This is a genomic window from Corynebacterium yonathiae (assembly GCF_027570195.1).
In the GTDB taxonomy this organism is placed as follows: Bacteria; Actinomycetota; Actinomycetes; order Mycobacteriales; family Mycobacteriaceae; genus Corynebacterium; species Corynebacterium yonathiae.
Genome location: NZ_JAKMUZ010000017.1, coordinates 1 through 56,268 on the forward strand (window position 1 = coordinate 1; position 56,268 = coordinate 56,268).

General features: G+C 57.8%; 53 protein-coding genes and 3 tRNA genes. 37 read left to right on the forward strand and 19 right to left on the reverse strand.

Annotated features, from left to right (window positions below; genetic code table 11):
* Positions 1–256 precede the first annotated feature (256 nt).
* The 4 genes from L8V22_RS09050 to L8V22_RS09065 are packed head-to-tail and all read left to right on the forward strand — an operon-like array spanning position 257 to position 2,233.
* Positions 257–1,075, forward strand: a complete 819-nt coding sequence (locus tag L8V22_RS09050; protein ID WP_269966478.1) for a peptidoglycan recognition protein family protein — start codon at positions 257–259, stop codon at positions 1,073–1,075.
* The gene (locus tag L8V22_RS09055; protein ID WP_269966479.1) at positions 1,075–1,440 is read left to right on the forward strand and encodes a hypothetical protein; all 366 of its coding nucleotides are present in this window, start codon (positions 1,075–1,077) and stop codon (positions 1,438–1,440) included. Before L8V22_RS09050 ends, L8V22_RS09055 begins: the two co-directional genes overlap by 1 nt.
* A 2-nt stretch (positions 1,441–1,442) precedes the next feature.
* A complete protein-coding gene (locus L8V22_RS09060) occupies positions 1,443–1,871 on the forward strand; it encodes a hypothetical protein (protein ID WP_269966480.1) in 429 nt (142 codons plus the stop codon).
* Between the two features lie 2 nt (positions 1,872–1,873).
* On the forward strand, positions 1,874–2,233 hold the full coding sequence (locus tag L8V22_RS09065) for a hypothetical protein (protein WP_269966481.1): 360 nt from the start codon (positions 1,874–1,876) through the stop codon (positions 2,231–2,233).
* Positions 2,234–2,416: 183 nt separating this feature from the next.
* On the opposite strand, the gene L8V22_RS09070 is transcribed toward L8V22_RS09065, so the two are convergent.
* Positions 2,417–2,490, reverse strand: a tRNA-Arg gene (locus tag L8V22_RS09070).
* 39 nt (positions 2,491–2,529) lie between these two features.
* Positions 2,530–3,447, reverse strand: a complete 918-nt coding sequence (locus L8V22_RS09075) for a LysR family transcriptional regulator (protein ID WP_238801144.1) — start codon at positions 3,445–3,447, stop codon at positions 2,530–2,532.
* Positions 3,448–3,513: 66 nt separating this feature from the next.
* Here L8V22_RS09075 and L8V22_RS09080 point away from each other — a divergent pair, with 66 nt between their 5' ends.
* The 6 genes from L8V22_RS09080 (at position 3,514) to ald (ending at position 10,680) form a co-directional block, all read left to right on the forward strand.
* Entirely contained in the window at positions 3,514–5,565 is a 2,052-nt protein-coding gene (locus tag L8V22_RS09080; protein ID WP_238801145.1) for a bifunctional copper resistance protein CopD/cytochrome c oxidase assembly protein, read from the forward strand.
* A 182-nt stretch (positions 5,566–5,747) separates the two neighbouring features.
* Positions 5,748–6,389, forward strand: a complete 642-nt coding sequence (locus L8V22_RS09085; RefSeq protein WP_238801146.1) for a single-stranded DNA-binding protein — start codon at positions 5,748–5,750, stop codon at positions 6,387–6,389.
* A gap of 122 nt (positions 6,390–6,511) precedes the next feature.
* A complete protein-coding gene (gene ettA / locus L8V22_RS09090; RefSeq protein WP_238801147.1) occupies positions 6,512–8,182 on the forward strand; it encodes an energy-dependent translational throttle protein EttA in 1,671 nt (556 codons plus the stop codon).
* A gap of 25 nt (positions 8,183–8,207) precedes the next feature.
* Positions 8,208–8,624 carry an acyl-CoA thioesterase gene (locus tag L8V22_RS09095; protein WP_269966482.1) on the forward strand — a complete coding sequence of 139 codons (417 nt, stop codon included), beginning with the start codon at positions 8,208–8,210 and terminating at the stop codon, positions 8,622–8,624.
* A 41-nt stretch (positions 8,625–8,665) separates the two neighbouring features.
* Complete coding sequence (locus L8V22_RS09100) at positions 8,666–9,304, forward strand: DUF8185 domain-containing protein (protein WP_238801149.1); 639 nt, start codon at positions 8,666–8,668, stop codon at positions 9,302–9,304.
* A gap of 284 nt (positions 9,305–9,588) precedes the next feature.
* Positions 9,589–10,680 carry an alanine dehydrogenase gene (ald, locus tag L8V22_RS09105; protein WP_238801150.1) on the forward strand — a complete coding sequence of 364 codons (1,092 nt, stop codon included), beginning with the start codon at positions 9,589–9,591 and terminating at the stop codon, positions 10,678–10,680.
* Positions 10,681–10,778: 98 nt separating this feature from the next.
* On the opposite strand, the gene L8V22_RS09110 is transcribed toward ald, so the two are convergent.
* Together L8V22_RS09110 and L8V22_RS09115 are read right to left on the reverse strand one after the other, a co-directional pair.
* Positions 10,779–11,162 (reverse strand): globin, encoded by a 384-nt coding sequence (locus tag L8V22_RS09110; protein ID WP_238801151.1) that lies wholly within the window; start codon positions 11,160–11,162, stop codon positions 10,779–10,781.
* Entirely contained in the window at positions 11,163–12,170 is a 1,008-nt protein-coding gene (locus L8V22_RS09115; protein WP_238801152.1) for a mechanosensitive ion channel family protein, read from the reverse strand.
* Positions 12,171–12,316: 146 nt separating this feature from the next.
* On the opposite strand from L8V22_RS09115, the gene L8V22_RS09120 reads away from it, so the two are divergent.
* Entirely contained in the window at positions 12,317–13,474 is a 1,158-nt protein-coding gene (locus L8V22_RS09120) for a cystathionine gamma-synthase (protein ID WP_238801153.1), read from the forward strand.
* Positions 13,475–13,528: 54 nt separating this feature from the next.
* Here L8V22_RS09120 and L8V22_RS09125 read toward each other — a convergent pair whose 3' ends face one another.
* Positions 13,529–15,397, reverse strand: coding sequence for an FAD/NAD(P)-binding protein (locus L8V22_RS09125; protein WP_238801154.1), 1,869 nt, complete (start codon positions 15,395–15,397; stop codon positions 13,529–13,531).
* Between the two features lie 201 nt (positions 15,398–15,598).
* Between L8V22_RS09125 and L8V22_RS09130 the strand changes: the two genes are divergently transcribed.
* The 7 genes from L8V22_RS09130 to L8V22_RS11685 all read left to right on the forward strand — a co-directional run bounded on the left by L8V22_RS09130 (position 15,599) and on the right by L8V22_RS11685 (position 23,533).
* Positions 15,599–17,254, forward strand: a complete 1,656-nt coding sequence (locus tag L8V22_RS09130; RefSeq protein ID WP_238801155.1) for a TIGR04028 family ABC transporter substrate-binding protein — start codon at positions 15,599–15,601, stop codon at positions 17,252–17,254.
* Positions 17,255–17,257: 3 nt separating this feature from the next.
* Complete coding sequence (locus tag L8V22_RS09135; RefSeq protein ID WP_238801156.1) at positions 17,258–18,265, forward strand: ABC transporter permease; 1,008 nt, start codon at positions 17,258–17,260, stop codon at positions 18,263–18,265.
* Entirely contained in the window at positions 18,262–19,074 is an 813-nt protein-coding gene (locus L8V22_RS09140; RefSeq protein ID WP_238801157.1) for an ABC transporter permease, read from the forward strand. The genes L8V22_RS09135 and L8V22_RS09140 overlap by 4 nt, the downstream gene beginning before the upstream one ends.
* Positions 19,074–20,696, forward strand: a complete 1,623-nt coding sequence (locus L8V22_RS09145; RefSeq protein WP_238801158.1) for a dipeptide ABC transporter ATP-binding protein — start codon at positions 19,074–19,076, stop codon at positions 20,694–20,696. The genes L8V22_RS09140 and L8V22_RS09145 overlap by 1 nt, the downstream gene beginning before the upstream one ends.
* Positions 20,697–20,725: 29 nt before the next feature.
* The gene (locus tag L8V22_RS09150; protein WP_238801159.1) at positions 20,726–21,940 is read left to right on the forward strand and encodes an alkylhydroperoxidase domain protein; all 1,215 of its coding nucleotides are present in this window, start codon (positions 20,726–20,728) and stop codon (positions 21,938–21,940) included.
* A gap of 65 nt (positions 21,941–22,005) precedes the next feature.
* Positions 22,006–22,722 carry an SDR family oxidoreductase gene (locus L8V22_RS09155; protein WP_238801160.1) on the forward strand — a complete coding sequence of 239 codons (717 nt, stop codon included), beginning with the start codon at positions 22,006–22,008 and terminating at the stop codon, positions 22,720–22,722.
* Between the two features lie 73 nt (positions 22,723–22,795).
* Entirely contained in the window at positions 22,796–23,533 is a 738-nt protein-coding gene (locus L8V22_RS11685) for a GntR family transcriptional regulator (RefSeq protein WP_238801161.1), read from the forward strand.
* 38 nt (positions 23,534–23,571) lie between these two features.
* Here the strand turns inward: L8V22_RS11685 and pepN are convergent, their stop codons facing one another.
* The gene (gene pepN / locus L8V22_RS09165; protein ID WP_238801162.1) at positions 23,572–26,088 is read right to left on the reverse strand and encodes an aminopeptidase N; all 2,517 of its coding nucleotides are present in this window, start codon (positions 26,086–26,088) and stop codon (positions 23,572–23,574) included.
* Positions 26,089–26,186: 98 nt separating this feature from the next.
* On the opposite strand from pepN, the gene L8V22_RS09170 reads away from it, so the two are divergent.
* Positions 26,187–26,810 (forward strand): mycothiol-dependent nitroreductase Rv2466c family protein, encoded by a 624-nt coding sequence (locus tag L8V22_RS09170; RefSeq protein WP_238801163.1) that lies wholly within the window; start codon positions 26,187–26,189, stop codon positions 26,808–26,810.
* Here the strand turns inward: L8V22_RS09170 and L8V22_RS09175 are convergent.
* Positions 26,807–27,211: an MFS transporter gene (locus L8V22_RS09175; protein WP_238801164.1), complete on the reverse strand. Its 405-nt coding sequence runs from the start codon at positions 27,209–27,211 to the stop codon at positions 26,807–26,809. The genes L8V22_RS09170 and L8V22_RS09175 overlap by 4 nt on opposite strands.
* 116 nt (positions 27,212–27,327) lie before the next feature.
* On the opposite strand from L8V22_RS09175, the gene L8V22_RS09180 reads away from it, so the two are divergent.
* Entirely contained in the window at positions 27,328–27,801 is a 474-nt protein-coding gene (locus tag L8V22_RS09180; RefSeq protein ID WP_238801165.1) for a ribose-5-phosphate isomerase, read from the forward strand.
* Between the two features lie 85 nt (positions 27,802–27,886).
* On the opposite strand, the gene L8V22_RS09185 is transcribed toward L8V22_RS09180, so the two are convergent.
* From L8V22_RS09185 to L8V22_RS09200, 4 genes are all read right to left on the reverse strand, one after another.
* A complete protein-coding gene (locus L8V22_RS09185; RefSeq protein ID WP_238801166.1) occupies positions 27,887–28,720 on the reverse strand; it encodes an aldo/keto reductase in 834 nt (277 codons plus the stop codon).
* An 18-nt stretch (positions 28,721–28,738) separates the two neighbouring features.
* Positions 28,739–29,371, reverse strand: coding sequence for a hypothetical protein (locus tag L8V22_RS09190; RefSeq protein ID WP_238801167.1), 633 nt, complete (start codon positions 29,369–29,371; stop codon positions 28,739–28,741).
* Positions 29,372–29,551: 180 nt separating this feature from the next.
* Complete coding sequence (locus L8V22_RS09195) at positions 29,552–30,244, reverse strand: nitroreductase (protein WP_238801168.1); 693 nt, start codon at positions 30,242–30,244, stop codon at positions 29,552–29,554.
* Positions 30,245–30,360: 116 nt separating this feature from the next.
* Positions 30,361–30,435 (reverse strand) — tRNA-Gly (locus L8V22_RS09200).
* Between the two features lie 122 nt (positions 30,436–30,557).
* Here L8V22_RS09200 and L8V22_RS09205 point away from each other — a divergent pair.
* From L8V22_RS09205 to tig, 3 genes are all read left to right on the forward strand, one after another.
* Positions 30,558–31,379 carry a DUF1542 domain-containing protein gene (locus tag L8V22_RS09205; RefSeq protein WP_269966483.1) on the forward strand — a complete coding sequence of 274 codons (822 nt, stop codon included), beginning with the start codon at positions 30,558–30,560 and terminating at the stop codon, positions 31,377–31,379.
* 134 nt (positions 31,380–31,513) lie between these two features.
* Positions 31,514–31,587, forward strand: a tRNA-Pro gene (locus L8V22_RS09210).
* 90 nt (positions 31,588–31,677) lie between these two features.
* Positions 31,678–33,036 carry a trigger factor gene (gene tig / locus L8V22_RS09215; RefSeq protein ID WP_005324044.1) on the forward strand — a complete coding sequence of 453 codons (1,359 nt, stop codon included), beginning with the start codon at positions 31,678–31,680 and terminating at the stop codon, positions 33,034–33,036.
* Positions 33,037–33,209: 173 nt separating this feature from the next.
* Here the strand turns inward: tig and L8V22_RS09220 are convergent, their stop codons facing one another.
* The 5 genes from L8V22_RS09220 to L8V22_RS09240 form a co-directional block, all read right to left on the reverse strand.
* Positions 33,210–33,791, reverse strand: coding sequence for an NADPH-dependent FMN reductase (locus L8V22_RS09220; RefSeq protein ID WP_005324045.1), 582 nt, complete (start codon positions 33,789–33,791; stop codon positions 33,210–33,212).
* Between the two features lie 297 nt (positions 33,792–34,088).
* A complete protein-coding gene (gene nrdF / locus L8V22_RS09225; RefSeq protein ID WP_023020918.1) occupies positions 34,089–35,114 on the reverse strand; it encodes a class 1b ribonucleoside-diphosphate reductase subunit beta in 1,026 nt (341 codons plus the stop codon).
* 52 nt (positions 35,115–35,166) lie between these two features.
* Complete coding sequence (gene nrdE / locus L8V22_RS09230; RefSeq protein WP_005324048.1) at positions 35,167–37,362, reverse strand: class 1b ribonucleoside-diphosphate reductase subunit alpha; 2,196 nt, start codon at positions 37,360–37,362, stop codon at positions 35,167–35,169.
* A 50-nt stretch (positions 37,363–37,412) separates the two neighbouring features.
* Positions 37,413–37,880: a class Ib ribonucleoside-diphosphate reductase assembly flavoprotein NrdI gene (gene nrdI / locus L8V22_RS09235; protein ID WP_005324049.1), complete on the reverse strand. Its 468-nt coding sequence runs from the start codon at positions 37,878–37,880 to the stop codon at positions 37,413–37,415.
* 115 nt (positions 37,881–37,995) lie between these two features.
* Positions 37,996–38,676, reverse strand: a complete 681-nt coding sequence (locus L8V22_RS09240) for a metal-dependent transcriptional regulator (protein ID WP_269966484.1) — start codon at positions 38,674–38,676, stop codon at positions 37,996–37,998.
* Positions 38,677–38,814: 138 nt separating this feature from the next.
* On the opposite strand from L8V22_RS09240, the gene L8V22_RS09245 reads away from it, so the two are divergent.
* The 6 genes from L8V22_RS09245 (at position 38,815) to L8V22_RS09270 (ending at position 44,125) form a co-directional block, all read left to right on the forward strand.
* Positions 38,815–39,414, forward strand: coding sequence for an ATP-dependent Clp protease proteolytic subunit (locus L8V22_RS09245; RefSeq protein ID WP_049377226.1), 600 nt, complete (start codon positions 38,815–38,817; stop codon positions 39,412–39,414).
* A gap of 19 nt (positions 39,415–39,433) precedes the next feature.
* The gene (locus L8V22_RS09250; RefSeq protein WP_005324052.1) at positions 39,434–40,057 is read left to right on the forward strand and encodes an ATP-dependent Clp protease proteolytic subunit; all 624 of its coding nucleotides are present in this window, start codon (positions 39,434–39,436) and stop codon (positions 40,055–40,057) included.
* Between the two features lie 235 nt (positions 40,058–40,292).
* Complete coding sequence (locus L8V22_RS09255) at positions 40,293–41,795, forward strand: peptide MFS transporter (protein WP_238801170.1); 1,503 nt, start codon at positions 40,293–40,295, stop codon at positions 41,793–41,795.
* 318 nt (positions 41,796–42,113) lie between these two features.
* Positions 42,114–43,412: an inorganic phosphate transporter gene (locus L8V22_RS09260; RefSeq protein WP_238801183.1), complete on the forward strand. Its 1,299-nt coding sequence runs from the start codon at positions 42,114–42,116 to the stop codon at positions 43,410–43,412.
* A gap of 3 nt (positions 43,413–43,415) precedes the next feature.
* Positions 43,416–43,706 carry a hypothetical protein gene (locus L8V22_RS09265; RefSeq protein ID WP_049377224.1) on the forward strand — a complete coding sequence of 97 codons (291 nt, stop codon included), beginning with the start codon at positions 43,416–43,418 and terminating at the stop codon, positions 43,704–43,706.
* Between the two features lie 164 nt (positions 43,707–43,870).
* Positions 43,871–44,125, forward strand: coding sequence for a hypothetical protein (locus L8V22_RS09270; RefSeq protein WP_049377223.1), 255 nt, complete (start codon positions 43,871–43,873; stop codon positions 44,123–44,125).
* A gap of 100 nt (positions 44,126–44,225) precedes the next feature.
* Here L8V22_RS09270 and fabG read toward each other — a convergent pair whose 3' ends face one another.
* A complete protein-coding gene (gene fabG / locus L8V22_RS09275; protein ID WP_238801171.1) occupies positions 44,226–44,993 on the reverse strand; it encodes a 3-oxoacyl-ACP reductase FabG in 768 nt (255 codons plus the stop codon).
* Positions 44,994–45,220: 227 nt separating this feature from the next.
* On the opposite strand from fabG, the gene clpX reads away from it, so the two are divergent.
* Entirely contained in the window at positions 45,221–46,516 is a 1,296-nt protein-coding gene (gene clpX, locus L8V22_RS09280) for an ATP-dependent Clp protease ATP-binding subunit ClpX (protein WP_238801172.1), read from the forward strand.
* Between the two features lie 87 nt (positions 46,517–46,603).
* Here clpX and L8V22_RS09285 read toward each other — a convergent pair whose 3' ends face one another.
* Complete coding sequence (locus tag L8V22_RS09285; protein ID WP_238801173.1) at positions 46,604–47,371, reverse strand: TetR/AcrR family transcriptional regulator; 768 nt, start codon at positions 47,369–47,371, stop codon at positions 46,604–46,606.
* Between the two features lie 370 nt (positions 47,372–47,741).
* On the opposite strand from L8V22_RS09285, the gene L8V22_RS09290 reads away from it, so the two are divergent.
* The 7 genes from L8V22_RS09290 to L8V22_RS09320 all read left to right on the forward strand — a co-directional run bounded on the left by L8V22_RS09290 (position 47,742) and on the right by L8V22_RS09320 (position 55,859).
* Positions 47,742–48,692: a malate dehydrogenase gene (locus L8V22_RS09290; protein WP_238801174.1), complete on the forward strand. Its 951-nt coding sequence runs from the start codon at positions 47,742–47,744 to the stop codon at positions 48,690–48,692.
* A gap of 80 nt (positions 48,693–48,772) precedes the next feature.
* Complete coding sequence (locus tag L8V22_RS09295) at positions 48,773–51,493, forward strand: valine--tRNA ligase (protein ID WP_238801175.1); 2,721 nt, start codon at positions 48,773–48,775, stop codon at positions 51,491–51,493.
* Positions 51,493–53,028 (forward strand): bifunctional tetrahydrofolate synthase/dihydrofolate synthase, encoded by a 1,536-nt coding sequence (gene folC, locus L8V22_RS09300; protein WP_238801176.1) that lies wholly within the window; start codon positions 51,493–51,495, stop codon positions 53,026–53,028. The genes L8V22_RS09295 and folC overlap by 1 nt, the downstream gene beginning before the upstream one ends.
* The gene (locus L8V22_RS09305) at positions 53,025–53,537 is read left to right on the forward strand and encodes a DUF4233 domain-containing protein (RefSeq protein WP_049377216.1); all 513 of its coding nucleotides are present in this window, start codon (positions 53,025–53,027) and stop codon (positions 53,535–53,537) included. The genes folC and L8V22_RS09305 overlap by 4 nt, the downstream gene beginning before the upstream one ends.
* A 55-nt stretch (positions 53,538–53,592) precedes the next feature.
* Positions 53,593–53,904, forward strand: a complete 312-nt coding sequence (locus L8V22_RS09310) for a hypothetical protein (protein WP_023020931.1) — start codon at positions 53,593–53,595, stop codon at positions 53,902–53,904.
* Between the two features lie 78 nt (positions 53,905–53,982).
* The gene (ndk, locus tag L8V22_RS09315) at positions 53,983–54,393 is read left to right on the forward strand and encodes a nucleoside-diphosphate kinase (protein ID WP_005324068.1); all 411 of its coding nucleotides are present in this window, start codon (positions 53,983–53,985) and stop codon (positions 54,391–54,393) included.
* Between the two features lie 161 nt (positions 54,394–54,554).
* On the forward strand, positions 54,555–55,859 hold the full coding sequence (locus L8V22_RS09320) for an exonuclease domain-containing protein (protein ID WP_238801177.1): 1,305 nt from the start codon (positions 54,555–54,557) through the stop codon (positions 55,857–55,859).
* A gap of 13 nt (positions 55,860–55,872) precedes the next feature.
* Here L8V22_RS09320 and L8V22_RS09325 read toward each other — a convergent pair whose 3' ends face one another.
* Positions 55,873–56,223 (reverse strand): ArsR/SmtB family transcription factor, encoded by a 351-nt coding sequence (locus L8V22_RS09325; protein ID WP_023020933.1) that lies wholly within the window; start codon positions 56,221–56,223, stop codon positions 55,873–55,875.
* Positions 56,224–56,268 lie beyond the last annotated feature (45 nt).

Below are 56,268 nucleotides of genomic sequence, written 5' to 3' on the forward strand. Positions count from 1 at the left end.
ATCACGTGCGGAGGGCGCTAAATCTACAGCCATTGGATATGGAGTAGTCGCCAGTGAAGACAACACCATCGTCATCGGCAAGGGCGGACAAACCGTCATCATCGCCGGGCGGAACCTGCTCACAGAAATCGACGTCCTCAAAGAACGAATCGAAGCACTGGAGAATAAATAAATGAACCTCTAACCCCACAACAACACCAAGCCCCGTTGACCGCGCTGGTCACGGGGCTTTTCTCATACCCCAAGGAGGCTAACCATGGATTGGTTAAACGTCGAGCCCGATAAATACAACCTGCTGAGAAGGCACTACACACCAGGCAGGGGCGGTGCAAGCATTGAGTTCGTCACCCTGCACCACATGGCCATGATTGGCGACGTAGACGACTGCGTGCGTGTGTGGCAAGACCGGCCCGCCAGCGCCCACTACGCCATCTCCCCAACCGGGATGATAGGCCAAGCCGTCAATGACGTAGATACCGCTTGGTCCAACGCAAACCTGTACTCAAATCAGCGCTCCATCAGTATCGAGCATTCTAACAGTGCAGGCCCCGACCAAGACTGGCCTATCTCGGAGGCCACACGGGAAGCGGGTGCGCACCTCGTAGCCGCCCTGTGCCGCTACTACAAACTAGGCAGGCCCGTATCAGGCAAGAACGTCCGGTTCCACAGTATTGAGTCCGGTGGTTCCACCGCCTGTCCGTATCACCTGCGGCCCGGCCATAAGTACCACGACCAATACATTCGCCGCGCCCAGTACTGGTACGACCAGATGACCAGCGGCAAACCCGCCGCTGCTAAGCCGGTGAAGAAAGAAAGCAAGGGGATAACCATGAACGCTGTTGACCAAGTCAACGCCCACACCAGGGCATTCATCACTGGGTATTTGTCTCCCCAGATTGATGCCCTACAGGAAGTCTGGCGACAACTTCGGGGTCCGTCGGGTAACGGATGGCCCCAACTAGGGCAGGACAGCCAAGGCCGCAATCTCACCCTTGTCGATGCCGTGGCAAGTATTCGCCAGCAGCTCGTGCAGATTCAGGCAGACCTAGACGAATTGAAGCGGAGGAAGAAGTAATGGGTAAGCACTATAAGAATCCGGTATTCACGACGGTGTCTGAGCAGGTTGCAGAAGCTGTGGCGGTGGAGTTGCAGGAGCAGCCGTGGTGGCTACGCTACAAGGGCACCATCATGCTAGTGCTCCAGGCCGTGGCGTGGGTTGCTGGTGTACTGCCGGTGTATCTTGCCGACGCGCCAGAATGGACAATCATCCTCATCGGCGGCATTGGTTTCTTCGTCACCACCCTGACTAACCGCCTCACCGTGGATGGTGTCACCCCAAGCATGGCACCACGACTGGCAGGCCAAGCAGAACGCCGCGAAGCAGCAGAAACCCCCAACAGTCTCCCGGTCTACACTGGCCCCACCACAGCGGGGGAGTGAGTATGGATTGGGGAAGATTTAAGCGCCGCGCCTCCCGCTGGCTCGTATCCGACGCTGCCGGGCTGATGATTCTGGGCAGTATCTCCATTGCTCGCGGTATGTCCTACACGCCCCTGCTTGTGAACCCTGAGCGGAAGCCGACGCATTTTATGGAGAGTGTGCTTAACCCGCCGTCGTGGGCTGTTGTGTGGCTTCTCATGGGTGCGCTGTGCCTGTGTGGAGTCAAGTGGCCCAGGTTGGTGCCTGCCGCTGTGGGGGCTGTTGTGGGGCTGCATTCCATGTGGGCTTTGAGTTTCATATTCGCCACCATCTTTGGTGACCTCACCCGCGCTTGGGTGTCCTCCCTCGGCTATATCGGTATTGCCGCCATGACCCTCTACGCCTACGCACGCGGGCAGACTAGTGAGTTGAAAATAGTAGACGGGAGGTGACGATGATGCCCGTGGATGGGCCACTAGCCACCATCATCGTCGCCATCATCGGCGTTGCTGGCACCGTGATTGGTAGCGTGCTGACCGAGAGGAACCAACAGAAGAAAGCCGAGCTGGAAACCCGAGGCCCCGAATGGGAATCGTTTACAAAGTCTATTCGTGAGTGGACGAATGAGCAGCTGGAAGCCCGAGACAAGTCCATCGACGAAATGCGGGTGGAGATTGCCGAGCTACGCGACAAACTGGAGGTGTGGAAAAGTCGCTATTTTATCGCCGTGAACCACATTCGCCAGTGGAGAGTCCGCCACCCGGAGAGTGTGGCTGATTTGCCGATTCCTAGCGAGCTAGAGAATGATTTTTAGACTGACCCTCACCCTTTTGTGGGTGGGGGTCTTTTCGTCGTTTTAGGGGCTTAAATGGCCATGCAATTCCACTGCATTTGCGACAGGAAACCACCGGAAACGACCGGAAACGACCGGATAGGCCGGAAAGAAGAAACCCCCTCCCACCAGCAAAAACACTGGTGAAAGGGGGTAAGTTAAAAGTGCCCCCAGCAGGATTCGAACCCGCGACACATGGGGTAGAAACCCACTGCTCTAATCCACTGAGCTATGGGGGCTTGCAACGCACTCATAGTAGCCCACTAAGGCGGGGAAACCTAAGCCAGGGTGCGTTGCGGGGAGCGCAGGATGTCCACCAGGTCTTGGGCGGCAGCGGTCAGCTCGCGATCCGCGCGGTAGGCCACGATGGCGTAATAGTGCGGCAGGTCATCGGCAATCGGACGGCTAAAAATGCCTTGCGGCTGCACAGCGGGTGCGCAATTGGGCACAATGCTTACGCCCAGCCCACTGGAGACCATAGGAATTGCGCTATTGAGGCTGGCCACATCCTGAGTCTTTTCGGGCTTGAGGCTAGGCCGGCTATCCCACAGTTCGGCATAGAACTCGGCTAACTCAGGAAGTTCGCGGCTGCGCGGTGGAATAAGCCACGTTTCCCCGCGTAGGTCAGCGAGGGAGACGGGGGACTCTAGCTCGGCGAGACGCTGGGGCAGCGCGACAGAGTAATCAAACGTGGCTACCTGATGGACGGTGAGCTCGGGAGAGTAGCGGCGGATAAAGGCCTTCGGGTCGGACGTCGGCAAAAGCGCTAAATCCACTTGGCCGTCAAGAAGATGCTTGATGGCGGTGGTCGGTTCGGCGTCATCCAGCGCGATATTGGCGGTGGGGTAAATCTGCTTGAGTTCGGCTAGGGCGGACGGGGTAAATTCCCAGTTCAAAATGGCACCGGAGGCAAGGGATACGGTGCTGGCCTTGTCGCCGGTGATTTCGCTGATATGGCGCTGGGTTTCGTTCAGTAGCGCATCAACCTTCACGGCCGTTTCATAGACATAATCGCCAGCCTCCGTGGTGGAGACGCCGGAACGCCCGCGCGAGAGTAGCTGAGCGTTCAGCTCTTTTTCTAGCTTCCGGATGGAAAGGCTCAGAGACGGCTGGGTCATGTCGAGGGCTTCGGCAGCATGCGTGAAGGAGCCATTGTCTACAACGGCCCGAAAATAAAGAAGTTGACGGGTGTCCATAAACCCCATAATGACACATGTAAAGACAAAATGTGTGTTATGTAGGAAACTAGGTCGCGCTATACAATGCGCACTATGGCAAATAAGCAGGTTAACAGTGTGAACGCAGCGGGTAAGAAGCCCCGCTCTTCGTGGGGAATTTATATCGCAGCGATGCTTATTGCCGGTCTTATCGCCGGCTTTATTTCCCTGTTCCTTTTAGCTGATTCCCTAGCCGCCCTGGGCATTCCGGATCCGGGCCGCATAACCACCTTTGGCCTGCCACTCTTCCGCGGTATGGCGTGGATTCTCATGGCTTTATCCGTGGGTTCCTTTTTAGCCTCGTCATTCCTCATTGCTCCGCGCGGGGACAATGCCGCGCTTATCGGAGCCCCCTTATCTGTAGACGGCCACATCGCCGCGCGCACCGGTACCTGGGCTTCCTTTGGCATGGCGGCCATAGGGCTCGTGGAAGTCCCGCTCATTATGTCTGATCTGACTGGCGCGCCCTTTTTCCAGGTATTCGAACCTTCCATTATGAAGATGGCGCTGACGGAGATTTCCACCACTATTGTGTGGGCAATCTCCGTACTCATTGCCCTTGTAGTGGGCATTCTCGGTCTGCTCGGCCGCGGCTGGGCCATGCAGCCGGTACTGCTTTTCCTGTCCATCATGCAGGTCGTTCCCATTGGTATGGAAGGCCACTCCGCGGCTGGCGGCGACCACGATTACGGCACCAATTCGCTCCTGTGGCACCTAGTCTTTGTCATGCTCTGGGTGGGCGGGCTTATGGCGCTTATCGCACACGGACGTCGCCTTGGACCCAACCTCGCTTTTGCGGTGAAGCGCTACTCCGGTATCGCCTTTATGGCCATTGTGGTGTTGGCGGTATCCGGTCTGATTAACACCCTCATCCGCATGAATATCTCAGATCTGGTGGATTCCGCGTACGGCATCATCCTGATTACAAAGTTTGTGCTGACAATTTTGCTTGGTGTCTTCGGCCTTGCGCACCGCGAGCTCACTATCCCGCAGCTGGGGAAGAATCCGCGCCTATTCATCCGCATCGCCATCGTGGAGGTAGCGGTCATGGCCGGCACCATTGGCGTAGCCATTACGCTCGGCCGCACCGTGCCGCCCGCGCCGCGCGACCCCAATCTCAATTCGATGCAAATATTGATGGGCTATGAGCTTTTTGAAAAGCCCACGGTATTCAATGTGTGGACCATGTTCCGCTTTGACATTATGTTTGGCACCATCGGCCTGCTCCTGGCGGCGGCCTATGGCTACTGTGTCTACCGCGTGCACAAGCGCGGCCTAACTTGGAGCAAGGGGCGCACTGCATGGTTCATGTGCGGCGCGTTGGGCCTGACCCTCGTGATGTCCACCGGACTGGGCCTATATATGCCCGCGATGTATTCCATGCACATGCTGGTGCACATGATTTTGTCAATGGCGGTACCACTGCTGCTCGTCTTGGGCGCGCCACTGACCTTGCTCATGGAGGCCTTTGAACCAGGACCGAAGGGAAAGCCCAGTCTGCATGATTATGCGCTGGCAGCCACCCAGTCCAAGATTGTCGGATTCATTACCAATCCGTTTGTCAATCTTGTGCAGTACCTATTTTTCCTCTACGTGCTGTACTTGTTCCCGAGCCTGTATCAATTCGCTATCTCGGAACATGCTGGTCACCTCATCATGAACTTCGCGTTTATCGTTTCTGGCTGCTTCTACTTCTGGGAAATCATCGGACCGGATCCCCTTCCCAAGCGGCACTCCACCCCATTCCGATTGGCTGTGCTTTTCCTTTCCATGCCGTTCCACCTGTTTGCTGGGGTGTACCTAATGCAGCTGCAAAGCGTATTGGGTGCAGACTTCTACCAGTATTTGGAGCTGCCCTGGGACCAGGATCTCCTCCAAGATCAACGAGTGGGTGGCGGCATTGCGTGGGGCTTTGGCCAGTTCCCACTGGTCATCGTTTTTGGCAAGCTTTTCTTGGATTGGCTCAGTGATGACCGCGCTACCGCCCGCCGTCACGATATGCAGGCGGCTGCGGACGATGATGCCGAGCTGGAGCGCTATAACGCCATGCTGCAGGATATGGGGCACGGCGATGAATCGAGCTTCCGCGGGCGCTAGCCTGTGGATAACCGGCTAAAAACTGTTCCGTAACCCGGTTCTTGTTGACGGATACAACAAGTTATCCACAGGGTAGGGCAGGGTGGCATGGTGCGACTGGCGTGCCGGCATCAGGATGTGGAAGCGAGCGAGGAAAACCGAACTCGCCTATCCAACTATCCAGCAAAGGATTTTCTAGCACCATGTCCCAATACCCAATCACCTTGACCGGTCGTCTCACCCGCGATCCAATCCTGACTAAAACCTCCACTGGGGCCTATAAGACTAAGCTGCGCGTTGCTTCCTCGCGCCGAATTCCAGAGCGCCAGGCCGATACTGGTGTTACTGGTTCGGAAGGGCAAAACACCCAGTCGCCGCAGTGGCGCGACGTGGACCACCTGTATATTGACGTCGAGATGTGGAATCAATTTGCCATTAACGTGCGTAAATCTTTAGCCAAAGGCATGCCGTTGGTCATCGTGGGCTCCCTGGTTACAGAACAATGGCGCGATGACCATGGCACTGATCACTTCCGCACGTTTATTAAGGCACAGTATGTAGGTCTGGACTTGAACCGCCACGTTATTGGCACAAAGCGTTTGGCCCCGCAGTATAATCAGGAAAATATTGCGGTTCCAGAGTTGGGGGACAATGCCATCGAACCGGACGTGGACCACAGTCTGCCGCAACAGCAGGCGAGCCAGGGAGATACCGCTGCCGATACCGTGGCCGACCGCTATCTAGCCGAGCGAGCCGCAGCTGCACGCGGTGGGGAAGAAGACACTTTTGACACCGAAATGGAAGAGGAGGCTGCCGAGGCGGATTCCGCCACCGTGAACGCTTAAGCTCTTCCAGCCCTTGGCCTGATTTGCCTCGGGTGTACCTGACCCGAGGCACTTGGGCGGTGGTTCTGATGTAGTGTTTGTGTAGATAAATACGTCTCCCAAATTTCTGCAAAGGGGTAAAAGTGGGCGAATTCATCTACACGATGAAAAACGTGCGCAAGGCAATTGGCGATAAAGTCATCCTTGACGATGTAACAATGGCGTTCTACCCAGGGGCCAAGATTGGTGTGGTCGGCCCTAACGGTGCCGGTAAGTCCTCCATTCTGAAGATTATGGCCGGCCTGGATCAGCCTTCCAACGGTGAGGCTTTCCTTGATCCGGGTGCCACCGTGGGCATCCTGCAGCAGGAGCCGCCGCTCAATGACGAAAAGACCGTGCGCGGCAACGTCGAAGAAGGCTTGGGCGAAATCTTCGAAAAGAAGCAGCGCTTCGAGCAGATCGCCGAGGAAATGGCCACCAACTACAGCGATGAGCTCATGGAAGAAATGGGCAAGCTGCAAGAAGAGCTGGATGCTGCTGATGCATGGGAGGTTGATTCCAAGATCGAGCAGGCAATGGAAGCTTTGCGCTGCCCGCCTTCCGATGCCCCGGTGACCAACCTTTCTGGTGGTGAGCGCCGTCGCGTAGCGCTGGCTAAGCTCCTGCTCACCGAGCCGGACCTGCTGCTGCTCGATGAGCCTACAAACCACCTGGACGCTGAGTCTGTGCAGTGGCTGGAGAAGCACTTGGCCGATTACCCAGGCGCGGTTTTGGCTGTGACCCACGACCGCTACTTCCTCGACCACGTCGCGGGCTGGATCTGTGAGGTGGACCGCGGCAAGCTTTACCCGTACGAGGGCAACTACTCCACCTACCTGGATAAGAAGCAGGAGCGCCTGGAAGTTGCTGGCAAGAAGGACGCGAAGCTGCGCAAGCGTCTGAAGGACGAGCTGGAGTGGGTACGCTCCGGTGCAAAGGCTCGCCAAGCCAAAAACAAGGCTCGTCTGGAACGCTACGAGGAAATGGCTGCAGAGGCCGAGAAGTACAAGAAGCTCGACTTCGAAGAGATCCAGATTCCTACCCCGCCGCGCTTGGGCAATAAGGTTGTGGAGGTCAAGGATCTGCAGAAGGGCTTTGATGACCGCGTTCTGATTAAGGATCTCTCCTTCACCCTGCCGCGCAACGGCATCGTGGGCGTTATCGGCCCGAACGGCGTAGGTAAGACCACCCTGTTTAAGACCATCGTTGGCCTGGAGCAGCCGGACGCCGGTTCCGTCGAGGTGGGCGATACCGTCAAGCTGTCCTACGTGGACCAGAACCGTGAGAATATTGACCCTGAAGCAACCGTCTGGGAGGTCGTCTCCGGCGGCCTAGACTACATCCACGTGGGCCAGAACGAGATGCCTTCGCGTGCCTATCTGTCCGCTTTCGGCTTCAAGGGCCCGGATCAGCAAAAGCCGTCCAAGGTGCTCTCCGGTGGTGAGCGCAACCGCTTGAATCTGGCTCTGACCCTGAAGGAAGGCGGCAACCTGATCCTCCTTGACGAGCCGACCAACGACTTGGATGTGGAAACCCTCGGTTCGCTGGAAAACGCGTTGGAGAAGTTCCCGGGCTGTGCCGTGGTCATTTCCCACGATCGCTGGTTCCTGGACCGCACCTGTACCCACATCCTGGCCTGGGAGGGCAATGTGGAAGAAGGTCAGTGGTTCTGGTTTGAGGGTAACTTCGGCGATTACGAGAAGAATAAGGTCGACCGCCTTGGCGAAGAGGCGGCCCGTCCTTCTCGCGTGACCCACCGCAAGCTAACCCGCTAAGTAGCTGACGCTCTAACTGAGGAGAATGATGGCAACCCCAAGCGTGCACACATACCGTATTCAAACCCGCTGGTCGGACTTTGATATGTACGGCCACATGATGAACGCAAACTACATCGAGCTCGCTCAGGAAGCGCGCTTGGCCTTTGCGAAGGAACATATCTATTCCAAGGGCCTTGACTTCATTGCTTTCGTGCGCCACCTCGATGTGGACTTCTTGCGCCCGATGGAATTCAAAGACACCACTACGGTGGAGGTGGAAACTTCCATCTCGCAGATTGGCACCACCTCGTTTACCACCACTCAGCAGGTTAAGAACGCCCAAGGTGAGGTCGCGGCAACTGTGGACTGCGTGCAGGTAGTTATTGACCGTGAGCAACAGACCCCGCGTCCATTGACGGATCAGGAAAAGGATATTCTGCAAAATACCGCAGCCAACTAACTGCGGCGCAGAGCAAGTAAAGAAAGGCAGGGCCCGAAGGCATGGTCACCGAGACTCTAGAAATTGGAAGCGGTGGACCCGGCCTTCGGGCCCTTGTCACGCGCGCAGTTGGCTTGGATGCGGGTGCCTCGGTCCGCCTGCGCCAGCTGACTGACGACGTCGTCGATGTCTTTGTCACCACACCCTTCGAGGTGGTTGCCTCCCGCCGTGTGCAGGGCGTCGCGTCCCGCGATGGGGCAGTGGTTTCTGCGGCTACGCTGGCTGAGCAGCTCGACGAGCACGAATCGAGCGGAAAGTTAGATTTGGGACCTGCCCGCGATCCGTCGTGGCCTGGGGCACTTCCGCCGGCCACCGGCTACAGTGTGGTTGATACCTTGCCGGTTACAGTGGTGCGCGAGCTATCCGATAAAGGACAGCAGCTGACCCGGCAGTTTTCTGGCCCCATGGGCCCGCCGTCCAGTCTTTTGAATCAAACCGTCGTTACCGTAGAGGGCGATGGTGCCACGGTGGAAATTCCCATGCGCATGATTTTTGCTTGCACCAACTTGGGCCTTATCCCCGGATTTTCCGCCCCAATGGACGTGCCGCGGCACCTGCGGGTGGCTCAACTAAGCCGTTGGGTGCGTCTCGACGCCCCCTTTGGCAGCATCTACCGTTCTACTCGTCTGTCGCTGTTCTAGCTTCGCTGGCCTGCGAGATATCGGGCAGCCACGCGTCGGTTCTGTTTAATAGGACCGGTGCGCGCGTCTTGTTTGGCGAGATTGCCCGAAAGTGGTCCACATTAGGGGGAGGGGGCTTCTGACCAAATGGGGAAATACTCCTTTGAGCAGCACATTTACCTTATGGCTCGCTGCGTTGATACCCCCGCTTTGTGATTTTATGAACATAGCGCCGCACGCAAACGTGTCCTGCGTTACCCTTACGTGGTCGATGTAATTTACTCCACCCGCAAGGAGATTGTGTAATGCGTATTGCTGTGCCTAAAGAAATCATGAATAACGAGAACCGCGTGGCTCTTACCCCGAGCGGCGCTCAGACTCTCGTTCACGACGGCCACGAGGTCCTCATCGAGACCGGTGCGGGTGAAGGTGCGTCCTTCCCAGACTCCGAGTATGAGGCTGCCGGTGCCAGCATCGTTGGCACTGCGGAAGATACCTGGGCGCAGGCGGAACTGCTGCTGAAGGTCAAGGAGCCGCTCGAGTCTGAGTACCAGTACCTGCGTCCGGACCTTACCGTCTTTACTTACCTGCACCTTGCGGCGGACCGACCGCTGACTGAGGCGCTTGTTGAGGCCAATACCACCGCTATTGCTTATGAGACGGTCACCGACCGGCACGGCACGTTGCCACTTCTTACCCCGATGTCCCAGGTAGCAGGCCGTCTTGCTGCTATCGAGGGCACCCACCACCTGCTGTCCACCCAGGGTGGCCGCGGACTCTTGGTCTCCGGTGTTCCGGGCACCCAGCCGGCACGCGTCGTGGTCATTGGCGGTGGCCAGGTTGGCGCGTCCGCCGTTGCTATGGCCCACGGTCTGCGCGCCGAGGTGACAGTGCTCGACCTTGACCCGCACGTGCTGCAGCGCTTCGATGATCAATACGCTGGCGGTGTGCGCACCCTGATCTCTGATCCAGCCACCATTGACAAGGAACTGCAGGAAGCCGACCTCGTTATCGGCGCCGTACTTATTCCAGGCGCTGCCGCACCGAAGCTGGTGCGTGAGGAAACCGTAAAGAAGATGAAGAAGGGTGCAGTTCTCGTCGATGTGGCTATCGACCAGGGTGGTTGCTTCGAGAACTCCAAGAAGACCTCCCACGATGAGCCGACCTTCAAGGTGCATGACACCTTGTTCTACTGCGTGGCAAATATGCCGGGTGCAGTGGCCAATACTTCGACCCGTGCGCTGTCTTCTGCGACCCTGCCGTACATCCGTGCTGTGGCTAACGACAGCCTAGACGTCGCCATCAAGCGCTACCCAGGCCTGGAGGGTGGCGTAATGACTCGCGGTGGCCGTTTGGTCTCCGAGCCTGTGCGTAAGGCTTTTGACTGGGAAGACTAAGCATTGCGTTCGTAGTGCGCGCTAGATAAACCACAAGCCCGGTTCCTCGCTAAATAGCGGGAGCCGGGCTTGTCTCGTGCGCGGGGAAGACAGTGCGGTTATGGTGCTTTGTTGATCATCATGGCGGCCACGCGCTGCATATGATCCCAGATCATCTCGCGGTAGGCCGGTGGGATGGTTTCCGCGTCGATCGCTGCGAGGGAGTTACCCATGAGTTCCAGCCACCGATCGTGGGCGGTGATGTCGATGGGGTAGGGGGCGTGGCGCATGCGCAGCCGCGGGTGCCCGCGGTTCTCGGAAAATAGCTGGGGGCCGCCCCAGTATTGCGCCAGGAACCAAGTAAGTCGCTGTTCGGCACCTTCCCAGTCATTATCGGGATACATCGGGCCGATGACATCGTCCCCTTTGACTTGGGAATAAAAGCCGTGGACGAGGCGCTCAAAGGTTTCCATGCCGCCGATGGCCTCATAGACTGAATCCATTTACTCTTCTTCTTCCTTGCGGGGATCGGCAATGCCGATACCGTGCGGGTAGGGGGTAGTAATACCTTTAGCATGCATGACATTGAGCACGCGGGATTGGAGGAAACGCTGAACGTCCCACTGCTTGCCCGGCAGGGTCTTGGTGGAAACGCGGAAGGAAACATAATCCGGCTCGAAGCCGGACATGCCATCCACCCGGGGCGTGCTGAGGATGAGCTTGCGCACCTTATCGTCCTGTGCCGCTTCTTTCACAGCGTCCTCGATGACTTCGCCGGCAACCTCTGGGTCATTGGAAAGGCCCACAGGAATCTGGATGCGGGCAACGGAGTACTCATCGGAGTGGTTGGCTACTTGGAGGATTTCGCCATTGCGCACGTACCACAGGGCGCCGTCGATATCGCGAACCGTGGTGATGCGCAGGGAGATGGACTCGACATCGCCGAAGACGCCATTGCCTAGGTCAACCACGTCGCCGATGCCGTATTGATCCTCAATGAGCATGAAAATTCCGGATAGGAAGTCTTTCACCAGCGCCTGGGCGCCAAAACCAAGGGCAACACCGATAACACCGGCAGAGGCGATAAGCGGTGCCACGTTAACGTCTAATTCATCCAAGATGGCAATAACGGCCCATACCCACACGAAAATGGCGGCGGCGGAGCGGGCCACTCCAGCTAGCGTCTTAATTCGGGAAGCGCGCCGGGTTTCGCGGGTATGGCGCATGGCCTCTTCTTGCTGGGTGGGCTCGGGGCGGTTGGCCCGACTCTTGAATTTTCCGCGGAAGCGCTGCTTATCCAGCCCAGAAGATTTGATGCTGTTATCAGCCACCTTGTTGATAATGCGGTGGAGGAGCCAGTGGGCAACTACGGCCAGGATAAGGATGACGGCGATGCGAATGGGGCGCTCGATAAGCCAGCTTTGCACCGTCTCATCGTTCCAAAAGTTGGAGACGGACTCGACGGCCGAGTCCTTGGTGGAAGCGGCTGAGGCTAAGAATTGCGTAGTCATTGTTCTTTCTAAGTCGAGTACAAAAGGAACCGCGCCCATTGTAAGGGGCGAACCTGAAAGTGTGATGAATTGTGGCGTCCGAGAGTGTGAAAATAAATGCTCATCTCTCCGTTAGAAATGAACAGCTTAGTCTAGACTGTGGTGCTATGACTGAACGCAGCACGCAGAACCTCGCTCAAGGCTTTACGTCCCGTTCCATCCATGGCGGCTACCACCCCGACCCCCACATGGGCTCAATTAATGTGCCGATCTATGCCTCAACCACATTTGCGCAAGACGGCTTAGCGCAGCTGCGCGGCGGGTTCGAATACGGACGCGTGGCAAACCCCACCGTGCGCTCGCTCGAACGCACTCTAGCGGCGCTAGAGGGCGCTGAGTATGCCCGCGTGTTTTCTTCCGGTATGGCTGCCGCCGATACGCTGATTCGGATCTTGGTGCGCCCTGGCGATCACGTCATTTTGGGCAATGACGCCTACGGCGGTTCCTACCGCCTGCTCAATGATTTCACCGAGTGGGGCGTGGAGATGTCCATCGTAAATACCAGTGACACCGCAGCCGTTGCGGCCGCGGTGCAGGATAATACCAAGCTCATTTGGTTGGAAACGCCTACTAATCCGGCGCTGAATATTACCGATATCGCTGCGGTGGCCAAGATTAAGGGCAGCGCGCAGGTGCTGGTGGACAATACTTTTGCTACGCCTTACCTGCAGAACCCGTTGGAGCTGGGCGCGGATCATGTGCTGCACTCGACCACCAAATACCTAGGTGGGCACTCCGATGTGTTGGGCGGTGCGGTGGTGACTAATGACGCCCACGTGGACGAGCGCCTTCTCTATTTCCAGGGCAATGTGGGTGCAGTGAGCTCGCCTTTCGACGCCTACCTCACCGCTCGCGGCATCAAGACCCTATCCGTGCGTATGGATCGCCACTGCGCCAATGCGCAGAAGGTAGCGGAATTCTTGCAGGATCGTCCCGAGGTCAAACAGGTGCTCTACCCAGGGCTCAAGGAGCACCCAGGCCACGAGTTGGCGGCACAGCAGATGCGTGGCTTTGGCGGCATGATGTCCGTGCGCTTCCATAGTGCGGAGCATGCCAAGCAGATCTGTCTCAATACGCGGCTTATCTGCTTAGCGGAATCGCTGGGTGGGGTGGAGTCGCTCATCGAACACCCGAAGAATATGACGCACGTATCCGCAGAAGGGTCGGAGCTGGTGCCGCCGGAGGATCTGGTGCGCATTTCCATTGGCATTGAGGACATCGATGACCTGCTCGCGGATTTGGAGCAGGCCCTCGACGCGCTATAGGCCGCGGTGGCGGGACCGGGACCGGCCTGGCCCGGGCCATTAGCGCGGTGGTGGCTAGGAACGCACCATGGCCAGGAGGGAACCGGCGGCCTTGTCGGTTTCCTGCAGCATGAGTGGGTCGGTTCCTGGCATGGGGGAAATGGTGGTATCCGGCCACTGGGAATAGGTGGGGATGCCTACAATGTGCAAGCGCGCATCCAGCTCGCCGTCCGAGTGAACGGTGCGGCGGGTAGGGCCATCGGTCTCCGGTGAACCGGTGGGCTGGCCGTGGTCGGGGAAAGGTCGCACGCGGCCTGAGTCCACCAAGCAACGAGTCATTGCGTCGCCAGCGGAGCGGATATCGGGGCGGTGCATAAAGGCGTCGACAAGCGTGGGCGCAGAAGCCGAGCGTGGGCCGGAGGTTAGGGTGAAATGATCTGCCTCGATGGCCAGGGTGGGGTGATCGCCGAGGAAGTGGGCCAGGCCGGCGTCGACAAGCGCGAGCAGCTGGCGCACGCGGAAGAGCGGCGGGCCGGAGCCGATCATCTGGCCGAAGGACATAACTTGGGCATAACGGCCGGTGCGGGACTCGCGGGTGTAGCGTCCCTCCGAGCCGAGGATGGAGGCCGGCTTGCGCGATTGCGATAGTGACCACAGCGCGGCCTTGATGGGGGAGTCATGGCCGGCGGCGGCCTCCCGGATATCGCTTTCCATGGACTGGGCAATGTGCTCGGTGAGTTCAGTGATGTCCCCGGTAAACCCAGCGATCTGGTACATGAGATCATTCATATCCCATGGCTCGGTAACCATGGGCGCAATAGCCGCGCCTAGCTCATCCGGGGCGGTGGCATCGATAACATCGAGAATCTCCGTGCGCGGGCGCAGGAGGGAATCCGGACGTACGCGCTCCAAGGTGGTGATATAAGCCTCGTAGCTATCGCGCGCGATGGCAGGCCAGACCTGGGCGTCAAAGTCGATGTCTTGAGTGCCGCTGAGTTCCGCAATGACATTCTTCAGGCGGCGGCGCGGCATGGTAGGCGGCAGCTCACCGTACTCGGACTTGGGGTGGTAGGGGTAGCCGCGGCCGGAGGAAATGATGAAGTTGGGCTCTTTGCCGCAGGGCTCGTAGCGCAGGCCGGAGCGCGCGGAAGAATCTTCGACGAAGGTGCCGCCGCGTTCGATGGTGGTTAGTGCCATGATGTCATAAAAGCCCATGCCTAGCCCGCGCACCAGCACGTCCTCGCCGCTAGGGATGGCGGCATAGTCTTGCTCTACCGGGTTATCGGGAGCGATCCAGTTCAGGCCGGAAGCCGCCAGCTGCTTTTCCTGCTCGTTGTATTCCGGAACCATCCAGCCATAGGCCAGCACTGTGGCATCGGCGCGCATCTCGGAGCCATCCGCCAAGCGGAGGACATCCACGTGGTCGTCCTCAGCGATGGTCTCTAGCCGGCTGAAGTGGCTCACGGTGGAAATGCTCTTGGGCAGGCGCGCGATGACGACGTCATAGACCCAGCGCAGGTATTCGCCATAAAGGGCGCGGGAAGGATTCGATTCTGGGCGGGTAGCGGCAAGCTCTTCGCGGTAGTCTTCCGCAATATGTGCGGCTGGGGGATGCTGTTCAAAAAGCTCGCGCTTGGCGGCGGAAATGTCGTCCCCCTCGCCGCGCAGAAGCTTAATCCACTCGTACTGAATGGGGCCTTCGAGCACAGGGGCGTCTACGGTGGCGCCGGGCTCGGTGAAAAGGGTGACGGCGCCGGCGCGGGTATTCATGCACAAGGTTTTGGTTTGATCCGTTTCCCAAATACGGCCGGCACCATGCTGGGCATCATCAATGAGGTGGACGGTAATAGGGTCGCTGGAATCGTCCATGCGGGCAGACAGGCGTTCCAAGATGGAAATGCCGCGCGGGCCCATGCCGACGATCGCGATTGCTGGAGTAGACATACCTCTATCGTGCCACATTCAGCTTCTTCCAGGAACATCGCACCCGGCAGTAAGAATAAAATAGACCGTTTTGTCTATGGTATGGCTTCATTTCCCCTGTTTCGGCAGGTGATAAAGTAGACCGCCCGGTCTTGTATTTGTAGGTGTGAGTGTGGTCTAATGGGCGAGTACTACTTAAGACTTAAAGGAAATCGAGCTTTTATGAAGCAACTTTCTCGGCTCCTGCGGCCGGTGGCCGCGGTCCTGGCCAGCGGCGCGCTTGCTCTCTCGCTAACCTCGTGCGCCTCTACTTCCCACGCCGCGGAAGATGGCATGGTCACCTATGTCGAGCCCAATATGTTCAATAACCTTTATCCACCCTCCGGCGGCTATTACCCCAACGGTGGTGTGCTCAATAACATCACTGATCGCCTGCTCTGGCAGGATCCAAATACTCTTGAGCTGCACCCGTGGATTGCGGAGGAGATGCCTAAGGTAAATAAAGACAACACCGAGTTCACCTTCAAGATCCGCAAGGGCGTGACCTACTCTGATGGCTCCCGCCTAGATGCCGCGAACGTGAAGAAGAACTATGACCTTTATGCCCTAGGGGATGAAAACCGCATGCTCACCCCTTCGGAGCAGCTGCCTAACTATGAAAAATCCGAGGTCATCGATGACTACACGGTGAAGTTCTACTTCAGCGAGCCCTCCCCAGGCTTCTCACAGTCCACCTCCGTGATGAACCAGGGGCTGCTTTCTAATGCCACCCTGGATCTGGATGACACCGGCTTCGCGCCGGGCAACGCTACTGCGATCTCCGGCTCTGGTCCCTTCGTCATCGAGGAAGAGGAGCTGGGCACCAAGCTGGTGCTCAAGAAGCGGGAGGACTATAACTGGGCACCACCGGCTCGCAAGGACCACCAAGGGCCGGCCGATATTGAGGGCATCAATATCGTTCTGGCAGCCGAGGACTCCGTACGCGTGGGTTCGCTCGTGGCCGGACAGTCCGATATCGCTCGCCAGATCGAAGCCCCCGATGAGAAGCACCTCAAGGATCAAAACCTGGAGATTTTCGCCGCGCCTACCCGTGGCGTGAATAATAGCTTCCACTTCCACTTCCGCCACCCACTCTTGGCGGATAAACGCGTGCGCCAGGCCATCATCCACGCCATCGACCGCGACAATATCCTGAACACCCTCTTTTCCGATTCCTATCCCAAGGGCACGTCCATCCTGGCCAAGACGGCCATTGGCTATAAGGATCAATCCGCGAACTATGCCTTCGACCCAGAGGAATCTAAGCGCTTGCTCGATGCAGCCGGCTGGCGTGAAGGAGAAGATGGTATCCGCGAGAAGGATGGCAAGCGCCTATCCGTGACCTTCAATGAGGCCGTCCCGCAGCCGCGCTCCAAAGAGATGTTTACCAAGGCCCAAGAGATGCTCAAAAACGTTGGCATCGAGGCCAACCTCAACCCGGGTGACCGATCCGCGCAGCAAAAGGCCATGAAGGACCAAGACACCGTGCAGGTACGCCACACCATGACCGGCCGCGCTAATGTAGATACCTTGGCCACCTGGCTGGATGGCACGGGGCGCAATTCCTTCCTTAACTATGACGAAAAGACCGAAAGCTTCGGCGATGAGAAGCTGCAGAAACTGGTGGAAGACTACTTCGACCTCAGCAGCGAAAAAGATCGCCTGGCCGTGACCGGACGCATGCAGGACTACCTATCCGAGCAGGCCTATATTCTGCCCATGTTTGAAGAGCCGCAGGTATATGGGTTTCAGCCTTATATCGAGGGCTTTAGCACTGAGGCCATCGGCCGTCCATCGTTTTATGCGGTAGACATCAATGCCGCGGAAGGGGAGGACTAACCCATGAGCCTGAAATCGATTGCCCTACGCATCGGCCAAGCCGTGCTGGTTATCTGGGCAACCTTCACCCTCTCATTCATCCTTTTAGCGGCGCTGCCTGGTGACGCCGTCGCGACCCGCTATGACAACCCGACCTTGGGGCTCAACGCCGAGCAGTTGGCCGCTATCCGCGAGGTTTATGGCGCCGATGAACCGATCTTGAGCCGCTACTTCAGCGCGCTCGGTGGATTCCTCACCGGTGACTTCGGCTTTTCCGTCGCCACCGGCACTGCGGTATCGGAGATGCTGGCGGATGCTCTTCCCTCCACATTGGCGCTGGCTATCCTCGCCTTCCTCCTCGGAGTGGCCTTAGCCTTCCTCGTGGCCATCGTCTCCACCTTCGGTCCATTCTCTTGGCTGCGCAGTTTCTTCCGCAGCCTGCCTTCCGTGATGGTCTCCCTGCCGACCTTTTGGATTGGCATCATCCTGATCCAAATATTTTCCTTTGGTTTGGGCTGGGTGCCGGTCATCGGCGCGAGTGACGCCCAAAACCTAATCCTGCCGGTGATTACCCTGGCCATCTTCGTGGCGGCACCGCTGGCGCAGGTGCTACTGCGCTCCATCGATGAAGTAATGGATATGTCCTTCGTGCAGGTAGTGCGCGCCAAGGGTGCTAGCGGTGCCTGGTTGCTGTGGCGCAATGTCCTGCGCAATGCGTTGCTGCCAGCTCTGACCATGGCCGGCCTTACCTTTGGTGAGCTCGTTGGCGGCTCCGTAGTAACGGAAGCAGTTTTTGCCCGCCACGGCATTGGCGCGTTGACCGTGGATGCGGTGGCCAACCGCGATACCTCCGTATTGCTAGCCATCGTGGTGCTGGCCGCGGCCGTCTTTGTCCTCATCAATCTCATTGTGGACCTGCTCTACCCAGTGCTTGACGTGCGCCTGCGCGAGGGTAGCCACGATAGCGCACGCAGCAACACCACCAACACCGCCGATACTCCCGCAAAGAACGAGAAGAAGGTCCAAGCATGAAGCTTAAATCCACACAGCTGAAGCTCACCCCGGGCACCATTATCTCGCTTATTGTGCTGGGCCTAGCGGTGCTCTGCGCGCTGTTCCCCCAACTATTTACCTCCCAAGACCCTAACCAGGGCGGTGACACCATGGCGCTGCTGCAGCCTAGTTTCCAACACTGGTTCGGCACCGATGCCGTCGGTCGTGACCTGTATACCCGCGTGGTCTATGGTGCGCGCCAATCTCTGCTGGGTGCGCTGCTAGCGGTAGTGTTTGGCCTCATTGTCGGCACCATCTTGGGCATTATCGCCGGAGTGCGCCGCGGCTGGGTCGATGCTGTCATCATGCGCATCGTGGATGTGCTGCTGTCCATACCCGGGCTCTTGCTCTCCCTGTCCGTCATCATCGTGCTCGGACACGGCATCTTTAATGCTGCCATCGCCGTGGGCATTACCTCCGTGGCAACCTTTGCGCGCCTCGCGCGCTCTCAGGTTCTTAGTGTTGCCGGCTCCGATTTCGTCGAGGCCGCCTACGGTTCCGGCGGCTCGGCCTTCCAGGTGCTCGTGCGCCATATTCTTCCCAATTCACTCACCGCAGTCTTCGCCGTAGCCGCCTTGCAATTCGGCCTGGCCATTTTGCAGCTAGCTACCCTTGGCTTCCTTGGTTACGGCGCCCCGCCCCCAACACCGGAATGGGGCCTGCTCATTTCTGAATCACGCGACTATATTGCCACCGCCGGCTGGCTGACCATCGCCCCCGGCATCGTTATCGTCGCCGTGGTTCTTGCGGCCAACCACCTCAGCCAGACACTGCGAAAGGCGGCCTAATGTCCCTGCTTAGCATTAGTGATTTATCCATTACGTACCGCACCGCCCAAGGTGAGATGGAAGCGGTCAGCGGCATTGAGCTCGAAGTGAACCCTGGGGAAATGACCGCCATCGTGGGCGAGTCCGGCTCCGGCAAGTCCACCTCCGCCATGGCCGCCATTGGCCTGCTGCCAGACAATGCTTCGATTGTCTCCGGCACCATTACTTTCGACGGCCACGATGTCACCCATTTCTCCCAAAAACAATGGCGTACCCTGCGTGGCCGCCGCATTGGGTTGATTCCGCAGGATCCCAATAACTCGCTCAACCCGCTCAAGACCATCGGAGCCTCGGTGGAAGAGGGCATGGCCATCCACCGGCAGGGTGATAAGGAGTCCCGGAAGAAGCGTGCTCTGGAGTTATTGGAGCGCGTGGGCATTGATGATCCACAGCGTCGTTATCATCAGTACCCGCATGAGCTTTCCGGCGGCATGAAGCAACGCGTGCTCATCGCTGCCGCTGTGGCACTGGAGCCAGAGCTCATCATCGCCGATGAGCCTACGTCCGCACTGGATGTCACCGTGCAGAAAATCATCCTGGATCTCCTTGATGAAATGCGCGAAGAGCTCACCATGGGCATCCTTTTTATTACCCATGATCTGGCCGTGGCGGGTGACCGCGCCAATAATATTGTGGTGATGGAAAAGGGCACCGTCCGCGAGTCGGGCGTAGCCGCCCGTGTCCTCACCGAGCCCCAGCATGCCTACTCCAAGCGCCTGCTTGCTGACGCCCCCTCGCTCACCGCCCCTACTTCCTCCCAGAGTGCATCTCCGGTGCGGAATAGTACGCCCGCCCAACAGGAGACGTTGCTCGAAGTCGAGGGGTTCACCCAGCGCTTCGGGGATTTCACCGCGGTAGATGACATCAACTTTTCCGTAGCCCGGGGTACTACCCATGCCTTGGTGGGGGAGTCCGGCTCTGGCAAGACAACCACCGGCCGTGCCATCTCCTTGCTGAGCACGCCTACCTCCGGCAGCATTCGCTTGGCGGGGGAAGATATCAGCACCGCCCGTGGCAAGCGCCGCCGGGAGCTGCGCCGCTCTGTTCAGATGGTTTACCAAAATCCTTTTGGTTCGCTCGATCCGCGAGTGAGCATCGGCGATACCGTAGCCGAACCGGTGCGCAACTTTACCGGGGCCTCTAAGCGGGATGCTCGCGCAAAGGCACGGGAGTATCTTGATTTGGTTGCTTTGGATTCTTCCATGGCGTCTCGTCGTCCCCGCGAGCTTTCTGGAGGCCAGCGCCAGCGCGTGGCCATTGCCCGTGCCATGATCATTGAACCCGATCTCCTGGTGCTTGATGAGGCCGTTTCCGCGCTCGACGTCACCGTCCAGGCACAGATCCTGCGCCTGCTAGATGAGCTGCAGCGCGAGCTGGAGCTTACCTATATCTTCATCTCCCACGACCTCGCGGTGGTAAACCAGATTTCCGATACCGTTTCCGTGCTCTCGCACGGTACGCAAGTGGAATCAGGGCCTACGGCGCAGGTTTTTGCTCACCCGGAAACCGAGTACACGCGCCAACTCATTGACGCCATTCCAGGCTCCCGCTATCGTGCCGGAGACCTAAACTTGGGGCTATAAACCGATCCCCAGAAAGGTTGGACTGAAAAATGACCGACATCATTAACGAGCTTTCCCATGCCAGTGCCGAGGTGCAGCAGCTGCGCCGTGCACGCCAAGATGCACAAGATAATGCGCAGCTGAGCTTTAGTGCGTTGCTTGAGCCCGCAGAGCCGGGTGAGTTCTCCTATGCGGAGCGCTATGCCGTTGCGGCTTTTACCGCCGCCATCTACCAGGCGAGCGAGGCTGCGGATTTCTACTTCGACCTCTTGGGCGACGAGGCCGATGAGGGCCTTGTCACCGCCGTGCGCGCAGCCGCCCAGCGCGGTGTGTCCACCGGTCCATACCACCAAGGTGAATTCCTAATCTTTGGCGATACCGACGCGGAAGCCGCGTTGGGCAAGCGCCTAGCCGCCGCCTTCGACTGGGCACATCTTTTGGCCTTCCACCCCAAAGATGCCTCCCCGCAGGCCATCGGGCACCTCGATGCTGCCGGGTGGCCTGCCACCGAAATTGTCAGCTTGTCTCAGCTGGTGGCCTTTTTGTCCTTTCAGCTGCGTGTGGTCCACGGCCTGCACGTGCTTGCTGGGGAGGATTCCGCGTCTCGTCCCACGGCTGAGCGCGCCGCCGGCGTGACTAACCCGGGATGGCAGGCTACCGCGAATACACTGCAGCCCGATACCGTGCTCCCAGACCACTTTGTCAACCACTCCCTAGGCTGGAAGCCTTGGGTAGAGGCACTGGCAAAGGAAGACTTTACTGCGGAGCATACCGAAGCCCTCATCAAACCAGAGCGCATTGATTCTGAGTATTTCCGCTTACTCGCCCGCGATCCTGCAGCATTGAAGGCGCGCACGCTGACTGACCTGGACATTTTCTATAACACCGAAGGCGGCCTCTCCCGCGCGGATCGGGAGCTCGCCGCAACTGTGGCCTCGCGTTATAACGGCTGCGAGTACTGTGCCGCCGTGCACCAGGCGCGGTGCGTCCAAGAGGGCGGTGACCGCGACATCGTAGACCGCCTCTTGGACGAAGGCATCGAAGCAGACCTTGGTTCTCAGGAGTGGGACCTTATTCGTCGCGCCGCCGTGGCGCTGACCGAAACCCCCTTTGCTTTTGATGCGCAACTTTGCGCGGACCTGCGCGCAGCCGGATTCGATGATCAGTCCATCCTGGATCTGATCTACGCTTCCTCCTTCTTCAACTGGGCCAATCGCTTGATGCTCACATTGGGACAACCGGACGTCCCTAAGCGTTTCCGCTAACCGGCGACCGGCGCTGACTGGGGTGGCGCGGCAGCAGGGGCGAAGGATCCCTATGATGGGGCGGCATGACTGATATTAAAAATGACTCCGCACCAGCACACTCGGATGACCAAGCCTTGCAGAAAGTTGCCGTTGTCACCGGCGCTACCGGCGGCATGGGCCGCGAAATTATCGCGGACTTGGCCGGTGATTATCACGTTTACGCACTGGGCCGCAGCGCAGCGGATCTGCCCGAATCGGACTCCATCACACCGGTAACCATCGACCTAGTAGCCGGCCTAGATGAGGACATGGCGCTGCCGGAGCTGGATCGTGTAGACGTGCTTGTGCACGCCGCTGCGCAGGCCACCAAATACTCCGTAGAAGAAGCCACTCCGGAAAACTGGCGGGCGCACATGGATCTTAATGTGCACGCTCCTGCAGAGGTGACCCGCATACTGCTGCCGCAGCTGCGTAAAGCCGAGGGCACAGTGGTCTTTATTAACTCTGGTGCCGGCCGCCACAGTTATGGCGATAACGTCGTCTACGCGGCCACGAAGCACGCTTTGTATGCACTCGCAGACGGACTGCGTATCTCCGAGCCGGGGATTCGCGTATCCACCGTGGCGCCAGGCCCTACCGATACTCCGATGCTGCAGGGGCTGCAGGACTATGACCCCTCACAGGTCATTGCCCCGGCTGAGGTAGCTCGCGCCATCCGTACTGTGGTGGAGGCAGGGCCCACCACCCAACTCACGGAAATCCAGGTTAGGCCGCGAATCGAACTATCTCTGCGCAAGTAGTAAATAGGTTTTAGTAAGGTACATCATACATTAATGGGGTTGGTTTTCGGCCTGCCCGTTACACTCGAGGACTGTGACTTCCCAAAGCCGAAAACGGCCTGCCTATCTCCTTATTTCCGATGCCCTACGCGACAAGATCGAGCGCAATGAATTAGAACCTGGTCAGCGTTTTCCCACCGAACGCGAGTTGGTCCGAGAATTTCAGGTTGCGCGCATGACCGTGCGCCATGCCTTAGACATTTTAGAAGTAGAAGGCCTTCTTGATCGCCGCCGTGGGCGCAACGGCGGCACCTACGTGCGTAGGGTCCCCCCTACGCTGAGCCTGACCAATAAGAACAGCATCGTCACGCAATTGCGCGAGCGCGGGCATGACACCGCCGTGCGGGTGGTTTCCATCAATAAAGCGCACGTGCCTAAGCATGTAGCAGCGATACTGGGCGTGAATGAATCCACCTTTGCATGGGAAATCAAGCGCCTCTATTCCGTCGACGGCAAGCCGGTCGTCCTCTCGCGCTATACCATCCCGGTAAATATGGCTCCTGATCTCAATCAGCACGACCTGCGCGAGCCGATTATGGACATACTGGCTGGCTATAACCTCAAGCCGGTTTTTAAACGCGAGAGTATGAGTGCCGCTACCGCGCGCACCGAAGAACAGAAACTCTTGGAGGTGAGCCGATCGCACCCGCTTCTTCGGTTCGTGCGATTGTTGAAGAATGAGACCGGCGCGGTCTTTGCTTATATCGAAGAGTCACTGCGCTCTGATATCGCCAATGTAGAAGTAGTCTTGGGCGAGGATCCCGCGCCATAACCCGTACGAACCGAGGATGGAGGCGCGGGAAAGCTGGCTTAGCTAGCGTCCACCTGGCGATTGCGCAGCGCACGAGCTACGCGGTCACGCTGCTCGGTTATCGTACGGCGCAGACCACCGGGCAGGTCTTTCTCCAGGAAAGCGTCGGCGCGGTCCAAGCCCTTTTGCGTAATATCCCAGGAAGGAAAGAGACCCGTCACGGTGGTCAGAGCGACCTCGGAGGACTGGGAAGACCACACCTTTTCCGCAATATCGAAAAACTCCGTGGTGGGAAGGAACTCCTCGCCATGCGGATAGAGCAAACCTTCAAGTTTGGAGGTGAGCTCGCGGTTGGTGAGGTTGCCCGCCACGATGTCCTCCCATACCGTGCGCTTGTTTTCGGCGGTTGCTTCGGCGGCGCGGGCGCGCAGGGAGGAGTAGTAGCCGGTGGCGGAATTATCGCGCTCTAACTGCGCATTAGCGGCAGTGGGGACATCATTTATCGCCCCATCGGCGGCGAGTGCCGCCAGTGCATACCAACGCAGCCCCGCATCTTCGGAGGAGTCGAGCACGCTACGCAGGTAGTCACTTGCGCTATCGTGCAGGCGAATCTTGGCCAGCGCCTGGGTACAGATGATGGAGCGCTGGGCGTCGGTGCTGTGGGCGCCGTCGAGGAGGGCGTCGGCAAGCAGGGTGCTCTGGGCCGCCCACTGTGGATCGGCGTAGTTCTTCAGTGCGCTGGAGGCCTGCAAAACAATGCGTTCGAGGACGGCAAGCTCGGTCTCAGCCTGCATACCGCGGGCCACTAGCTGGATGAAATCGCGGGCGCGCATAGTGCCAGCGCGGGTCATCTCCCAGGCAGTGGACCAGCACAGGGTGCGGGCCATAGGATCGGCAAACTTATCGATATTATCCAGCAGGAATTGCAGCGAACCCGCGTCCAATTCGATAAGGCAGTAGGTCAGGTCATCGTCATTGGGCAGCAGGAAGTCGATGTCTGCTAGCTGCCGGCCGATGAGTTCTGGAATCTCGGTGGAGGCGCCGTCGATATCCATTTCGATACGGTCGGTGCGCACTACCTGACCCTCCTGCAGGTTATATAGGCCCACCGCCACGCGGTGGGTGCGTAAGGTATCGCCAGTCTGGGTGAGATAGGCATGGGTAATCGTGCCGGACTCATCCGCATTGAGCGCTATGCTCAGAGTGTTGATGCCGGAGGTCTTAAGCCACTGCTGCGCCCAGAAAGAAAGGTCGCGGCCGGAGGCTTCCGTAAGGTGTCCTAAGAGATCATTGAAGGTGGCATTGCCCCATGCATGGGCGGCGAAGTGACGGCGCACGCCGGCTAGGAAGTTTTCGCGGCCAACATAAGCTTGGAGCTGCTTGAGTACCGAAGCACCCTTGGCGTAGGTGATGCCATCGAAGTTTTGCTCTACGGTTTCGATATCGCTGGCATCGGTAGAAATCGGGTGGGTGGTAGGCAGCTGATCTTGCTGGTAGGCCCAGGACTTTTCTACGTTGGCAAAGGTTACCCACGCGGTATCGTATTCGGTTTCTTCCGCCTGAGAAATGGCCGCAGACCAAGTGGCGAAGGACTCATTGAGCCACAAATCGTCCCACCACTGCATGGTGACGAGATCGCCGAACCACATATGGGCCAATTCGTGCAAAATAGTATCGGCACGGCGCTCATACTTATAGTGCGTGGCCTGGGAGGTAAAGACGTATTCATCGCGGATGGTGACGCACCCGGCATTTTCCATCGCACCCGCGTTGAACTCCGGCACGAAAATCTGGTCATACTTGCCAAAGGGGTAGGGGAAGCCGAAGTTGCGGTGATAGAAATCAAAGCCCTGCTTGGTCTCTGTAAACAAGCGCTCAGCATCCAGAGCATGGGCGAGCGAAGCGCGGCAGTAAATGCCGAGTGGTACCTCGAGTTTTTGGGCCGGCTTGCCCTCGGGATGTGCGGTCAGCTCGCCACGCCAGGTATCGGTGACCTCGTGGTAAGGGCCGGCGCACAGGGCTACCAGGTAGGTAGACAGCGGGTAGTCGATATCCGTGCTGGCTACGTCTCCTTCCCAGCTCACTGGGCCGTTGCTAATGACGGTCCAGTCCTCCGGAGCCTTGAAATGCAGCGCGTAGGTGGCCTTCATATCCGGCTGGTCAAAACAGGCGAAAACCCGCTTGGCATCGGCGGTTTCAAATTGGGTATAGAGGTAGACCTTGTCATCGGCGGGGTCGATAAAGCGGTGCAGGCCCTCACCGGTGCGGGAATACGGGATCTTCGCGGTGACTTCTAGCGTGTAGTCAGCTACTTGGAGGCCGGAGAGTGGAATGCCGTAGGTGGGGTTATAGGAATCCGTAGGCAGCGGATTGCCGTTGAGGCGAACCTCATGGACTTCCTCGGCGCGCAGATCAATGAAGGTCGCTCCGATTTCCCGGGACTTAAACTCCACCTTCGTAGTGGACAGGAAGTGGGTATCGGAATACTTGAGGTCTAAAGTGACATCATAATGGTCCACCTCAATCATCTGGGAGCGTTTTTGTGCTTCCTCGCGGGTGAGGTTTACGGAGGTCATAGCCTATATTCTCCTTCGGTTCCGAAAATAGTTCTGCATCTACAGTAGTCGCGCGCCTAGGCTGGTGGGGCAAACTTTTATCAATCAAAGGAGTAATCATGGCTGACGCAGTAAAGTTCTGGTTCGACGTATCTTGCCCCTTCGCTTGGGCCACCTCGCGGTGGATCAAGGAAGTAGAAAAGGTTCGCGATATTGAGGTCGAGTTCGAGCCGATGTCCCTGTCCGTGCTGAACGATGGCCGTGATCTAGACGCCACTTACATGGATATGATGAAGGCTAACTGGGGCCCGGCACGTGTCTTTGCCAAGGTTAAGGCCGAGCGTCCAGAGAAGGTAGACGAGCTGTACACCGCGATGGGCACCCTGGTCCACACCAAGGGCAACGGCGGGCGCACCGGATTTGGCGCTTATGATGACATCATCGCGCAGGCTCTGGCTGAGGTAGAACTTCCGGCCGAGTTCGCCGAGGTAGCCAATACCGAAGAGTATGACGAGAAGCTGCGCGAGTACCACCACAACGGGATTTCTTCCGTGGGGGATGAGGTAGGCACCCCGGTTATCAAGCTAGGCGAGACCGCTTTCTTCGGCCCGGTGATTACCCGCATTCCTACCGGGGAAGAAGCAGGCGAGCTTTTCGACGCCTCCTTGCGCCTTGCCCAGTACCCCTACTTCTTCGAACTCAAGCGCTCCCGCACCGAGATGCCGCAGGTGGAGGAGAACTAAGCGCTCTTTTCCCGTCGGCGCAGCTGAATTGCGGCGCCGACGCACAGCGCGATGGTCAGCGGGGTCAAGATTAAGGCCGGCAGACCTGCGATATTGATGGAGGGAAGTTCCATACCGGCCTCAAAGTTGTCCCACGCCACAACCGCCCAGGATGCCCATGAGGCGCCGGCGAGAAGCGCGATAATGCCGGCCGCAACGGCGCCCCCGTTGGCCCGCGGATTTCCACGTACCTTTTGCGCAATCCACCAAACACCCAAGCTCACGTGGGCCAATGTCGCAAGGGTGCTGTTAATAAGCGGCAGGAGGAAGCCTCCGCCTCCGGAAACCTGAACGCCGAGCAAGATGATGCATGCTAGAACGGCCCCGCCGTATAGCGTGAGGACCGGTTTGGTTATAGGCATGGCTTTCCTCCTTTATAGTGATAGCGACCGGCCGCGAGCCTATCAGGAATTTGTAATGCGAGACAGGGTGGGCGCTAAGCCTCCTTAAGGCGGGCCGGGCCGGTAGGATGTGGGCCATGCGCGTATATCTAGGAGCAGACCACGCAGGTTTCGAAACCAAGAACCTGATCGCTGAACACCTCACCAAACAGGGCCACGAAGTCATTGACTGCGGCGCCCATACCTATGATGCTGATGACGATTACCCGGCATTTTGCATCGAAGCGGCACAACGCACCGTCAATGATCCAGGCTCTTTGGGCATTGTGCTTGGCGGCTCCGGCAATGGCGAGCAGATTGCCGCCAATAAGGTCAAGGGTGCCCGCTGTGCACTGGCTTGGTCCACCGAGACCGCCCGCCTTGCCCGCGAGCACAACAACGCCCAGCTTATCGGTATCGGTGGCCGCATGCACACCGAGGAGCAAGCCTTGGAAATCGTCGATGCCTTCCTGGACCAAGAATGGTCCCGCGCGGAACGCCACCAGCGCCGCATCGACATCTTGGCAGAATATGAGCGCACCGGCATCGCCCCCGAGCTGCCGGAAGCTTAAGCCACATAGAATAAACGCCGCGGAACCTCCTTTGGTCCACGGCGTTTCTTTGTGTGCTTCGGCCGGCTCAGCCGGGGTTTAAGGTTTAGGCGTCATTCATGTCATTCGGGTGCGGACCGCCGCGGCCCTCTTCGCCCTCATCCAAGGCAGTGATGGCAGCCATCTCATCCTCGCTGAGTTCAAAGCCGTAGACATCGAAATTCTCCGCGATGCGCGATGGTGTGGCGGACTTAGGGAAGAGGATTACTCCATTTTGTAGATGCCAGCGGATAATGACCTGCGCTGAGCTGACATTGTGTGCAGCAGCAGCCTCGGTGACCTCGGGTGCCTCCAAGATATCGCTTTTGCCCTGGCCCAGCGGACCCCATGCCTCAATGGCTATGGTGTGGGCGCGGAAGGCATCCAGCTCCCGCCAGCGCTGCAGGTAAGGGTGAAGTTCGACCTGATTGACCGCCGGCTTGACGTCGGTCTTAAGTTCCAACTGCTCTAGGTGCTCCAACTCGAAGTTGGAGACGCCGATGGACTTTGCCTTGCCCTGCTTTTGTAGCTCGATAAGCTGCTGCCAAGCCTCGACATACGTACCCTTTGCCGGGGTCGGCCAGTGGATGAGGTAGAGGTCTACATAATCCAACCCCAGTTTTTCCAAGGATTCTTCGAGCGCCGCGGCGGCATCAGTCTGGCGGTCATTCCATAGCTTGGTGGTGACAAAAAGCTCTTCGCGGGGAATGCCGGACTTGGCAATAGCCCGGCCCACGCCTTCTTCGTTGCCGTAGATGGCGGCGGTATCGATGTGGCGATAGCCCACGCGCAGGGCTTCAGCTACCAGTTCCTCGGTCTTGTCTGGGTCCATCTGAAATACGCCGAAGCCCAGCTGTGGGATGGTATTGCCGTCATTAAGGGTGATGTTAGGTACGCTCATGCGCCCCAGACTACCTATCTATTGCAACGGGCCGAGCGTGATGAATTTATTCCACGTCTCCCACTCATCCTGCAGGCGGGCACGCTCATGGGGTGGGGTAGCGGTGTCGTCGATAAGCGTGGCATCAATCATGCGCACGCCATTGTCAAAGAACAAAGCGGCGTGCCCCGAGGCACCGTGGCGCAGTACCGGTACTAGGTTCAACCCATCGAAGGACAGGCGTGCATTGGGGCGCACGTCCAGCCCGGCAATGGCGGCGAGGGTAGGCGCCAAGTCAATAGGGGAGACTAGCTCGTTATTCTCCCCGCTTTCCGCCACACCCGGCCACAGCACCGACATCGGGGCATTTCCACCTAGCAGGGAGCAGACCGCAATGACGCCTTCTATCTGGTCGAGCTCTTCCAAGCTGGGCTGTTCAAGTAGGCGGAAGACATCTTCACCGGCAGGCTGCGTGTCTTCACGCACCTCATAGCCCACCCCAGCAAAAACCTCACTGATGCGCGTGGTGGCTTGGCGCTGGGGGTACTGTCCGGTCAGGGTACCGCGGCGGGAGTCCGCATAGTTTTCCGAAGGCACCCACGTGTTTTTAAAACGAACGCCGCGCAGTGCGGTCTCCGGCGCATGGTCAAAGGTCGCAAGAGTGATATCCATGGGCTCAATTCTAGGCTTGCCGACGCCCCCTCCGACGAACTTCGCTTAGTGATATTGGTGAGAGGACGCTCGCCGAGACGATTCAACGATTTCGTCCCTATAAATCGCCTATTTCGTCGACGGTCGCGGTGGTTTAGATGGACGAAATCGTTGAACTAGCCTGCTGATGGGGAGCTGGCGCTAATCGAGCTCCAGCCCCTCGATACCGTGCACCGTCACGGTCTCTGAGAGCGGCGCGCGGCCCGGAGCCGTATTAAAGACTGGGCTAGAGTCATCGGCCGTACCAAAGGTGATGGCGGTGACCAGCTTGTAGTCCTCGTCCACGCCGAGGAATTCGCGTGCGGTTGGCGCAATTAGGGAAATCATGCCCTGTGGGATGCCGTGATAGCCGTGTGCCTCCAGGGAAAGCAGGAAGTTTTCGGTGTAGGTTCCCTGGTCAAAGGCGGCACGGATGCGGTCGCCCATCGGTGGGATAAAAAGAAGTACCGCATGCGGCGCGCCGAAGAAGCGCAGGTTTTCGCGGACGAACTCCACGCGGCCTTCTTTATCCTCGCGCTTAATGCCCAGCAGACCGTACATTTTGGCGGCCAGTTCTTGGGAACGCTGGGGATGGATGCCCTCACCATAATCGGTGGTGGAGTCCGGGCTGAGGCCGTTGGTGTCGAATTCCTTAATCAGCGCGGCGCTGAGCTCCTTGAGCTTTTCTCCGCCTACCACGTGGACGTTCCACGGCTGGGTATTGGAGTTGGACGGTGCGGATTGAGCGTCCTCCAAGACCTGCTTGATGTCTTCTACCGGCATGGGCTCCGGCAGGAATGCGCGGGGAGAGTGGCGATTGCGGATAAATTCGGAATACTTATTGGTTGAAGTCATGCGCGCCACTGTACACTTCGCCGCATGCGTCCGCCTTAAACCAAGTGTGGCTAGCGCAGATGAGCAAGGCCGGGGAGGAAAACGAAAAATCGCCCACCTGAAAGATGGGCGAGACGTGGAGGGAATGACGGGAATCGAACCCGCGTCTTCAGCTTGGAAGGCTGAGGTATTAGCCACTATACGACATTCCCACAGCGCGCTATTGAAACGCTGCGCCATACTTTAGCGCACGTGGGGGCAAAAATGAAAATAGGGAACTAGGGTAGCGCTTGAGTCGTTGTTATAAGCAGAACGGCCCTACCAATAGAAGGCGATGATCATAGTGGAAATTTTGCTCCTTGTGCTGGCAGTGGGCGGAGGTGCGTGGTTTATGTCCTCGCGCAACTCTCAAAAGCGCCGCGAGGAACGAGAAGCACAGCAATTGGCCGATGCACAAGCCGATGCTCGCCGGTGGATTGAGCGCCTGGGTGGCCAAGTAATGCAGATTTCAGGCACAGACTCTGCCTCCCAGCAGGCAATGGCCGATGCGTCCGAGCGTTTTACAGCAGCTAACTCGGCGATTTCGCGCGCCACTACTGCAAAGCAGGCGAACCTCGCGCGTGAGTCCGCTCTGGAAGGCATGCATTATGTGAATGCTGCGCGCGAGATTATGGGCATGAACCCGGGCCCAGAGCTACCGCCGCTCGAGGGACAGCGCGCCGCGGGCAAGGTAACGGAAAAGCGCACGGTGGAAGCGAATGGTCAGCAGATTACGGCCTCGCCGTATGCCTCCGCGGATACCCCGAACTACTACCCAGGCGGAATTGTCGCAGGGCGCCCAGTTCCGGCGGGTTGGTACTCACGTCCGTGGTGGGCCGAGGCATTGCAGACCGGCGTGTGGATGGTTGGCTACTCCATGATGTTTAATGCCCTGTTCTCCGGTATGTCTGGCATTGGTTATTCCGCGACCGCTGCCGAAAGCGGTGACTGGGGCGGTGGTGACGGCATGGGCGATGCTGGCGACATGGGCGGTGACGCTGGCGATGCTGGCGACATGGGCGGTGGCGATGACGGCGGCGGCCTGTTTGATGGCCTTGGCGATGGCGATGGCGGCGGATTCTTTGACGGAATGTTTGATTTCGATTTCGATTTCTAGCCGCTAGTCTGTCAAAATCGTCTTCTGTGCTGCGTTGATTCCATTAAGTGGGGGTCCGTTTAGGAGATTTAAAACGGACACGGTACACTGTCTCAGGTATGCAACGCAGCCAAGGTAACTTGGTGGCCTACATACGGGGCGTGGCGCAGTTTGGTAGCGCACCTGCTTTGGGAGCAGGGGGTCGCAGGTTCAAATCCTGTCGCCCCGACGTATGGGGGTCTGGAAATGCCCTAATAAGGATTTCCGGACCCCCTTTAAGTTTATGTACGTAAAACAATGAAGCCAGGGAGATTCACTCGTGAAGACCACCGTAGACAAGCTGAGCGATACCCGCGTTAAGCTCACCGTCAACGTTCCGTTTGCGGAGCTGGACCAGGAAATCGATCAAGCTTACGCGGCAATCGCGCAGCAGGTTTCTATTCCAGGTTTCCGTAAGGGCAAGGCACCGCGCCAGCTTATTGACGCTCGCTTCGGCCGCGGCCCCATCCTGGAGCAGGTTGTCAATGACATGCTGCCTTCCCGCTACGAGCAGGCAGTCAAGGAAAACGATCTGAAGGTCATCGGCCAGCCGGACGTTGACATTTCCAAGATTGAGGACAAGGACTTCGTGGAGTTCACCGCAGAGGTTGATATCCGTCCTGAGTTCGAGATTCCGGACTTCTCCAAGATCTCCGTTACCGTCCCAGCCCTAAAGGCTGACGAAGAGGACGTCGACAAGGCTCTGGAGGAGCTGGCAGAGCGCTTCGGTGAGCTCAAGGACACCAAGCGCAAGATGAAGACCGGCGACTACGCCATCATCGACATCACCGCCGAGATTGATGGCGAGAAGATCGAGGACGCTTCCACCGAAGGCCTGTCCTACCGTATCGGCGACGATGACCTTATCAAGGGCCTGGATACCGCCCTGCGCGGCATGAAGACCGGTGAGGATAACGAGTTCACCTCCACCATCCAGTCCGGTGAGCACAAGGACGAAGAGGCCACCATCAAGGTGCATGTCCAGCAGTCGAAGGAGCGCAAGCTGCCGGCTATGGACGATGAGTTTGCGCAGATGGCTTCTGAGTTCGACACCATGGACGAGCTGCGTGAATCCACCAAGACCCAGGTGGAGGAGACCAAGAAGGCTGAGCAGGCTGCACAGATCCGCGATGAGGTTCTGAAGTCCGCACTGTCCGAGGTTGAATTCGAACTGCCGCAGTCCGTAGTGGACGAGCAGGCTCACTCCCAGCTGCACCAGATCCTGGGCCAGCTGGCTCACGATGAGAAGGCCCTGGCTCAGCTGCTTGAGGCACAGGGCACCTCCCGCGAGGAGTTTGATAAGCAGACTCGCGAGCAGGCAGAAGAGTCCGTGCGCACCCAGCTGTTCCTTGACGCTGTAGCAGAGAAGGAAGAGCCGGAAGTTTCCCAGCAGGAGCTGACCGACCACATCCTGTTCACCGCTCAGTCCTACGGCATGGACCCGAACCAGTTCATCCAGCAGCTGCAGTCCAACGGCCAGATCGCAAATCTTTTCTCTGACGTGCGCCGTGGTAAGGCACTGGCTGCCGCTATCTGCCGCACCACCGTCAAGGATGAAGAGGGCAACGATGTAGACGTTGACCAGTACTTCGGTGAAATCGAAGAAGAGGACGCTGCAGAAGCTTCCGAGGAGAAGTAATCTCCCGCTTGTAACGCGCTGCTGCCACATGTGTGGTGGCGAGCGCGCATGAAACCCCGGATTCAGGTAACTCAAGGATGAGCCTGAATCCGGGGTTTGTGCCATTGTGAACGCCCCCTAGGAGTCTTTGAGTACTTCGAAGAGGGCGTGATGTGTGTTGGCTGGGGATACCGCTAGCCGTTCTTGGCTCTAAAGGCCTCGTCGGTCAACTGCAGGAAGCGCATAACGTAATCCTTGACAAAGTCTGCGGTACGTTGATTGAGATGTCCGGACTCTTCGAAAAGGGTGGGGGATTGGCCCAGAAATACTTCGGGCTGACCAGGGAGCGGCATGTCGAAGTAGGACAGAGCGAGGCGAAGGTTCTTCTGTGAACTGTAGCCGCCCATGCGGCCTACAGAGTGGCTAATGATACCTGCGGGAAGGTTCTTCCACGCCACATCTGAGTTGGGTTTAGAGCCGATGTCCACTGCGTTTTTGAGGCAGGCAGGGATAGTGCGGTTGTTCTCTGGCGTAATGAAGAGGATCCCGCTCGAGTTCTTGATGGTCTCGCGAAAGGTGGTGTACTCAGCCGGAGTGGGCTTGTCCGTGACGGCGGGGTCATCGTAGTCGAAGTCATAGAGCGGCAAGTCACGGATTTCCACGATGTTTGCCTCGTAGCCTTCAGGGATCATCGTGAGCACCTCGTGTGCAATCTTGCGTGCAAATGACTCTCGGCGCAGGCTGCCGACGATAACGCTGATACGTGGGGTGGTCATGGTAAACCTTCTTTCTTAGTTGGGTGTAGGGAGACGTGGTCAAGGGAGAAAAGGCTTGCAGCCAAAGGCCGGTGGTGGGCCGGCAGCGTGGGCGGCGGTGAGGAAGCCATCTACTTTGTCTCCTTCTTCATGGTGGAAGTACAGTTCGATGAGTCCTAGAAGCCCCCCCCGAGGACGGCCTCTCGTGCGGCGGATGTATTCAACAGCCGCATGGCTGCGGGTTGGTTTCCTTCGCGGATGGCTTCAAACAGCGCGATGGTCTCAAGCCAGCTTCCTTGGTCCGGTCGCGGAAAAGGTTTAGAAATCCCAGTCATCATCACTCGTTTCTTCAGCAGTGCCAATGACATAGGAGGAACCAGATCCGGAGAAGAAGTCATGGTTCTCATCTGCTCCGGGGGCTAAGGCCGCGAGGATTTCTGGGTTCACTTCCGTTTCTTCGGGCGGGAAATAATCCGGGTAGCCCAAATTCATGAGTGCCTTATTGGCGTTATAGCGAACGAACACGGCTACATCATCCATGAGTCCCAAAGGCTCATATAGCTCGCCGGAATAGTCCAGCTCTAGTGCATAAAGCTCTTCGAGCAAAGAAATGGTGAAATCATGCATCTCCTTCTGCCGTAGCGGGGTCGTGGATTCCAGACCGCGCTGATATTTGTAACCCGAGTAGTAGCCGTGCACTGCCTTGTCACGCAGAATGAGGCGGATCATGTCTGCCGTATTTGTCAGGGTGGCGTGGACAGAAAAGTGCAAGGGAAGATAGAAACCCGCGTAGAGAAGCAGCGAGGAAAGCAACGTCGATGACACCTTGCGTTTGAGTGGATCCGGCCCAAAATAGTGCGCGAGAACTTTCTTGGCGCGTGCCTGGAGAAGGTCGTTATTCACCGCCCAGCGGTATGCTTCATCAATTTCCTTTGTACTGCTCAGGGTAGAAAACACTGAAGAGTATGAACGGGCATGGACTGACTGCATGAAGGCGATGTTGGTATACACGGCCTCCTCGTGTTCGGTGCGGGCATCTTGAATCTGACAGATTTCACCCACGGTGGCCTGGACAGTATCCAGGGTGGTGAGTCCCGTGAACACCCGCATGGTGAGGTTGCGTTCCTCGGGTGTCATCTTCTGCCACGCCGGGAGATCATTAGAAAGCGGGACCTTCTCTGGCAACCAAAAGTTGGCGGTTAGACGGTTCCACACTTCAAGATCCTTGTCATCGCTCACCCGGTTCCAATTGATGGCGCGGATGCGGGCTGAAGGATCATGCCGGTAGCTCGGCGGAGTAACTGAAATGCTGGTTAGTTCAGCACTATTCGATGTTGACGACATAGCTTCTTTCTTTCTGAGTGAATGGTTGTGGACAAGGGGGAGGACCGTGCTCCTACAAAGCACAGGAGACGCAGCCTTCGACCTCGGTTCCTTGGAGCGCGGATTGGCGTAAACGGATGTAGTAGAGGGTCTTGATTCCGGCTTTCCAGGCATAGATTTGTGCCTTGTTGATGTCCCGCGTGGTGGTATCAGCGGTAAAGAACAAGGTCAGGGAAAGCCCTTGGTCCACGTGTTGGGTGGCCATGGCGTAGGTGTCGATGATTTTTTCGTATCCCACGGCGTAGGAGTCATCGAAATACTCCAGGTTGTCGTTGGTCATTTCCGGCGCGGGGTAGTACACGCGCCCCAAGCGGCCTTCCTTGCGTATTTCAATTTTGGAGGCAATTGGGTGGATGGACGCGGTGGAGTCATTGATGTAGGAAATTGATCCAGTGGGTGGAACTGCCTGCAAGTAGGCGTTGTAGATGCCGTCTTGCATCACTTGATTCTTGAGCCGTAGCCAATCCTCGCGTTGAGGGATCTGCACGCCTGCTTCGTGGAAGAGCTGTTTTACGTGTTCAGTGGCTGGCGCCCAGTCTTGGTCGATGTATTTGTCAAAGTAGGCGCCAGTGGCATAGGTGGATTCTTCGAAGCCTGTGAATCGTTGACCTTTTTCAACCGCGAGTGCATGGGATGCGCGGAGCGCATGGTAGGTCACCGTGAGGAAATAGATATTTGTAAAGTCCAGTGCCTCGGCGCAGCCATAAGGAATACGCTGTGAAGCAAGGAAGCCGTGGAGATTCATTTGGCCCAGACCAATGGCATGCATGGAAGCATTTCCGTGAGCGATGGAGGGAACAGCTTCGATATTCGTCAGGTCTGAAACCTTCGTGAGGGCACGCACTGCGGTTTCGACGGTCTCCCCGAAGTCCGGCGATTCAAAAGCCTTCGCAATGTTGAGCGAACCTAGATTGCAGGAAATATCCTGGCCAACGGTGGTGTAGTCACCCGAAGCTCCGTAGGTCGATGGCGTGTTGACCTGGAGGATTTCGCTACACAGGTTGGACATATTGATATGTCCTTTGAGGGGATTAGCGCGGTTGACCGTATCTTCAAAGAGGATGTAGGGGTATCCGGATTCAAACTGAAGCTCAGCCAGCGTGGTGAAAAACTCGCGGGCCTTAATGGTCGTGTGAGAGATTCGCGGATTGGCAACCAGCTCGTCGTAGTACTCGGTGATGGACATGTCAGACATGGCTACGCCGTACTCGCGAGCGATGTCATACGGGCTAAAAAGATGCATATCCTTGTTCTCTTTGGCCAGACGGAAGGTTATATCTGGAATAACAACCCCCAGCGAAAGAGTCTTGATGCGGACTTTCTCATCGGCATTTTCCCGCTTGGTATCCAGGAAGCGAAGAATATCTGGATGGTGCGCATGCAGGTAGACGGCTCCAGCGCCCTGCCGGGAGCCCAATTGGTTGGCATAGCTGAAGCTATCTTCGAGAATCTTCATGACTGGGACTACGCCGGAAGCCTGGTTCTCAATCTTTTTGATCGGGGCTCCGGATTCGCGCAGATTGCTCAGCAACAGGGCCACTCCACCACCGCGCTTTGATAGTTGCAGTGCAGAGTTCACGCAGCGGCCAATGCTCTCCAAATTGTCTTCGATTCGCAGGAGGAAGCAGGAGACCATTTCGCCGCGCTGGGCTTTGCCTGCGTTGAGAAAAGTAGGGGTGGCGGGCTGGAAGCGTCCGGTCATGATGTCATCCACCAGCTTTTCTGCGAGCTCTTCGTCGCCCTGTGCAAGGTATAAAGCTGTGGTGGCGACGCGTTCTTCGTAGCCTTCTAGGAATCGGGAGCCATCAAAGGTTTTCAGTGCATATGAAGTGAAGAACTTAAATGCGCCGAGGAAGGTGCGGAACTGATGCTTAACTCGATGTGCTCTGTCGTACATGGCGCACAGAAAGGCGTCATCATAAAGCTCAAGGAAATCCCGCTCGTAGTACTCGTTATCAACCAACCATTCCAAGCGTTGCTTGGTGGAATCGAACTGATGCATGCGGGGAGCGACATGGTGCGTGACATAGTCTTGTGCTGCCTGAATGTCCTTGTCAAACTGGATTTTTCCAGAAGCGTCGAACAAGTTCAGCTGCGCGTTGAGTGCGTGGTAGCTCTTGCGCTTGCCGACACCGCCGGCATTGTCTGCTGAAGCGGTGCGGGGCGTAGCGCCAATAGTCTGTGTGGGGGTGGCATCAAGAGGCCACATTGTGTTTTCCAATCTGTGTGATGCGGATGTGTTCTTCATCTTGTGGGGGATTAATGGGGTGTCATCGTTAGCTGCTTTTGCTGCTCCCAAAACTTCTGAAGGCCCTGCTTTACGGCGGCGATGTCCTTCTGGGTGCCGAGAAGCTCGAAGTGATACAGCTCCGGTACGTGGCACTTGGCGGAAATGATGCGTCCGGCGACGCAGTAAGCACTTCCGAAGTTGGTATTCCCTGAGGTAATAACGCCCCGGATAAAGGAGCGGTTGATTGGGTCATTGAGGAAGTCGATGACCTGTTTGGGGACTGCGCGCTTGAGCGAGCCGCCGCCGTAGGTGGGAACGATGAGTACGTACGGGTGTGAAACCTGGATCATCCCGGTTTTCTTGGGGCGCAGTGGAATGCGCACCGCGGGTCTATCTAAGCGTTCGACGAATCTTTTCGTGTTCTCTGAAACGCTGGAAAAGTACACCAAATCTGGTGAGTCTGACATGGCAATCCTGCTCATTCTGGCCTTAGCCATAAGTGGGATAGGTGATATTCGAAAATACTAACTACGCAATGCCGTAGTTGCAACTACGGTCTAACGTAGTTTTGAAAAGGGCAGGTGAGAGCAGGATTAATGCAAAGGGGAATGTCTAAAGGTTGTGGTGTGCTACAAACACTGCGTCGGTAGCTGGGCGTCCAAGTACTACCCACTGAGTGCCGCCGGCCACCTGTATTTCGAGAGAATCTGAAAAGGGCGCTCCCTCGCGCGTGCTAAGAACAGCCCCAGTGACAATGCCGCGCTCTTCAAGGAACTTCAGCAGTTGTGGGTCGGAATCAGAAATGCGTTCCACGGTCACCTGCGATTGTGCACCGCTGTCGGTGAGGCGATGCGCACTGGGGATAGTGATCTGTCCATCAACCGTAGGGATAGGATCGCCGTGCGGATCCCTAGTGGGGTAATCAAGGAACTTATCCACACGTTCTATGAGCATGTCAGACACCGCGTGTTCGAGATTTTCGGCTTCATTATGGACTTCGTCCCAGGTGTAGCCCAATGCTTGAACCAAAAAAGACTCAAGCAATCGGTGACGGCGCACCATGACCAATGCGTACTGCCTGCCAAGTTCGGTTAACTCCACAGAGCCATAGGGCGTGTGTGACACGAGCCCTTGCTTCGCCATTTTGCGCACTGCATCGGAAACCGAGGAGAGCTTGAGTCCCAGCTGTTTCGCTATAAGCGTGGCGGTAACGGGCTCGGATGACCATTCCTTTAGCCCCCAGATAGCTTTCAAATAGTTCTGGGTACTGGTGGACAGCTCGGAAATAGACATGAGTAAATGTTAACCCAGCTTCCGTGTGCGCCTTTGGCGCTGTGGCCCAACGCTCATAGCGAACAGAGGCCAAGTTTGAGAGAAATGCCGGTAAGGTGGGGCCAGTTAAAGCATTCTTCACTTGAAGGAGAACCACTAATGTCTGAGAAGATTTCAATGAACTCGTCGTCTACGGGTATGAATCTGAGCGATAGCGTGTACGAGCGCCTGTTGCGCGAGCGCATTATCTTCCTGGGAACCCAGGTCGATGATGAGATTGCGAACAAGCTGTGCGCCCAGATCCTCCTGCTGTCCGCCGAGGACCCCACTCGCGACATTTCGCTCTACATCAACTCCCCGGGTGGCTCTGTCACTGCGGGCATGGCCATCTACGACACCATGAAGTACTCGCCGTGCGATATCGCCACCTACGGTATGGGTCTGGCAGCTTCCATGGGCCAGTTCCTGCTTTCCGGCGGTACCAAGGGCAAGCGCTTTGCCCTGCCGCACGCACGCATCATGATGCACCAGCCTTCCGCAGGCGTGGGCGGTACTGCCGCAGATATCGCTATCCAGGCTGAACAGTTTGCGCAAACCAAGCGCGAGATGGCTGAGCTCATTGCCGAGCACACCGGCCAAACCTTTGAGCAGATCACCAAGGACTCTGATCGTGACCGTTGGATGACCGCACAGCAGGCCAAGGATTACGGCATTGTTGACCACGTCATCGAGTCCGTCAACGGCCCGCTGAGCAACTAGGGAATAAGGAGAAATCACTATGAATCAGTCCCAGATGCCAAGTTCCCGTTACGTTCTGCCATCCTTCATTGAGCAGTCCGCACAGGGCACTAAGGAAACAAACCCATACTCCAAGCTTTTTGAAGAGCGTATTATCTTCTTGGGTACCCAGGTAGATGACACTTCCGCCAATGACATCATGGCGCAGCTGCTGGTCTTGGAGAGCCAGGATCCGGACCGCGATATCACCATGTACATCAACTCGCCTGGTGGATCCTTCACCGCGTTGATGGCTATCTATGACACCATGCGCTACGTGCGACCCGATGTGCAGACCGTGTGCCTGGGCCAGGCTGCTTCCGCAGCGGCTGTGCTCTTGGCGGCGGGTGCACCAGGCAAGCGTGCTGCGCTGCCAAACTCCCGCGTTTTGATCCACCAGCCGGCAACGCAGGGTACCCAGGGCCAGGTTTCTGACCTGGAGATCCAAGCCGCTGAGATTGAGCGCATGCGTAAGCTGATGGAAACTACCCTGTCTGAGCACACTGGTCGTACCGCTGAGCAGATCCGCATTGATACTGACCGCGACAAGATCCTGACCGCTCAGGAAGCCGTTGAGTACGGCATCATCGATACGGTCTTTGATTACCGCAAGCTCAATGCATAATTTGGAATAACGCATTTCACGTGGCCCCTGCTATGCAACCTGCATTCCAGTTGTATGGCAGGGGTTTTCTGCTTTTAATGCAGGGAAGGGGGTGTGCTGCTGACTCGTGCTGCACCCGAATGGGGTACCTCTCTTCATGCAATTCCTGCAGGCCGTTAGGTACATTTCTGTCATGCGACACTAAACCTATAACGACCGATTTGTGATTTAGGCCTCTAAGTGGTCATATGTTTTTATGGAGAAACACACATCTGACGCGGCGGCCCAGGCTGCTGCGCCCGTGCCGCAGAGCGGCGAGCGCACATTCTTTGGCCACCCTTGGGGCTTGGCCAACCTTTTTGGCGTGGAAATGTGGGAGCGCTTTAGCTTCTACGGCATGCAGGCCCTAGTCCTGCTGTACATGTATTACGCCACTACCGATGGTGGCCTAGGTCTAGATCGAGCGGACGCGACGTCCATCGTCGGCGCCTATGGCGGCTTAGTATATATGGCCTGCTTGTTGGCTTCTCTTGTCGCTGACCGTGTGCTGGGTGCAGAGCGCACACTGTTTTACTCAGCCGTCATGGTGATGGCTGGCCACCTCGCGTTGGCGTTTATCCCTGCGGTTACGGGGTTGGCGATTGGCTTGGTTCTTATTGCGGTTGGGTCTGGTGGCGTTAAGACCACTGCACAGGTCGTGCTTGGTTCCATGTACAGCCGGGACGACCCGCGCCGTGATGGTGGCTTCTCCATCTTCTATATGGGTGTCAATATCGGTGCTCTTGTTGGTCCGCTGCTTACCACCGCTCTGTGGGGCTGGCAGGGCTTCCATTGGGGCTTCGGTATCGCGGCAGTCGGCATGGCGCTCGGCCTGATTCAGTACTCCCTGATGCGCAAGACCACTATTAAGGACGCGGGGCACGAGGTTCCAAACCCGGCTAGCTCCAAGCAGCTACTTATGGGGGTGGTGGCAGTTGCCGCCGTGGTCGTGGTCATGGTGGTGGCATTGGCTACCGGCGCTATTCAGGTTGATTGGCTGTCCAATATTGTCACCGCGGTGGCTCTTGTAGCTGCAATCTATTTGTGGGGCCAAATGTATACCTCGAAGTTGGTGACCCGCGAGGAAAAGAACCGCCTGCTCGGCTTTATCCCGCTGTTCGTTTCCGGCGTTTTGTTCTTCGGCATCTTCCAGCAGCAGTTCACCGTGATGACGATTTATTCGGATGTGCGCTTGGACCGCCACATGTTTGGTTGGGAAATCCCGCCATCACTGGTGCAGTCCATTAACCCAATTTTTATCGTTATTTTCTCCGCAGTCTTTGCAACGATGTGGACGAAGCTAGGGGATAGGCAGTGGTCCACCCCAGTAAAGTTCGGCGTAGCCAATATCGTCATCGGCATCTCCTTGTTCTTCTTCCTTCCTTTCTCGGGTGCGGAAGCGAACTCCACCCCGATGTTTGTCATCGTTTTCATCCTCTTCCTTTTCACCATGGCGGAACTTCTACTGTCGCCGGTGGGCAATGCCCTAGCTACTAAGGTGGCGCCGGTGGCGTTCCCGTCCCGCATGATGGCGGTGTGGATGATGGCGGTGGCTATGGGTACCTCGCTGGCCGGCTCCTTGGCTAGCTTCTATAACCCGGATGATGCAGGCGCGGAGAATACCTTCTTCATCTCCCTTGGTGTTGTATCCATCGTGTTGGGTGCCATCCTGCTTGTTCTAAGCCGCTGGGTGGTAAAGAAATTTTCCACCTTCCGCTAGATGCTGTAAAACACCCTTAAATGGGAGGTATGTCGGCGTGATGTTGGCATAACTCCCTAAGTGGTTTTTATCACTCGGGTTAAGCAGGGGAGGTGGGGGCATTTAATTGGCATTAGCTGGGGAAATTTTATCCCTTTGGAATTCTCTTGGGCTCGATTCTGAGCCCCAGCAGGTTAACAAAAGGTTAACCAAAGGAAATGTTAAAGAAAAGCAATTGTCTGCGGATAGGTGCAGGAGTAATCTGCATTTCGTCCGCGACGTGTGAAGGCGCCGCAGATGCGTACCGTGTTCATCTTTTCTTTCCAAGGGGCCAACGCTGTGACAGCGACTCTGATTATCCTCGGCATTGTGGTGGTGACCGCCCTTGCCTTTGACTTTACGAACGGATTTCATGACACTGCCAACGCGATGGCTACGTCCATTGCCACTGGTGCTTTGAAGCCTTTTACCGCGGTAGCCATCTCCGCAGCGCTTAACCTTGTGGGTGCCTTCCTTTCGGTCAATGTTGCTGCGACCGTGGCAAAGGGCATTGTTAACCTTGATTCCTACGACCTGTCTGGCGCCGCCGCTGATACCGACGGCCAGGCACTGTTGATGGTCGTCTTCACTGGCCTTATCGGCGGCATCATCTGGAACCTGTTCACCTGGTTGCTGGGTATGCCGTCCAGTTCCTCCCACGCCTTGTTCGGTGGCCTTATTGGTGCCGCCTTCGCTGCGATGGGCTCGGCTGGCGTGGAGTGGTCCTCCATTGCCGGCAAGATCATTATCCCGGCCGTTGCCTCGCCTATCATCGCGGCGCTGGTTTCGGCGTGTGCCACGTTCCTTATCTACTGGGTAACCAACACCATCCCGAATAAGGCTAAGAACGAGCACTTCCGCCACGGTCAGATCGTCACTGCGTGCCTGGTGTCCCTGGCGCACGGCGCTGGCGATGCACAGAAGACCATGGGCGTTATCTTCCTGGCGCTGGTTGCCTCTGGGCATGCGGTTGCAGGCGCCCGCATTCCAACCTGGGTTATCGTTTCTTGTGCTGTGGCTATCGCGGCCGGCACTCTGTCCGGCGGCTGGCGCGTTATCCGCACCCTGGGCAAGGGTCTGGTGGAGATTGAGTCCCCACAGGGCATGGCCGCTGAAGCTACTTCTGCAGCCATCATCCTCACCTCTGCTACCGGTGGTATGGCACTGTCCACCACCCACGTGTCCACCGGTTCCATTCTGGGTACCGGCCTGGGGCGCCGCGGTGCTGAGGTTCGCTGGGGTGTTGCCATGCGCATGGTGTCCGCATGGCTCATCACCTTGCCGTGCGCTGCGTTCGTGGGCTTTGCTACCTGGTGGTTGGCACACGGCGTCTCCTCCTTCACCAACGTCGCAACCGGTGCCATCGTGGACTTCGTCTTGCTGCTGGCAATGGCCGCGCTCATTGTCATCCGTTCCCGCATGAGCCCGGTGGATGCTTCCAACGTCAACAACGACTGGGAACCAAACTCCGAGTCCGTGGATTCTTCCATGGGTGCGGGCTCTGACCGCAAGGAGCCAGTTGCTGCCGGCGCCGCACCAGTGTCCGCTACCAATGCGGAGGATGCCTCCGCGCCGTCTACTGTTCAAGAGGAGCGCTAAACCATGACTGCTGCAGAAATCTTCCAGTCCCTCATTCACGTTGCAGGCTTGGCGTTGGTCTTCGGTGCTGGCATTCCGCTACTTTTCTCCTTGGGCATGCGGTGTATGACCGGTGACCCCATTCGCGACGACAACGGCGTCGTTGTTGGCGATACCCCTGCAAGCCCTCAGATGAAGGTGCTTGGCTGGACTGTCTATGCGGTGCTGGCCGTAGTTATCCTGGTGGCCATCATGTGGATTGCCCGCGATACGCTGGACCACTACTTTGGCTTCACGCCGTTTGGCGACCTCTAAGTCATTGTCCTCCCTTGGGGGTAAACCTCTAATGTGGCGTGCGACACACTTTCTTTAAGTTAACAAAAAGTTAACTTAAAGCGACCAAAGGGTTGCCTAACGAGGGTATGTCGCGTATATTCCTCTGTATCAAACAGAGAGAAAGCCACATGGAGGTGTGAGAAATGAACATGATGCGTTCTTTGATGGACGGCATCGCTGATGCGTTCAAGAGCTCCACCACTGGTACCGGCCTGGACACCATTTCGGAAGCTCCAGTTCGTGCTTTGGTGGCAGAAACCCTGCTTGACGCTGATAAGACTCCTGCTACGACCAAAGACGTTGCAGAGGCACTAGAAACCGTTACCGGTCATGCACCGGATGAACTTGAGATGCTCGATGCAGAACTTTTCCTGCTCGACTTCGACTGGCTGCAATAGGCAGCTACTGAATGAAATCCCCATGAGGCCCCTTGTTACACGCGCTGTGTAGCAAGGGGCCTCGTGCTATGTGGGGCACGGTGGACGTCGGCAAGCGCGGCTAATTACGGGGTGGCAGGATGGCCTCGGGGGTTTCGGGTAGGAGTTGTCCGCCGTCGATAATGAGGGTTTGGCCGGTGATGTAGCCCGCCTCTTCTGAAGCAAGGAAGGCCGCGGCATTGCCAATATCGCGTGGAGTACCAAGACGGTTAAGGGGCACCGACCGCGTCATCTGATCGAGGTACTCTTGGCCTTGGGCCTCGAGCCCTTCGGTGAGGATATTGCCGGGCAGGACGCCGTTGATGGTGATGCCATCGCCGGCTACTTCGAGCGCGGCCGAACGCATAAATCCCTGCTGGGCAGCCTTGGAGGCGCCGTAATGTGCCCAGCCTGGAAAGCCCGTGTGCGAGCCGGTGATAGAAGTAGTAATCACGATGCGCCCATACCGGCGTTCTTTGAGGTAGGGGAGTGCTTCTTGGACCACCTTGAAGGTGCCGTGGGTATTGATGGCAAACATGGCTTCCCATTGTTCATCGCTCATCTCTGCCAGTGGGCAATTAGGGAAGACGCCGGCATTAGAACAGACGATGTCGAAGCCGCCATGTTCGGCGCTGACCTGGCGGTACATTTCTTGGACTGAAGCGCGGTCGGTGACGTCCACGCGCAGGGGACTGGCGCCTAGCTCCGCGGCTGTTGCAGTGGCGCGGTCTAGATCAATATCGGCGATAATGACGGTGGCACCGGCCTCTCGTAGTGAGGCGACGATGCCGCGGCCAATACCGGAAGCACCGCCGGTGACAATGGCTACGCGGCCCATGAGATCGAACATGCTGCTCCTAATCCTAAAAGGGGTGGAACGAGGGTGATTTCGCCTTCTAGTTTAGGCCGCAAGAGCAGGAAAAGTCTGGGAAATTCGCCACGCGGAAGGGAATGAATGAAGGGCCTGTCGGGTTGATTTACTAAGGTAGAAATAGATGAAGATGAAGCCGCGCGGAGGGGTAAAATTGTCCTTCCAACTGTGGATAGCGGTACGAAAAGCGAGTGTGAAAGAACTTAATGGCACGTATGCAAGAAAGCGCTGACCTGCTCAAGTGTTCCTTTTGTGGCAAGAGTCAGAAGCAGGTGAAAAAGCTCATCGCCGGCGGCGGTGTCTACATCTGTGATGAGTGCATCGAGCTATGCAATGAGATTATCGAAGAGGAACTGGGCCAGGAGCAGGCACAGGAATCATCCGACGCAGAGGTCCGCCTGCCTCGGCCCTCGCAGATTTCCGCCTTCCTGGATAAATACGTCATTGGTCAGGACAAGGCTAAGCGCGTCCTCTCGGTTGCGGTCTATAACCACTACAAGCGCATCAAGGCAGAGGAGTCGGCGGCGTTGGAAGCTCGCCGCAAAAAGGCCGAGGGCGATGAGGTGGAGATCTCTAAGTCCAATATTTTGATGCTGGGTCCTACCGGTTCCGGTAAGACCTACTTGGCGCAGACCTTGGCCCGGCTTCTCGATGTCCCCTTTGCCATCGCTGATGCCACCAGCCTCACCGAGGCCGGCTACGTGGGCGAAGATGTGGAAAATATCCTGCTGAAACTGCTGCAAGCGGCCGATTTTGACGTGGAGCGCGCCCAGCGCGGCATTATCTACGTCGACGAGGTGGACAAGATTTCCCGCAAGTCTGAAAATCCGTCCATTACCCGTGACGTCTCCGGTGAGGGTGTACAGCAGGCCCTGCTAAAGATCTTGGAAGGCACCGTGGCGGCCATTCCCCCGCAGGGTGGACGCAAACACCCGAATCAGGAGTTTATCCAGCTGGATACCTCCAATATCTTGTTCATCGTCGCCGGCGCATTCGCGGGGCTAGACCAGGTCATTGCGGATCGAGTGGGAAAGAAGGGCGTGGGCTTTGGCGCCAACTTGGATACCAAGGACGAGCGCGAGAAGGTCGATCTCTTCGCCCAGGTGCGGCCTGAGGACCTAGTGAAGTTTGGCCTTATTCCAGAGTTCATCGGCCGCCTGCCCGTCGTGGCCACTGTGGATAACCTGGACCGTGAATCCTTGGTCAAGGTGCTTACCGAGCCGAAGAACTCCTTGGTCAAGCAGTATAGCCGCCTGTTTGAGATGGATGATTGTGAATTGGACATCGAGCCGGCGGCGTTGGGCGCCATCGCGGAGCTCGCCTTGGAGCGCAAGACGGGTGCGCGTGGCCTACGCGCCATCATGGAAGAGCTGCTGGTACCAGTGATGTATGACCTGCCGGACCGCGAAGATATCGCGACGGTACATATCACCCCAGAGTGTGTCACCGAAGGCGCGGAGCCGCAGTTTAGCTATAAGGATGAGGCGAAGGAGTCTGCCTAAGCGGCAGCTGCCTAGGCACCGGCCTTCAAAGTGCCTGTCGGCGGGCCTTGGCAAAGTAAGGTGCGGGCCTTGTAGCCGGGGCCCGCGCTAGTTCTCCTCGTTATAGATATCCTGCGGCGAGGCCTCGTCGCCCTCCTTGGTATCGAACGAGGAGGAGGTGAGGTAGGACTCGTGGCCCGAGTCAGGGATATTGGCGGTCAAAAACGCCAGCACAGCATCGACGGTAAGCCTATGCATACCGTCGATATTTTCTTGGGAATTGAAATTTACGCCCAGCATGTTTTCCACCATTACCTGGTTGGTCACGCGGTACACAGTCAATGAGGAAATCAGGGTGAAGATGTCATTGGCGGAAATGCCTGGGCGGAAGGCTCCGGCGTCTTGGCCCAAAAGCAGCAGGCGGTCGAGGTGAAGGGCGACCCCGGCGACGTCGGCAATAGCCTGTTGAGCTGGGTCCACAATCTGCTGGTTGGATTCCCATACCAGCATGCGGATGGCCTCAGGGTTGGCAACGCGCTCGCGGAAGAGCCAATCCACCAACTTGCGCACGCCCTCGACGGGAACCGCGGTATCGATTTCCAGGTCATCCTCGAGCGGGTTGAGGCGCTGCGCAGCGGTACTCAACGCCCGCAAATACAGGCCCTTCTTATCACCAAAGTGATAGTGAATCATGCGCTTAGACATGCCGGATTCCTGAGCGATGGTCTCCAGCTTGGTCTCTGCAAAACCAAGGCTGGAAAAATGCTTAATCGCAACGTCGACCACGGAATCAATGCTGACGGATTCCGCGTGGGCAGCATGGGGAGAATCCGCCTGGTCTGCAGCTTGCAGTGGGTCAGTATTCTCAGTGCTCATTGCGTAAATCCTCAATTCTTGCGGCGCGCGAGTGGCGCGGTGAACTGTTATCTATCGGTGCGGGAGTAAGCAAACCCGATGCCACCAGGGTGTGCAGCGCGGGGTAGTACCCCGCTTTTCCTTTTCCTATCATGCCCGATTGATCACCCCGTGCGGGAGTTTCTGGCCCATTGGGGGCGTTAATTCGTAGGTAAACGGGGGTAATTTAACGCGAGTTCGCTGCATTATCCCTCTAAAAGAGGGGGACTAGAATCACAGCGCTGAAGGCGGTGGTGGGGCTAAGCTCGGGGATGGATACATTCCGTGGCGGTGCGAGCAGGCTGGCTCGCGAGTGCCGCCCTTGTCACAGCCACCAAGGAGGCTTTACACCATGACTCAGCCCGTCAAGATCACCGTCACCGGCGCTGCCGGCAATATTGCATATTCGCTGTTGTGGCGCATCGCTGCCGGCGATGTATACGGCAAGGACACCCCGGTTGACCTAGCGCTGCTAGAAATCCCCGCTGCAGTAGGCAAGGCCCAGGGTGTAGCCATGGAGCTCAATGACTCCGCTTTGCCATTGGTTAACTCCATTACGGTGACCGATGATGTGCGAGAAGCTTTTGAGAACACCTCCGCCGCTTTCCTGGTGGGCGCCCGTCCGCGCAGCAAAGGCATGGAGCGCGCCGACCTGCTGGAGGCCAATGGTGCCATCTTCACTACGCAGGGCAAGGCCATTAATGACTATGCAGCGCGCGATGTCCGCGTACTCGTGGTGGGCAACCCGGCTAATACGAACGCGCTTATCGCCGCGAATAACGCCCCGGATCTGGATGACTCCCAGTTCAATGCCCTTATGCGCTTGGACCATAACCGCACCCTGAGCCAGCTGGCGTTGAAAACCGGAAAATCAACCACCGATTTCACCAAGGTGGCGGTTTGGGGCAACCACTCCGCCAGCCAGTTCCCGGATATCACTTTCTCCAATGCCGAGGTGGACCAAGAGTGGTACCGCGAAGAAATGATCCCCAAGGTAGCCAAGCGCGGTGCCGAGATTATTGAGGTGCGTGGCAGCTCTTCGGCCGCCTCGGCGGCCTCGGCAGCCGTGGACCATATGCATGACTGGATTCATGGCACTCAGGATTGGCGCACTGCGGCGGTGCCATCGGATGGATCCTACGGCGTCGATAAGGGCCTCATCTGTGGATTCCCCACCATCTGCCGCGATGGGAAGTGGGAAATTGTGCAGGGACTTGAGCTCAATGAGTTCCAAAAGGAACGCATTGAGGCCTCCGTAGCTGAGCTGCGTGAAGAGCGCGAGGCCGTAGCAGACCTGCTCTAAAACAAACTCGGTGCGCGCTCTAGCCACGGCGCGCACCCTGCCTGGCTGAGCCGGTTGACGTGCAAGGTAGAATCGGCCAGGTGACTGAGCAAAATAATGAGCAATTAGTTGGTACCAACCGCGCCGATGCGCTGCCCAAGTCTTGGGAGCCGCAGGCCGTAGAGAAGGACCTCTATGAGGGCTGGGTAGAAAAGGGCTACTTCACCCCGGATGCGAATTCGGAGGCCGAGCCTTATTCCATCGTGCTGCCGCCGCCGAATGTGACCGGCCAGCTGCACATGGGCCACGCCTTGGACCACACGCTGATTGATTCCATTATCCGCCGCAAGCGCATGCAGGGCTACGCCACTCTGTGGCTGCCCGGCGCCGATCACGCCGGCATCGCTACCCAGACCAAGGTCGAGGCCAAGCTCAAGGAGACCGAGGGCAAGAAGCGCTGGGACTATGAGCGCGAAGAATTCATTGGCAAGGTCTGGGAATGGAAGAAGCAGTACGGCGGCACCATCCAGAACCAGATGCGCGCCATTGGTGACTCCGTGGACTGGTCCCGCGAGCGCTTCACCTTGGATGATGGCCTCTCGCGCGCCGTACAGACCATCTTTAAGAACCTCTACGATGAGGGCATGATCTACCAGGCCAACCGCCTGGTGAACTGGTCGCCGGTGCTAGAGACCGCCGTCTCCGATATCGAGGTCGTGTACAAAGACGTCGAGGGCGAGCTGGTCTCCATCCGCTATGGCTCGCTGAACGACGATGAACCGCACCTCATCGTGGCCACCACCCGTGTGGAAACCATGCTGGGCGACGTCGCTATTGCCGTACACCCAGACGACGAGCGCTACGCCGACTTGGTGGGCAAGGAGCTGCCGCACCCATTCCGCGATGACCTGACACTCAAGATCATCGCCGACGATTACGTCGATATGGAATTTGGTACCGGTGCGGTGAAAATTACCCCAGCACACGATCCGAATGACTACGCAATGGGCACCCGCCACAACCTGGACATGCCCACGGTCATGGATACCACCGGCCACATTGCCAATACTGGCACCCGCTTCGACGGCCTGACCCGCGAGGAAGCCCGTGTGGAGATTCGCGAGGCACTGCGCGAGCAAGGCCGCATTGTCAAGGAAATTCGCCCGTACGTCCACTCTGTGGGCCACTCGGAGCGCTCCGGGGAACCCATCGAGCCGCGCTTGTCCCTGCAGTGGTTTGTGGACGTGGCCAAGATGGCTAAGGCTTCTGGTGACGCTGTGCGCGAAGACGATACCACCTTGCACCCACAGTCGTTGGAGCCGCGCTACTTTGAATGGGTCGATGATATGCACGATTGGTGCATCTCCCGCCAGTTGTGGTGGGGTCACCGCATTCCTATTTGGTACGGGCCGGAGGGCGAGGACGGCCAGCGCGACATCGTCTGCGTCGGCCCCGATGAGGAGCCACCGGCAGGATACGAGCAGGACCCAGACGTATTGGATACCTGGTTCTCCTCCGCGCTGTGGCCATTTTCCACCCTGGGTTGGCCGGAAAAGACCCCGGATCTGGAGAAGTTTTACCCCACCAACGTGCTGGTCACTGCCTATGACATCTTGTTCTTCTGGGTAGCCCGCATGATGATGTTCGGTACTTTCGCTGGCTCTCATACCCCAGAGCTTTTGGGGGAGGGCACCGATGGTCGCCCGCAGGTTCCATTTAAGGATCTGTATCTACACGGCTTGGTCCGCGATGAGCAGGGCCGCAAGATGTCTAAGTCTTTGGGCAATGGCATTGATCCGATGGATTGGGTGCGCGACTATGGCGCAGACGCCCTGCGCTTTACCCTTGCGCGTGGGGCCAACCCGGGTGTGGACCTGCCATTGGGCTCTGATGCTGCCGCGGCTGCCCGCAACTTTGCCACCAAGCTCTTCAACGCCACCAAGTTTGCGCTCATGAATGGCGCCGGTGTAGCTACGCTGCCGAACCGCGCGGAGCTTAGCGACGCCGACCGGTGGATCCTCGACCGCGCCGAAGAGGTACGCGCCAAGGTGGATGCGTACCTGGATGATTACCAGTTTGCTAAGGCCAATGAGCTGCTCTACCACTTCACCTGGGACGAGCTATGTGACTGGTACTTGGAAATTGCCAAAACCCAAATCCCGCGTGATGGTGTCAGCGAGCAGGGCCGCAATACCCAGATTGTTCTGGGCCGCGTGCTAGACGTCGTCCTACGCCTGCTGCACCCGACCATGCCTTTCGTGACCGAGGTGCTCTGGAAGGCCTTGACCGGCGGCGAGTCCATCGTTGTGGCGCCGTGGCCTACCGTTGCCGATACCAATGGTGGCGCCACCAAGGATGAGGTGGCCGCCCGCCGCATTGAGGATGCCGATAAGCTCATTACTGAGCTGCGCCGCTTCCGTTCTGACCAAGGGGTAAAGCCTTCTCAGAAGGTTCCCGGTCGCCTTGACTTCGCCGCGGCCGACCTGGCCGGCCAGGAAGAACTGGTGCGCAACTTGGCTAATACCACCGCACCAGGCGAGGACTTCGATCCTTCCGCCTCTATCGAGGTACGCCTTTCCCAGGCCACCGTGGAGGTCACCCTAGATACCCACGGTGCTGTAGACGTAGAAGCTGAGCGCAAGCGCCTAGAAAAGGATCTGGCCAAGGCCAATAAGGAACTGGAGCAAACCGGCAAGAAGCTCGGCAATGAGAACTTCCTGTCCAAGGCGCCGGAAGAAGTGGTCAATAAGATTAAGCAGCGCCAGCAGATCGCCCGCGAAGAGGTCGAGCGCATCACCAGCCGTTTGGAAGGCCTGAAGTAGTGGCGGAGAAGGACAAGGATACAGAGGACTTTGAAATCGTCGATGCCCTCAAAGAAGGCACCGATGGTGGCCCAGTGGAAATCACTGAGTCGGGCCTGACGCTCAACTTGGGCATGGGCAGCGAGGACGAGTACAACGAGGCCGCTCCGCAGGAGGTCTCCGCTGCGGAGCTACGCGCCCTTGCGGAGGTCGAGGAAGAACTCAACGAGCGTTGGCCCGAAACCAAGATTGAGCCTTCCCTCGACCGCATCGAGATGCTCATGGATCTGCTCGGTCACCCCGAGCGTTCTTTCGACGTCATCCACATTGCCGGCACCAACGGAAAGTCCTCTACCGCGCGCATGGTCGATTCGCTTTTGCGTGCCTTCCACCGCCGAGTGGGTTTGGTAACCAGCCCACACCTGCAGCGCGTTACTGAGCGCATCGGCATTGATGGCCAGCCCATTCACCCGCGCGATTATGTACGCATCTGGCACGAGATTAAGCCATTTGTGGAAATGGTCGATGCCGAATCGGACGTGCCTATGTCTAAGTTCGAGGTCCTCGTCGGCCTGTCCTATGCTGCGTTTGCCGACGCCCCCGTGGACGTCGCTGTCGTCGAAGTCGGCCTTGGCGGACGTTGGGACGCTACCAATGTGGTCAACGCGGATGTCTCTGTCATTACCCCGGTGGGCATGGACCACACGGATTACCTGGGGGAGACGATCACTGAAATCGCAGGCGAGAAAGCTGGCATTATTAAGCCACGCGAAGACGCCGACGATCCATTGACCCCGAACGAAAACATTGTCGTCATTGCTGAACAGGACCCGGAGGCTATGCGCGTCATCCTGCAGCAGGCAGTGGACGTCGAGGCAGGCGTGGCTCGATCCGGTTCCGAGTTTGCCGCCCTCGAATCGCGCATTGCCGTTGGCGGCCAGCAGGTGAATATTCAAGGCCTCGGCGGCCTGTATGAGGATATATTCATGCCCCTACATGGCGAGCACCAAGCCAAGAACGCCGCCGTGGCCCTTGCAGCGGTGGAGGCTTTCTTCGGCGCATCTGCCGGCCACTCGCTGGATATCGCGACTGTGCGTAATGGCTTTGCCCAGGCAATTTCGCCCGGCCGCTTGGAGCGCGTGCGTACCTCGCCCACGACGTTTATTGACGCCGCTCATAATCCCCACGGCGCCAAGGCTTTAGGCGCAGCGTTGGACCGCGATTTCGACTTCGCCCGCCTCATCGGTGTGCTGTCCATCTTTGCGGATAAGGATGCGACCGGAGTTCTCACCGCGTTGGAGCCGTATCTGACCGAGGTTGTCATTACCCAAAACTCCTCGCCGCGTGCCTTCGACGCCTATGAGTTGGCCGAAACTGCCCGCGATATATACGGCGAAGAGCGCGTGCACGTTGCCGACGATCTCCCCGGCGCCTATGCCCAGGCCGTGGAACTTGCCGAAGACGCGGAGGTCCAGTCCGGCTCCGGCATTATCATCACCGGCTCGGTCGTCACCGCTGGTGATGCCCGCGCGATGTTTGGAAAGGAACCTGCATGAGCCGCGACAATCACCACCCAGGCGGAGAGCGCCAACCCCGCCCGCCCCGCAGCAGCCGTGCCCGCGGCCGCGAGGAACATATCCCTGAAAGCGAGATCGGGCCCCTAGGCATGGGCCAAGCCCCAGTCAAGGACCCACTTAAAAGCTTCAACGGGATGGTCATTGCCAGCTCCCTGACCATGGAGGCGCTCGCCCTATCCTTCGCACTGCCGATGCTGTACAAGCTGTATGACGGTACCTTGTGGACCCCCTTCAATTACGGCTTTGTCATCGCCGCAGTGGTATTCCACCTCGTGATGATCGCGTTCATGAATAAGAAGTGGGCGCTGTCTGTCATCGTATGGGCGCAGCTGTTGTGCGTCATTGTGGGCTTTATGGTCCACTGGGCTGTGGCCGCCATCTTCATCATCTTTGGCATGGAGTGGCTGCTAGCCGTATACCTGCGCAGCAACCTCATCGCCCGTATGAAGCGCGGATACCTCACCACGCAGCACCTCAACGAGAAATAGCACGGTAGCCTTGACGGCCTTCGGCGAGTGGCCAAGACGCGATAGACTGGCGGCCATGCGCACTCTCTATCTCGTCCTTGCCGCACTCGCTTGTGTTGCCGCGGTGGTAGCCCGCGCCGCTACGGGAACGCCGTGGCTACCGCTAGTCGCCCTCATTATTGGCGGCGTTTTTCTGGTTTTGGCCCTGCGGAGCAACTTCGAACCGGCCAAAGAAGCCACCTTCGAGGATTTGGATAAGGAACAGCGAGCGGAGCTGCAACGCCTGTTGGCTAATGGACAGTTTGGCGCCGCAGTAGGCCAGGTACGCCTGTGGTTCAGAGGGACTTCGCAGGGGCGCGCCGAAGAGATAGTTAAACAACTCGCATAGCCCTGGACCCCACACTTTTACCCCAAAGGAATACCCCAGCGCGCGACGCATGTGTGCGGTTTCGGTACAGTGTGGGGCATGACTGAACGTACACTGATTCTCATCAAGCCGGACGGCGTAAAGAACGGCCACGTAGGCGAAATCATCTCCCGCATCGAGCGTAAGGGCCTGAAGCTGGCCGAGCTCGATCTGCGCGTTGCTGACCGCGAGACCGCGGAGAAGCACTACGAGGAGCACAAGGATAAGCCATTCTTCGGTGACCTCGTCGAGTTCATCACCTCCGCACCGCTTATCGCTGGTGTTGTCGAGGGCGAGCGTGCCATCGAGGCATGGCGTCAGCTGGCCGGTGGCACCGACCCAGTTTCCAAGGCCACCCCGGGCACCATCCGCGGCGACTTCGCTCTGACCGTTGGCGAGAACATCGTGCACGGCTCTGACTCACCAGAGTCCGCAGAGCGCGAAATCGCTATCTGGTTCCCGAACCTTTAAAGCCTTTATAGCGTTTCGTACGCACTTAAGCCCGAGCCACCGGCTCGGGCTTTATTCATAGCGTCACCTGGTCCCTCGTTATATGGGCAGCGAGCAGGAGCACAACACGGCTACACTGGTGCGGCTAAGAACTATTTTCAACAAGACGTAGGGAGGCGCATATGCGCGGCTACGCGGTCGTAGACATTGAGACCACCGGATTTTCCTATAAGCACGGGCACCGCATCGTTGAAATTGGCGTCGTGGAGCTCTCGCCGGAAGGAGCAGTGCAGGATTCCTGGGAAACGCTCATTAACCCGCAACGCCATATCGCGGCCACGGAAATTCATGGCATTTCCGCCTCTGATGTTCTAGGCGCGCCCACCTTTGCGCAAGTAGCGGACAAGCTGGCTAATTCTCTCGAAGACCGCATATTCGTTGCTCACAATGCGGGATTCGATCGGACCTTTATTCAGTCCGAGCTGCTGGCTTGTCGCGCCTGTTCTGAAGAGGCCTTGCCGGCGATCGATACGGCCGTATTGGCACGCAGGTATCTTGGTCTTCCCAAGGTGAAGCTGGGGGATTGCTGCGCCCATCTGGGAATTCATAATGAGTTGGCACACTCCGCATTGGCGGATGCGATGGCCACGGCGCAACTATTCCAGCATTTCCTGGCCAATACCCCGGCAGCCCAAGAGAACTATATGAGTGAGCGCTTGGCTGAGCAACAGCTGTATCGCAGCCTGGCACCCCACCCGGGTTGGGTGGAGCCGGCACTTCTCAGCCGCGCAGCTGCGGAATCCGCCAAGCAAGCGGCACAGTACGGCGGCTGGTTCGCCGGGCTCGTCGCACAACGTGAGACGCCATCGAATACGGCTGCGGAAGACTATTTCAAGCTTCTCGATGCCGCCTTGCTCGACCGCCGCCTCTCCGCCACCGAGCAAACCCAATTGCTGGCCTTTGCTCAAGCACATGGGCTCGATGAACATGGTCTGCGCGAGCTGCATGAAGCCTATATCACGCTGCTGATTGAAGAAGCCTGGGCTGATGGTGTTGTCACGGCTGAGGAACGCGCCATCCTGGCTTCTGCCGGCCGCGCCTTGGGGATCCCGGCTTCTGATATCGAGGCTGCCGTAGACCCCGACACCGCTCCACAGGCAGAAGGTCGGCATGGTGCCCCTAGTGAAGAGGCGCCGCAAGGTTCTGATGAGGACGGCAGTATTGGCGGACTCGCCAGCATGGGCGGCATTGTGGTGAGCGCTGGCGAGCGAGTAACCATTACCGGCGCTAAGGCCTACTCAACTGCGGAATGGGAAGAGTATTTTGCCGCGCACGGCGTGGAAATTGGCGGCCTAGCCAAAAAGACCAAGGTGCTCATCGCCGGTGACCCGGACTCGCAATCGGGCAAAGCCAAGAAAGCGAAGCAGTATGGCATTCCCATCGTTGCGGAAGACGTCGCCCGTGAGGTCATTCACTTCGCAGACTAAGACTGGAACTCTCCTAATCGAAGGAGAGTAATTGGCGCAGTGTGCTGAAGGCTTCCTTTTGCACTCGATGGGTAACGGTACGGCCCGATTGCTGCTTGATTAAAAGGCCAGATTCCCTCAACTTGCCGAGGTGATGAGATACCGTCGGTTGGCTAAGCCCAGAGAGCTCGGTCAACTGCGTAACACTCATCGGGCCGCAGCCCTCATCGCACAATATGGACAGCAGGCGCAGGCGGGCAGGGTCAGCAAGTACTTTAAATTGCTGGGAAAAGCGCAGGGAATCGCTCTGGCTGAGCGGACCACTGCTCAGGGAGCAGCACTGCCCGTCGGGGGTGTTATCGGCATTGCTAGGGGAGGAGTCCATGCACACAGTATAAAGAGGCTGCTTCGCACTCTGTTATATTGACGA

Excerpts from the sequence above, each read along its gene's own strand:
- L8V22_RS09050 (WP_269966478.1), top strand. The coding sequence starts at position 257 with ATGGATTGGTTAAACGTCGAGCCCGATAAATACAACCTGCTGAGAAGG.
- L8V22_RS09055 (WP_269966479.1), top strand. The coding sequence starts at position 1,075 with ATGGGTAAGCACTATAAGAATCCGGTATTCACGACGGTGTCTGAGCAG.
- L8V22_RS09060 (WP_269966480.1), top strand. The coding sequence starts at position 1,443 with ATGGATTGGGGAAGATTTAAGCGCCGCGCCTCCCGCTGGCTCGTATCC.
- L8V22_RS09065 (WP_269966481.1), top strand. The coding sequence starts at position 1,874 with ATGATGCCCGTGGATGGGCCACTAGCCACCATCATCGTCGCCATCATC.
- L8V22_RS09075 (WP_238801144.1), bottom strand. The coding sequence starts at position 3,447 with ATGGACACCCGTCAACTTCTTTATTTTCGGGCCGTTGTAGACAATGGC.
- L8V22_RS09080 (WP_238801145.1), top strand. The coding sequence starts at position 3,514 with ATGCGCACTATGGCAAATAAGCAGGTTAACAGTGTGAACGCAGCGGGT.
- L8V22_RS09085 (WP_238801146.1), top strand. The coding sequence starts at position 5,748 with ATGTCCCAATACCCAATCACCTTGACCGGTCGTCTCACCCGCGATCCA.
- L8V22_RS09095 (WP_269966482.1), top strand. The coding sequence starts at position 8,208 with ATGATGGCAACCCCAAGCGTGCACACATACCGTATTCAAACCCGCTGG.
- L8V22_RS09100 (WP_238801149.1), top strand. The coding sequence starts at position 8,666 with ATGGTCACCGAGACTCTAGAAATTGGAAGCGGTGGACCCGGCCTTCGG.
- ald (WP_238801150.1), top strand. The coding sequence starts at position 9,589 with ATGCGTATTGCTGTGCCTAAAGAAATCATGAATAACGAGAACCGCGTG.
- L8V22_RS09110 (WP_238801151.1), bottom strand. The coding sequence starts at position 11,162 with ATGGATTCAGTCTATGAGGCCATCGGCGGCATGGAAACCTTTGAGCGC.
- L8V22_RS09115 (WP_238801152.1), bottom strand. The coding sequence starts at position 12,170 with ATGACTACGCAATTCTTAGCCTCAGCCGCTTCCACCAAGGACTCGGCC.
- L8V22_RS09120 (WP_238801153.1), top strand. The coding sequence starts at position 12,317 with ATGACTGAACGCAGCACGCAGAACCTCGCTCAAGGCTTTACGTCCCGT.
- L8V22_RS09125 (WP_238801154.1), bottom strand. The coding sequence starts at position 15,397 with ATGTCTACTCCAGCAATCGCGATCGTCGGCATGGGCCCGCGCGGCATT.
- L8V22_RS09130 (WP_238801155.1), top strand. The coding sequence starts at position 15,599 with ATGAAGCAACTTTCTCGGCTCCTGCGGCCGGTGGCCGCGGTCCTGGCC.
- L8V22_RS09135 (WP_238801156.1), top strand. The coding sequence starts at position 17,258 with ATGAGCCTGAAATCGATTGCCCTACGCATCGGCCAAGCCGTGCTGGTT.
- L8V22_RS09140 (WP_238801157.1), top strand. The coding sequence starts at position 18,262 with ATGAAGCTTAAATCCACACAGCTGAAGCTCACCCCGGGCACCATTATC.
- L8V22_RS09145 (WP_238801158.1), top strand. The coding sequence starts at position 19,074 with ATGTCCCTGCTTAGCATTAGTGATTTATCCATTACGTACCGCACCGCC.
- L8V22_RS09150 (WP_238801159.1), top strand. The coding sequence starts at position 20,726 with ATGACCGACATCATTAACGAGCTTTCCCATGCCAGTGCCGAGGTGCAG.
- L8V22_RS09155 (WP_238801160.1), top strand. The coding sequence starts at position 22,006 with ATGACTGATATTAAAAATGACTCCGCACCAGCACACTCGGATGACCAA.
- pepN (WP_238801162.1), bottom strand. The coding sequence starts at position 26,088 with ATGACCTCCGTAAACCTCACCCGCGAGGAAGCACAAAAACGCTCCCAG.
- L8V22_RS09170 (WP_238801163.1), top strand. The coding sequence starts at position 26,187 with ATGGCTGACGCAGTAAAGTTCTGGTTCGACGTATCTTGCCCCTTCGCT.
- L8V22_RS09175 (WP_238801164.1), bottom strand. The coding sequence starts at position 27,211 with ATGCCTATAACCAAACCGGTCCTCACGCTATACGGCGGGGCCGTTCTA.
- L8V22_RS09180 (WP_238801165.1), top strand. The coding sequence starts at position 27,328 with ATGCGCGTATATCTAGGAGCAGACCACGCAGGTTTCGAAACCAAGAAC.
- L8V22_RS09185 (WP_238801166.1), bottom strand. The coding sequence starts at position 28,720 with ATGAGCGTACCTAACATCACCCTTAATGACGGCAATACCATCCCACAG.
- L8V22_RS09190 (WP_238801167.1), bottom strand. The coding sequence starts at position 29,371 with ATGGATATCACTCTTGCGACCTTTGACCATGCGCCGGAGACCGCACTG.
- L8V22_RS09195 (WP_238801168.1), bottom strand. The coding sequence starts at position 30,244 with ATGACTTCAACCAATAAGTATTCCGAATTTATCCGCAATCGCCACTCT.
- L8V22_RS09205 (WP_269966483.1), top strand. The coding sequence starts at position 30,558 with ATGATCATAGTGGAAATTTTGCTCCTTGTGCTGGCAGTGGGCGGAGGT.
- L8V22_RS09220 (WP_005324045.1), bottom strand. The coding sequence starts at position 33,791 with ATGACCACCCCACGTATCAGCGTTATCGTCGGCAGCCTGCGCCGAGAG.
- nrdF (WP_023020918.1), bottom strand. The coding sequence starts at position 35,114 with ATGTCGTCAACATCGAATAGTGCTGAACTAACCAGCATTTCAGTTACT.
- nrdE (WP_005324048.1), bottom strand. The coding sequence starts at position 37,362 with ATGTGGCCTCTTGATGCCACCCCCACACAGACTATTGGCGCTACGCCC.
- nrdI (WP_005324049.1), bottom strand. The coding sequence starts at position 37,880 with ATGGCTAAGGCCAGAATGAGCAGGATTGCCATGTCAGACTCACCAGAT.
- L8V22_RS09240 (WP_269966484.1), bottom strand. The coding sequence starts at position 38,676 with ATGTCTATTTCCGAGCTGTCCACCAGTACCCAGAACTATTTGAAAGCT.
- L8V22_RS09245 (WP_049377226.1), top strand. The coding sequence starts at position 38,815 with ATGTCTGAGAAGATTTCAATGAACTCGTCGTCTACGGGTATGAATCTG.
- L8V22_RS09250 (WP_005324052.1), top strand. The coding sequence starts at position 39,434 with ATGAATCAGTCCCAGATGCCAAGTTCCCGTTACGTTCTGCCATCCTTC.
- L8V22_RS09255 (WP_238801170.1), top strand. The coding sequence starts at position 40,293 with ATGGAGAAACACACATCTGACGCGGCGGCCCAGGCTGCTGCGCCCGTG.
- L8V22_RS09265 (WP_049377224.1), top strand. The coding sequence starts at position 43,416 with ATGACTGCTGCAGAAATCTTCCAGTCCCTCATTCACGTTGCAGGCTTG.
- L8V22_RS09270 (WP_049377223.1), top strand. The coding sequence starts at position 43,871 with ATGAACATGATGCGTTCTTTGATGGACGGCATCGCTGATGCGTTCAAG.
- fabG (WP_238801171.1), bottom strand. The coding sequence starts at position 44,993 with ATGTTCGATCTCATGGGCCGCGTAGCCATTGTCACCGGCGGTGCTTCC.
- clpX (WP_238801172.1), top strand. The coding sequence starts at position 45,221 with ATGGCACGTATGCAAGAAAGCGCTGACCTGCTCAAGTGTTCCTTTTGT.
- L8V22_RS09285 (WP_238801173.1), bottom strand. The coding sequence starts at position 47,371 with ATGAGCACTGAGAATACTGACCCACTGCAAGCTGCAGACCAGGCGGAT.
- L8V22_RS09290 (WP_238801174.1), top strand. The coding sequence starts at position 47,742 with ATGACTCAGCCCGTCAAGATCACCGTCACCGGCGCTGCCGGCAATATT.
- L8V22_RS09305 (WP_049377216.1), top strand. The coding sequence starts at position 53,025 with ATGAGCCGCGACAATCACCACCCAGGCGGAGAGCGCCAACCCCGCCCG.
- L8V22_RS09310 (WP_023020931.1), top strand. The coding sequence starts at position 53,593 with ATGCGCACTCTCTATCTCGTCCTTGCCGCACTCGCTTGTGTTGCCGCG.
- ndk (WP_005324068.1), top strand. The coding sequence starts at position 53,983 with ATGACTGAACGTACACTGATTCTCATCAAGCCGGACGGCGTAAAGAAC.
- L8V22_RS09320 (WP_238801177.1), top strand. The coding sequence starts at position 54,555 with ATGCGCGGCTACGCGGTCGTAGACATTGAGACCACCGGATTTTCCTAT.
- L8V22_RS09325 (WP_023020933.1), bottom strand. The coding sequence starts at position 56,223 with ATGGACTCCTCCCCTAGCAATGCCGATAACACCCCCGACGGGCAGTGC.